We start from the raw sequence: 57671 nt of genomic DNA on the forward strand, positions 1-57671 counted from the left end.
TCACCCGTCGTCTCCCTCATCGCTGGCCGAACATTCGCCGTGCATTCGTCTGCACTGCGACCATCGGACAGACTGCGCCCGGCAACCTGGTTGGGATTGGTACTGGTTGGATTCGCCTGCATCATCGCTGGCAATCCAACGTCGGTATCAGCGTCGGATTGGTTGACGCACCCCAGCACGTATTCCCATGACCCGGCCACCGGGATGCGAGTCAGTCAGTACGCACCGGTCGCGGCACCAGTCGCACCCGCGGTTTCGAATTTTCGGACCAGCGGCTACACGCACACTCGCAGTTCGCTGAACTACGGGCCGTCGGCCGACAATTACCATCGGGTCGAAGCATGGGGCGAACCGGTTCGTCCCTATGGTGAATGGCAGTTTCCTTACCGCCCCTACAGTTCGCCATATCCGAATTGGGGACCACCCTATGCGGGCCTGAATCTTGGGCTCGGCGGTGTTTACCCTGGCTACGGTCCGGGATCGGGTGGCGCAGGCTACCCGCCCAGCGGTGCAGGATTTCCTCCTCGTGGTTCAGGTTATCCACCCGGTGGCGCCGGTCACCCATCCCGTGGTCCCGGTATATCGGGGCAAGGACGTGGGGGTTATCCGGCAGGCCAAGGCGGTGTCCGCCCCAATCGGCCGAATCACTCTGCCGCAGGCCCGGGCTCTCCCTACCAGATCGCGCCCAACGATGGCGGATTTCATCCGGTCTACCCCGAGTAATCCGGTCGATCGCCGGCCGCGTCAGTGGGCGTGATGCCAGTCGAGCCGTCGGCCTCGGGTCTGTTGATGTTGCGCTCGGAGGAAAAGTTCGAGTTCGAGTTTAAGTTCGAGTTTAAGATTTTGAACTCCTCTTCAACCGAATCGATTCTGGCCTCTGGCTCGCTCTAGCCGGCAATCGTGGGATCGCCAAAATCTCCACCGGCAAACTTTAAAACCCTTCCATTTTCTATCCCCATTGGCCTGCAATGACAGTCGATGGTCCGATCGTGGTCGCGCGTTTGCCAAGCGATCCGTTTGCGATCTATCGGGTGCAAAGGTTGGTGGCCCTTAAAATGGATCGCAAGAAGAATGGGGCGCCGTCCCAAGCCCTAGGTCGTCAGCGGTTATCATTTCTGAACGAACTGATCTGATCCTCGTCCCCGTGTGATGCTGCCCATGAACGTCTCCATTCGCTGCCTTTTCTTTTTGGCATGTTTGCAGGGGGGGCTATCGGCGCTTGCCGCCGACCAACCCAATGTCCTGTTGATCATGGCCGACGACATCGGGATCGAAGGGCTTGGCTGTTACGGCGGAACTTCGTATCAGACGCCAAATTTGGACCGGATGGCTGACGACGGCATTCGTTTCACCCACGCCTTTGCCCAGCCGCTTTGCACACCCACTCGCGTGCAGCTGATGACGGGGAAATACAACCATCGCAATTGGCGATCGTTTGGGATCTTGCCACCGGATCAAACGACGTTCGGTCACCGTATGAAATCAGCCGGCTACGCGACCGGCATCTTTGGGAAGTGGCAGCTGCAATCGTATGACCCGCCCGACTACCCCAGTGCTGACCTGCGGCGTGCCACCGGCATGCATCCCAAGGATGCCGGGTTCGACCAGTACGCATTGTTCCATTCGCTGCACACCGAAGACAAAGGATCTCGCTACGCCAACCCCACGATGCTAGAGGGATTGGCCGGCAGCGATGGCGAATTGAAAACTTATGCCGGCCGTTACGGGACCGACATTTGGGTCGAACAGATTTTGACGTTCTTTGACCAACACAAGGGTCAGCCGACGTTCGTCTATTACCCGATGGCCCTGCCGCATCATCCGTTTGAACCCACGCCTGCGTCGCCAGGTTGGGATCCATCGCTTCCGCCACCGGCCCAGGATCCAAAGTTTGCAAAGGACATGATCCAGTACATGGACACGGCGGTGGGGCGATTGTTGGACGGATTGAAACAACGCGATCTGGACCAGTCCACGCTGGTGATCTTCTATGGCGACAACGGAACTCACCAACAGGTCCGGTCGTCGATGGATGACGGGCGAGTGGTCAGCGGTGGAAAAGGACTGACCACGCAGACCGGTATCCACGTGCCGCTGATCGCGAAGTGGCCCGGACACATCCGCCCCTCGGTCAGCAATCGGATTGTCGATGCATCGGACTTTGTGCCGACCCTATTGGAAGTCGTCGGCGCGACCGTGCCGGATGACCAGCAATTGGACGGCATCAGTTTCAAAGGGGATCTGTTGGGTGCGCCGACGGTGGATCGCCCGGCAGCGTTCTTTTGGTACGACCCGCGTCCGGGCTGGGACAAGGACGCTTTCACACGCAGCGTGTTCGCGGTGGATCGTGGCCACAAGCTGTTTCGCGACGGCCGCCTGTTTCGTCTGTCCGATCTTCCGTTACAGGAAACATTGATCGATCGCGACGATTGGAACGACGACGACCGTGCGGCAGCCAAACGATTAAGCTTGGTCATCGCGGAACAAATGGCTGGTGTCGACGAACCACCGTTGGTGGATGAAACGGGTACCCCCGTCGATCCAGCCGTTGATCCAGCCATTGATCCAGCCATTGATCCAGCCATTGATCCAGCCATTGATCGGCGCCGCTAGCCGCCTGCTGGTTGAGTAACCCGATGTGCAAGCGAGGGATTCGATTCCGCCACGCGCTGACGTTGCGGGTTGTGATTTCATCGCTACTTTCTCGACAGCGACCAAGTCAGCAGGCCGCTAGCCGCTAGCCGCTATCCGGCCCTCGCCGGGCCGTCGTGAAGCCCCGGGCGGTGAGGGGGTGAACGTGGCCGGTGGTCGGCGATCGATCGGCGATTCGCTAGCGATTCGGCGAATGCATGACGGGGGCATGGCCGGGCCAACGCAGCGGCTGATTCCACGGGGGGATTTGAACCTGGTTTGAATCCGTTACGCTTCCGGTCAGGAAACGGTTAAGAAACCATCACGACGAATGGCATCGCTGCTGCGATTCCCTTGACGTCGAAAGTTCTCTGCCGCCAAAATTGCCCTCAACGAAGATCACCCGAGATGGATCTGACTTCCGCTACCCGCATCAACGGATCGATTCCCGCCTCCTGCGACCCGCAGGGGCGTTCGGCGGACGCGCCCCAGGGATCCGGCGATTCATCGACTGGCCCGCCCCGTCGTGATTCATCGCCAAGCATGTCCGCTCGCGATTTTTTCGGACGACTCTACGGTCCCATCCAGGATCCCTTGTCAGCCGTCGAAGATCGGATTTTGTTGGAACTGCAAAGTCCCTACGAAAGTGTCGGTGAACTGCTTCGCCATGGCACTCAGTTGGGCGGCAAACGGTTGCGACCTGCATTGGTGTTGTTGGTCGGATCCAGTTTGGGAACGGTTTCGGACGATCATGTCGTGCTGGGCACGGTGATCGAAATGGTGCACACCGCGACGTTGATCCACGACGATGTGTTGGATGAAGCCGCAACCCGGCGGCACGTCGCGACGGTCAACGCCAAATGGAGCAATCACACCAGCATCTTGTTGGGCGATTACCTGTTTGCCCAAAGCTATCGATTGGCGGCGACACTGTCGTCCACGACCGCGTGTCGTTGGATCGGCGAAGCTGCGCGATTGGTCTGCGAAGGGGAAATGCGTCAGGTTTTAGGGCGAGATTCGCTGGACCTGGACCAAGACACCTACTTTGACATGATCCGTGGCAAGACGGCTGAACTTTGCCGGGTCGCCTGCGAATTAGGGGCCCACCACAGTGGGGCCAACGACGATCAAATCGCTGCGTTTGGACGCTACGGAAATGCGATTGGAATCGCCTTCCAGATCGCTGATGACTACTTGGATCTGTGGGGTGACGATGAAACGGTCGGCAAGACGCTGGGGACGGATATCGAACAGGGCAAGGTCACGCTGCCCATGATTCGGTTGTTGGCCACCGCATCGGATCAAGACCGACAACGAATCGAATCGATTCTGCGTGGCCCGGCCGCTGACCGGGTTGCCGCGATCCGTCCGTTTTTGGCCAATAGCGACGCCCGAGAGTACACCGAGGCCACGGCCCAGCAGTTTCGATCCGAAGCGATCCGGGAACTTGGATTCCTGGAAAAGTCGCCGGCCAAGGCGTCGTTGATGGCAATTGCTGATTTCAGTGTGGACCGGCGATTCTAGGGGGGCGAAAGGTTGCCACAGTTTTCGGGGGCAGATCGTACCACCGAAGACGATTTCATGGCATAATGGCGTGCTGTTGCACCTTCCCGCCATTTAACGTCCCACCCCAAACGATCACTATGTCAAGATTGAATCGCCGTCAATTCACGTCGGTTGCTGCATCGGCCGTCGCCGTTGCCGCCACGTCTCGCGTTTCTGTGGCTCAAACCCCCGGTCCCAACGAACAGCTCGGCGTCTGTGTCGTGGGCGCGAATGGCCGCGGTGGCGAACACATCCGCGGATTCAACAAAGATCCTCGCACGACAATCCGAGCGATCGTGGACGTGGATCCTGCGGTTGGCAAACGACGAGCCGACCAGATCAAGGAATTGCAGGGCAAAGCGCCCGAGGTTTACGTCGATGTTCGCGATGCATTGGCGTCCGGAGATTTTGACATTCTGTCCTGTGCCACGCCCAACCATTGGCACGCCCTGATGGGTGTGTGGGCGATGCAAGCAGGCAAAGACGTTTACATCGAAAAACCGATCAGCCACAACATTCACGAAGGACGTGCGTTGGTCGCCGCCGCCGATAAGTACGGCCGGATGTTCCAGACCGGAACCCAGTGTCGCAGCAGCGGTGCCTGCATCGACGCTGCTAAGTTCATCGCCGATGGCGGAGTCGGCGAAGTCAATTTTGCTCGCGGCCTGTGTTACAAGCGTCGCAAATCGATCGGTGCGCTCGGCAACTATCCGGTGCCTAAAGACGTTGATTTCGAATTGTGGTGTGGTCCGGCGACCTACACTGATCCGAAGTTGACCCGTCAACAGTTCCACTACGATTGGCACTGGCAACGTCACTACGGCAACGGCGACTTGGGAAACCAAGGCCCGCACCAAACCGATATCGCTCGTTGGGGCTTGGGCGTCGATCGTCACCCGCAGTCGATCTTCAGCTACGGCGGCCGACTGGGTTACGATGCCGAGCGGAAAGATCCTCGCTATGTCGATGCCGGTGACACCGCCAACACCGAAGTATCGATTTACGATTACGGCGACAAGTGTTTGGTGTTCGAAACCCGCGGCTTGGATGTCACCGAATCGGCTGGCCCCGTGGTGGATGCCATGTTCGGCAAGGGCGGCGGCAACAAGATCGGCGTCATTTTCTACGGCAGCGAAGGCTACGTCGCACAGGTCTCGTACAACCACTGCAAAGTGTTCGACAAAGACATGAACCTGACGCAAGAGTTCCGAGCAAAGACCAGCGTTGGCGATGATCACTTTGCCAACTTTATCGATGCCTGTCTGTCCCGCGATGCAGCAACCCTGAATGCCAACGCGATGACCGGTCACCTCTCGGCAGGTGTCAGCCACCTGGGGAACATTTCCTATTACCTTGGCGAAAGCAATAAAGCATCCGTCGGCGAAATCGAAAAGGTCGTCTCGGGTGTGAAGAGCTTGGATGACAACTCCGAAACGCTGGCGGAAACGGTCAAGCACCTGGAATCCAACGGTGTGGATCTGGACAAGACCCCGCTGTCGCTTGGTCCCGTGCTGAAGTTCGACAACGAGACTGAAAAGTTTGTCGACAACAACGCCGCCAATTCGTTGCTGACTCGCAACTACCGCGAAGGCTTCGAAGTGCCATCAGCCGAAAACGTCTAGTTCGTTCCGGCATCTGATTTTCGGGTAGCCCAATTCGGGTCCTGCGCAAGATTCACCGCAGGATCCGCTACCCGAAAATGGGGCAACGACGAACGACACTCGTGTTCGCACTCGTTGCGTAGCGGAACTCGGCAGTGGTTTCGGCAGTGGGAATTGCCGAAAGTCTTGGCGACTTGCGCTACGCAACGAATACGTGATCGGGCGCTTGATCGGTGGACGTCGTGCTCGTTTTTGTCTACGGCGTCAGCGGCAGCGGGCTGCTGCACAATTGGTCCCACAGGGGAACCAAATCCGATTCGCTGGGCACGTTCCCGCTGCGATCGATCACGATCCAGGGGCGTCCTTTTCGGATCACACCTTTTTCAAGAAACTCGCCGAACAGCCGCAGTCGTAGCAGCGAATCGGTGGAGAGGTTGGTGGTGAACGGGCCGTCGTGCGGCCCCAGCAATACCGCTAACGATTCTTGCTTGGATTTGGCCAGCGATATCGGGGCACACCCACTGCCCTGAACCTGAGGGCTACCCCAAGCGTCACCCGGGACAAACGAATCGATGTCGTCGCACGTCACATCGATATCGATTTTGGGGTTGGTGTCCAGCAGGTCCGTTTGAATCGACAGGCAGACTTCCAGCACCAGTCGGTCGGCGGTCGTCTGGATCGGGCAGAACGCCAAACGTAGTGCGAACGATCCATCCACTTGAGGATAATTCACGTTCCAGTGGTCGCCCCGAATGAACTGTTCGGCGGCGACCGGCAAACGGTCTTGGTCAACACTGGACAATGACAATCGACGGACGCTGGATGCATCGTCGGTTGGCAGCATGCCAATGCCATGCTCTCCACCCCGCGCGTCGAATCGCCAAATCGATCCTTCGGATTGCCAAGATGCGATCCCAAGTTGGTCGGTGTTCCACATGGCGCGTATCGGAGTGCGGGGAAAGAGAGAGTCTAAAGCCAATTGGATCACCCCGTTTCCGTTCAGCGAACGGATCGAGGCTGTTCCTGGTCGCAGTGGTTACTTGGCGTATTCGGCGCCGAAGAACTCTTTGCTCTTCGCGACGTCCGGCTTGATCGTTCGGCTGCCTTCTTGCCAGTTGGCTGGGCAGACTTCGCCGTTGGTTTCGAAGTACTGAAGTGCCTTGACCATTCGCAGTGCCTCGTCGACGCTGCGGCCCAATGGCAAATCGTTGACGACTTGATGGCGAACGGTGCCCTTCTTGTCGATCAGGAACAAACCACGCAGCGCCACGCCACCGTCTAGCAGGACGTCGTAATCACGTGCGATCTGCTTGTTCAGGTCGGCGATCAACGGGTACTCGGTCTTGCCAATGCCGCCTTCGTTTCGGTCGGTGTTGGTCCACGCCAAGTGGGTGAAGTGGCTGTCGATCGAAACGCCCAGGATCTGGACACCCAGGTCGGCGAAATCTTTCGCTCGGTCACTGAACGCGATGATTTCGGTTGGACAAACGAAAGTGAAGTCCAAAGGCCAGAAGAACAGCAGGACGTACTGGTCCTTGTAATCGCTGAGCGAAACTTCTTTGAATTGTCCATCCGGCATCACGGCGGTGGCGGTGAAATCGGGAGCTTGTTGGGTCACCAGGACGCTCATGGCTATCTCTTGCTTTTCTTGATGATCGGGAGGTGTCAAAACGGGATTTTAGGTCCCCCACCACTATTGGGCGAAGACCCGATTTCGGCAACCCGGCACAGTTCGGCAGGCCGGGGCCGAAATCCGTACAACAGGCTCGCATTCGGTCAACCAGTGTCCCTCTGGCTGAATGCCGACTGCGATTAGCGGTGCAAATCTCAGCGACGGATTCCAAGCATCCGTCATCGGACGATTCCTATTGGATGGCTTGATCAGGATCGATCAATTTTTCTTCCCAATAAAACCCGTCGGTCCGTTCCTCGAGCACTCGATGGGCGCTGCCCACCGCTAGCGGTCGTTCGTCCCGCGGCAGCCAGGCGGCCAAACGGTCGGCCTCTTGGCGGTATTGGTCAGCGACGCTGGTTTCGGAACCTTGTGCGTTGCTTCGCTGCGACGACTGTGCCAGCAAATTGGTGGTTTCGTTCGGGTCGGCGTCGCGGTCGTACAGTTCTTCGGATCCATCGGCATACACGATGTATCGCCATCGTTGGTCACAGACCGAATGGTTGCCCGCGTTGTGGGTGCAGATCGCTGGTCGCCGACGCAGCGTTGTGGGCGAATCGATTTGCCGCTTCAGGCTGATCCCTTCCAACCCGTCGGTTTGGGGCAGTCCGGCCAATTCGGTCAGCGTTGGGTAGATGTCCAGCAGTTCGGCGGGTTGGTCACAGCGAAGACCGTTGCCAATGCCGGGGCCGGCCAGGATCAGCGGCACGTGAGTGGAACGGGCCCACAAGCTGTTCTTTCCAGAGATCGCTTTCTCGCCAAGGTGGTAACCATGATCGCTCCACAGCACCACGATCGTGTTGTCGGCATAGGGCGATTGTTCGACCGCATCCAGGACGCGTCCCACCTGGCTGTCGACGAAACTGATGCACGCAAGGTAGGCGCGTACCAGCGGTCGCAGTTGATTGTTCTCTTTCAACCAACTGGTCCGGGGTTCGGGCAGGTCCCAGTGGATGAACCAGGATGCCATCGGCGTATCATCTCGGTCGCCGGCAATGATTGGCGGCATCGTCAAGGTTTCGTCCGGATACATGTCAAACCATTTCTGCGTCGCAAAGCATGGCACATGCGGCAAAAAGAACCCGACGGACAAAAAGAACGGCTGGTCCGAATTCTGTTTCGGCATGGTCTTGATTTGGTTGACTGCCCATGACGCGACACGCCAATCGCCCTTGTCTTCATCGCGGTGGTCGAACGTGCCCCAATCCATCAGCGGATGGTTGCCACCGGGAGTCGGTGGGATCAGTTTCTGTTTGGGCGTCACACCCACCTTGGCCGGTGGTCCCCACACATCGCACTCTTGCCCTTCGTCGCGTCCGCGACCGTTGCCACCGTGATAGATTTTGCCACCGATCAACGTGCGGTATCCGTGGTCATGAAAATGTTGTGGCATCATCTTGATATCGGCGAACTCGGGGCACTGCCGAATCCACGGGGCTAGACCATAAACGCCTGTCGAAGTGGGGCGTCGACCGGACATCAGCGAGGTGCGGCTGGGGTTGCAAAGCGGCGCTTGGCAGTGGGCGTTGGTAAACGTGATCCCACGCTGGGCCAATCGCTGCATCGCAGGTGTCTTGACATCGGGATGTCCCCCCAGCGGTTCGACCCAATCGTTCAGGTCGTCGATCGAAATCATCACGATGTTGGGCCGTTGGGACTGGGCACTAGCGACAGTGGTCAACACCATCAACAGCAGACAGGTCCATCCCAGTCGTGATCCGGTCACGGGATGGTTGGTGGATCGAATCAAGAAAGCGGTCGCAGCACTGTGCATCAGAATTTCTTTCGTCAGTCAGATGTGTGTGTCGGGGCGGGAAAGATGTGGTCGCGGGCGTAAGTTGCGTGCGAACGCAAAACCGGCCGGCGACGCACCTGTGGTTAGGTGGGGGGGCGAAGCGTGGCGGAAAAAGTCGCCGCCGTCATTCGCCGCCCATTCTAGTCGATTTGACTCGTCATGACCTGTCCGATCCGAACAATCGGGGCAACCCGGCAAACGGACTTTAACCGTTACCAGCGGTGGAAACGGTACCGCGTCCCTCCCGATAACGAGGGGTTGGCTAGAAGCTTTCGATCAGTGAAGGCGGGGTGGTTGGGTGTGTCGTAGGGTTGAGCAATGAAAATTGCGCCGTCGCAAAAGCAACGCGACACCGCTGGATTGCCCCCACTGAATCCCCTCTCTGACCATCCCCTCGCTGTTCATGTCATCGACCAAGCTCGCCGCGCTGAATGCTCTGACTCGACTTGCCCGGCCGGTAAGACGGGCCCGGCTTCTGCAGGCTGCGAAACAAGGGCGAGCGCCCATTTCCATTTCGTTCTATCATCGGGTTTCGGATACGCATCCCAACGGATGGACGATCAGCAACGATCAATTTCTGCGGCACATCGATCATTGCCAGCAGCATTTCGAAATGATTGGGCTGGATGAAGTCCAGCGCCGCGTTCGCACCTCGCAGTCCCACACGGCCGCCATCTCGATCACGTTTGATGACGGATATGGTGACAACGTCGACTTTGCGATGCCGTTGCTGATCCAGCGTGGCATCCCCTGCACTTACTTTGTGACCACGGCCAACGTTCGCGATCAAATTCCGTTCGAACATGATGTCAATCTTGGGGTGCCATTGCCTGTCAACACGATCGGGCAAATCCGGGAATTGGCCGACGCGGGGATCGAAATTGGTTGCCACACGCGGAACCATGTGGACTTTTCCAAAATTCACGACCCCGAAGTGATTCGTGATGAAGTCGCGCGAGCCAAGGACGATTTGGAACAGATGATCGGTCGGCGAGTCCGGTACTTTGCCTTTCCCTTCGGCATGCCTGCGCAGCTGACCCAGGCGGCCATCGAAGTCATTGGCGAGTCGGGATTTGACGGGTTTTGCAGTGCGTTTGGTGCCTACAACTTGGTCGATCGCGACTGGTTCCATCTGCGCCGGTTCCATGGTGACCCCGAGTTCGCTCGGCTCCAAAACTGGCTAAGCATTGATCCCCGAAAGATCCGCCAAGAACCAACGATACGGTATTTCTTGCCGCCGGCTCGATCGTTCATCGAAACACGTGCCACGATCGGGGAATCGACCCCTTCGTTGGCATCCGCTCATTGAATTCGTTCACCAAGGTCAATTTTGACGATGTTGCTTACTCGATCCCGTCCCTGGCGCTCGATCCCTTCTCGCAGCCAGGCTGGTCCGCTTCGCTGTTTGTTCGTAATCACCAGCATGCCAGTAGGCGGCGCTGAAACGCTATTGGTCAACATGATGCGAAAGATGGATCCAAGCGTGATCCGTCCGGAAGTCGTGTGTTTGAAAGAACCTGGGCCGCTGGGAGAAACGATTGCCGACCAGTTCCCGGTCCACAGCGGACTGCTATCGAAAAAATGGGATCTGCGTGTCTTGCCTCGACTGGCCACTTTGATGCATCGCCAGCGTGCCGATGTGGTGGTGACCGTCGGCGCCGGCGACAAAATGTTTTGGGGCCGATTGGCGGCGCATCTAGCCGGCGTCCCCGTCATCATGTCGGCACTTCATTCGACAGGTTGGCCCGATGGGGTCGGACGATTGAATCGATACTTGACCGGAATCACCGATGGCTTCATCGGCGTTGCCGATTCGCACGGGGAATTCCTAAACGAATTCGAAGGATTTCCCGAGTCCAAAGTGCATGTGATTCGCAACGGAGTCGATTGCCAGCGTTTTGTGGCCAGCGACGCCGACCGTGCCTCGGTTCGTGAGGAACTCGGTTTGGGATCCGACACACCGTTGATCGGCTTGGTTGCCGCGCTGCGAAGTGAGAAAAACCACAGCATGCTGGTTCGCACCGCTGCGGCGCTGCGCAGTCGGCATCCGGACGCTCACTGGGTGATCGTTGGGGATGGTCCCGAGCGTGCAACGATCGAAGACTTGGCCGAAACACTTGGCGTCGCAGATCGTATTCACATGTTGGGTACGCGACACGATACGCCGCGTTTGGTAGCCGCCCTGGATGTGTTCACGCTGTCTTCGTTGAACGAAGCGTCGCCTGTTTCGATCCTAGAAGCCTTGGCCTGCGAAGTGCCCGTGGTCGCGACCGACGTTGGTTCCATCAAAGAATCCATCTTGCCAGGCAAAACGGGATGGTTGGTTCCATCGCAGGATCTGGACGCGATGGTCGATCGTGTGGATCAACTGCTAAGCGACTCGGCGATGCGCCGCCAAATGGGGAAAGCCGGACGTGATCTCGTCATCCGAACCGGATCACTGGATTCCATGGTCGACGGATACACCCGATTGGCCACGCTGCTGTACGACCAAAAAGTAAGCCGACCGGTAGCAGCGTTGGCTGCTACCAAATCGGCTAGCGCTTGATCACTCGTTCAATCGAATGATCCAAAACTGAAAAGCGACATCGGGATTCCGGTATCGCTGTTTCGAGAGCCCGAAGTCGGGGGCTACTTAGCGTCTGCGAATCGCTTCGACACTGCGTCCCAGTCGACAACGTTCCAGAACGACGAAACGTAATCGGGACGTCGGTTTTGGTAGTTCAGATAGTAGGCGTGTTCCCAAACGTCCAAGCCCAGGACGGGGATGCCACCGATGCCAGCGACGGCGGCGCCCATCAGCGGGCTGTCTTGGTTGGCGGTGCTGCCGATCTTTAGGCTTCCGCCGTCGACGTACAACCATGCCCAGCCGCTGCCGAAACGAGTCGCTGCGGCGGCGGCGAACTGTTCCTTCATGGCGTCAAAGGAACCAAACGCCGAATCGATGGCTGCGGCCAGATCGCCCGACGGTGCTCCGCCTTTGCCAGGTCCCATGACCGTCCAGAACAAAGAGTGGTTGGCGTGACCGCCACCGTTGTTTCGTACAGCACCCTTCTTGTCGTCGGGAACCGATGCCATGTCGGAAATCAGGTCTTCGATCGACTTGGATTCGAGGTCGGTGCCGCTGATCGCGTCGTTGACCTTGGTGATGTAAGCCTGATGGTGCTTGGTGTGGTGGATTTCCATCGTCTTGGCGTCGATGCTGGGCTCGAGAGCGTCGTACGCGTAAGGCAGTTGTGGCAGTGTATAGGCCATGGCCGAAGGCTCCTGGAAAGGGGACAATTGGGGGATCGGATGAAACACGTCCCCACTAGTGTCCAGGACGATAGCGATGCGTCCAGCCCCCGCAAGTGCCCAAAGGGATCTGCACCGCCCGGGACCGCCCAAAACCGCATTCGCCGCCTACCCCGCTGTCCCCCATTCTTACCCAGGTGTCCAGCGAACGTTCGATATCGGCGGTGTCGCCGTTTCCGCGGCGATCTCTGTGCCTCCATCGCCCAACCGTCATCCATCGGGGCCGTCTACGGACCACTGTCACCACCACCTTGCGGGCGCCCGAGTTCCAGATTGGGTGGACGCGTCAGGTTCGCTTGGGCAGCCGAACTAGGCTAAATCGGAACGTTTCAGTTCGCCCATCAGATAGCTTCGCATGCTGTTGATCACTTGGGCGAAGCAGGCGGCGACCTCTTGTCCGCGGCGGTCTCGATTGCGAATCGGCTGCAAGCGGACGTGTACATTCGTCGTCATCACGCCACGTCGATTCTCACATTCTTTTCGACCCTCACTTAGCGTCAATTGAACATTGACCGCCATTTGTTGGTCGGCCCGTCGGCGGCCACCCCGCGAATACGTGACGTTCAACTTCAGCGAGACCTGGTCTTCATCGACATGGATGACTTCGGCTTTGTGGTCGGCGATAAAGCCTTTTAGTTTCTCGATCGCCAAGTCGACCGGTACCGGTGTGACGATGTCGATCTCGCTGACTGCCGACTGGTTGTGGCCGGTCAACCAGTCCAACCAGCCTCGTGAATTCACGGATTCGGAGCTAGGCGACTGGACGACATTGCCAGCACCCAACTGGATCACTCGGTTGCGACCATTGTCTTTGGCTTTCAGCAACGCTCGGTCCGACCGCGCCAGGATCGTCTCGGGACTATCACCAGCCTGGAATTCAGTGACGCCGAAGCTGGCGGTGACCGCTTCGCCCATCAGACTATCCAGCGGTGTGGATTCCAGAGCGATTCGGATCGCTTCGGCACGTCTGGTGGCCGTCGCGTTGTCGCAATTGGGGGCCAACAGCAAAAATTCTTCACCACCGTATCGGGCCACCGTGTCGCCGTCACGGCTATGCGAACGCAGAATCTCGGCAAAGTTCTTCAAGGCCTCGTCGCCCGCCGGATGCCCGTGCACGTCATTGACGCGTTTGAAGTGGTCGATATCACAAATGATCAGGCTGAAACTTGGACCGCCGGCGCTGGTTGCATCGGTTCGCTCGGCCAACATGTGATCAAAGTGTGCTCGATTGGCGATATTGGTCAACGGATCCAAGGTCGTTTTGACGTGCAGCGTTTCAAGTTCTTCTTCCAGCGTTGCTTGGTCCGAAAGGTCGCGAACGATCACAATCGTGCCATGGATGCCCGGTGTCGATCCCACCACTGGGGAAACTTGAATTTGCACCGGAGTCGGGGTGCGGCCTGGCTGTTCGATCAACATCGAATGGGTTGATGCAGTGCCGCTGTCCAAACAGTCACGCACGAAGCTTTCGCAATCGTCGCGTGTCTGGTCCTGTTGACGAAGTCGCAGCGATTCGTTGCTCCATGATTGTCCAACGATCGCTTCGGGAGCGATCGAGGTCAGATGTTGCATCGTGGCGTTCCACTGGATGATGGTGCCCTCGGCATCGGTAAATGCGATGCCGTCCTTCAGGTTCCCGATCAGTTGTTGATGGAACAACGATTCACGTGAACTGGCTCTGCCAGCGTCGGATGGCATCGAGTTGTCGGCTGGTGCCGCACCCCAAAGATGAGGCCCCGAGCCTTTGTGCAGTTGTCGCAGCCATCGATCGACAACGATTTGCTGAAGCATTTCTGGACGTGCTTCTAGCATCCGGCTGAAATCTCTGACCAATTCGGGATCAAATTGCGAGGCTCCGCCCTGCATCAATTCTTGGATCGCCCGCTCGCGGCTCATCGCTCGGCGGTAAACGGTGTCCGTGGTCATCGCATCGAACGCATCGGCGATCGCCAACATTCGTGAACCGATCGGCAGTGCGTCGCCACGTGGACCTTCCTCATGCCGACGGCTGTCAAACCAAGTGTTGGCGTAGCGGACGATGTCCAATAGATCTTGGTCGCTGGTGCAGCCGCGAAGAATCTCGCAGCCCAGTTCGGGAATCAATTCCATCGACAGTTGTTCGTCGACCGAAAGTTTGCCGGGTTTGCGAAGAATACGGTCTGGGATGCCAATCTTTCCCAAGTCGTGCAGCAACGCGGCCACTTCGATGCGATCGCGGGTGTCGCTGTCCAAGCCCAGTCGTTCTGCCCATGCCGAACAGGAAAGTGCGACACGAAGACAATGGCCGGCTGTGGCAGCGTGTTTGGTCCGAAGCGAATAGAACAACGATGTTGCCATGCCCAACCGGACCACCGCCAGTCGGTTCTCGAAAGGTTGGTCCTCGCTGGCGCTGGCAGTCGCTTGGGGGGCCGAATCCCGCAGGCCAGCCAATAGGTCGCCGACCCGTTCGAATCCGGCTTCCTGCACGTGGCCTTGCGAATCAGAAGCGCCCACCGCCTGCACAGGCACCGCAAAGTCGGTTGCCGTCAGCGAAGATAGCGCGGTTGTCGAGGTTATGTCGGTCATGCAGAGCTGGCAATCTTGGTGCAACGGTAGTCAGTGTCAGAGCTACTGAAATCTAGGTTACGCAGGACCGTTGATCGCGAAATGTCGCGGAAACGTCACGACTTGCCAGGGTTCAGTTGGTCGGCAGGGCGCGATCACGACGAATATCGGGGAATGCTTGCGATTCACCCCCGCGCTACCTACCATGCAAATACCCTCATCGTCGTTTTGTCGCCTCGCATTCGCAGTTTTTTAGATTGCCGCGACGCGAATTCTGGCGGTGGGGTCCGGTTCTCCCCGAACGTCGGGGGCGGTTCTTCTCGCATGATCGTTGGTGCTTTTCGAGTGAGTCTCTCAGAGGTCGATCGGCTACTGCTTCAACGATGCTTGGACCAAGCTCCACGCGCGTGGCAAGATTTCGTAGACCGATTTCTTGGTCTGGTGGTGCACGTCGCCAACCATACATCCCAGTCTCGTGGCATCACGATCGACCGCGCAACGCGGGATGATCTGGTCGCCGAAGTCTTTCTGACTTTGGTGGGGAACGATTTTGCCGTGCTCAGGCGGTTTCGACGAAACTGCTCGTTGGCGACTTACTTGACGGTGGTCTCACGACGCGTCATCGCACGGCGATTGGCAAAGTTGCGATCACACGCCGCTGGCGGTGAAGCGTCCGTCGATGCGGAATCCAAGCACGCAGACCATCGGTCCATCGAATCGAGAATCGCGGACAAGGACGAAGTGCAGCGGTTGATGCAGCAGCTGGGGCCCGTCGAAGCCAACGTCGTACGGATGTATCACCTGGAAGGCCGAAGTTACCAAGAGATCAGCCAGGTCGTCGGCGTCAAGGAAAACAGCGTCGGACCCATGTTGAGTCGAGCCCGCCAAAAAATGCGGAACGGCCGCCCCTAACAAGCCTCTCCGATTTTACGTAGGGCAACTCGCCAAGAGTTTGCCGATTTCGTGAGCCGTGATCGCGTGAGCGGCCGGGAATCCCGCGAATGCCCGCGGCCTCACAATCAGCGGCCTCACAATCAGCGGCCTCACCGTTGCTGTTGAAAGTTCGACTAAATCGACAACCCGTTGGCATCCTTCGCTACGAACGCGGGAGCATGCCTGCTTCACGCGGCCTGCCCCGCTTGGGGTGCGATTGACTGACGAGCGGTCGGCGACCTAGCTGATCGGTTCGATCGTGGCCGACATGCTGCCCTTGCAGCTGGCGATCAATTCGTCCTTCCCAAAGGCATGGATCTGGTCGCGTTTCAGTTCGGCGTGTTCCAGCGTCGTGGTCAAGCAAATCGCCTTGCCGCCGTTGTCGACCTGTTTTGCGATCTGGAATCCCATTTCGATGGGATGATGAAACAACCGTTTCATCATCAGCACGACGTAGTCGTAGCTGTGATCGGCATCGTCCCATAGGACGACGTTGTACCGAGGTTGCTTCTTCGGCTTTTGTTTCTGTTCTCGTTTGAGCTCCACTTCGGGCTCGGCCACCATCGTTTGCTGATCTGCCATTATCGATCATGCTCCTTGCAATCTGAACTTGACTGGCTCAACCGCTGGACTTGACCCTGATTCTCGGCCACCGCGATTGACGCCTATATTGTAGCGCGGTCGCATAGCGATCGGCAGTCCCAAAAATGAACGAAAATCCAAGATGAATTCGAACATGTCGACTAACTCTTTGCTGGAATCCCTGGAAAAAAACGCCCCACGCCATCTGGAGGAACTGATTCAGTGGCTTCGGATCCCAAGCGTTAGCAGCGATTCAACCCACAAAGACGACGTGATCGAAGCAGCCACTTGGTTGGCGGACAAGTTCCGCGGGGCAGGACTGGCGGTCGAAATTTTGCCCACCGAAGGCCATCCGATGGTGTTGGCAGAGACTCCGCCGGTCGACGGTGCACCCGTGGTGGTCGTTTACGGGCATTATGACGTCCAACCGGTCGAACCCTTGGACCAGTGGATCACTGGACCATTCGAACCGACCGTCCGTCAGGGCAACCTGTATGCCCGCGGTGCGACCGATGACAAAGGCCAAGTGCTGACGCACGTCCAGAGTGTTTGCGACGCGCTGGCCGAAGGACGCCCCCTGCCGATCCAGATCAAGTTCCTGATCGAAGGCGAAGAAGAGGTCGGCAGCGAAAATCTGGAACGGATGTTGCCCGACTTGGCCGAGCGGATGGCATGCGACTGTGTCGTGATCAGCGACAGTGGGCAGTACTCCGACGGACAACCGGCCATCACGTACGGTTTGCGAGGCATCGCCACCTACGAATTGAAAATCGATGGTCCCAGCCAAGATTTGCACAGCGGTTCATTCGGTGGTGCCGTTATGAACCCGGCGATCGCACTGTCGCACGTCTTGTCGTCGATCGTCGATTCCAATGGGCGAATCCAGTTGCCCGGGTACTACGACGACGTGGTGGAACTGAGCGATCAGGAACGGAAAGCTTGGCAAGCGCTGCCGATCGACGAAGCCGCCTTTGCAAAGTCGATCGGCGTCGACGAATTGTTCGGTGAATCAGGCTTCACCGCCGATGAACGCCGCTGGGCACGGCCAACCTTCGACGTCAACGGCATCACTGCCGGACACCAAGGGGAAGGCGTCAAGACCATCATCCCTGCCACGGCATCGGCCAAGTTCAGCTTCCGATTGGTGCCCAACCAAGATCCCAAGAAAGTCACTGCATCGCTGGAAACACACTTGGCCCAGCACATGCCACCGGGCGTCCGTTACACGCTGACCCCCGACCACGGTGCACCGGGAATGTTGGCCGATACCCAAAGCCGGTTCATGGCCGCGGCAAACCATGCGATCGAAGCCGCGTTCGGGAAAAAGCCCGTTCTGATTCGCGAAGGCGGATCGATCCCGATCGTGACCCGTTTCCAAGAAGTGCTTCAGTGCGATTGCCTGTTGCTCGGCTGGGGACTGTCGGACGATAACGCCCATAGCCCGAACGAAAAATTCCGCATCGCCGACTATCACCGGGGCATCCGTGCGTCGGCGCTGCTGTGGGACGAACTGGGCAAACTCAAGTCGGCACCCTAGCATCTGCGTCACTCATTCTCTTTCATTCGCGAACACTCGATACCTCGAAGACCTACCGTCATGCTCGATCGAAAATTCATCATTCAGAACTCGCAACTTGTCAGCGAAAACTGTGTCCGCCGAGGTGTCACCTGCGATGTCGATCGTTTGGTTGCGTTGGATTCGCAGCGGCTAGAGAAACTGCGGTTGGCGGAAGAGTTGAATCGGCAGGCCAACGACACCAGCAAACAGATCCCCAAAGCAGCCGATCAGGATGCTCGACAAGCCTTGATCGAACAGGGGCGTAAACTGCGTGAACAGAAAGATGCCGCTCAAAAAGAACACGACGAACTAGAACTGGCGATCTTGGAAATTCAGTCCGAGATTCCCAACCTGACTCACCCCGATATTCCTACCGGCGGTGAAGATGACGCCAAGGAACTGTCGTTTGGAAAGACGCCCAAACCAGCTTTCGATTTCAAACCGCTGGACCATATTCAGCTGGGCGAAAAGCATGACCTGTTCGACTTCGAAGCCGGCGCGCGAGTTTCCGGCGCAGGCTTCTATTACCTAAAGAACGAAGCAGTCCGTTTGGATCTGGCGCTTCAGCAGTTCGCGATCAGCCTGTTGTCGGATCGTGGATTCACGCCGGTGACGACTCCCGACTTGGCGCTGACGCACATCCTGCAGGGCATCGGTTTCAATCCGCGCGGTCCAGAAACTCAGATCTATAGCGTTGAAAACACCGAACTGAACTTGGTCGGTACCGCCGAAATCACCTTAGGCGGCATGTTGGCGGGGCAAACGATCGACGCCGAATCGCTTCCGCTGAAATTCTGTGGACTCAGCCACTGTTTCCGAACCGAAGCCGGCGCCGCTGGTCGGGCTTCCAAGGGACTGTACCGCGTCCACCAGTTCACCAAGGTCGAAATGTTCGCCTTCACGGCGCCCAGCGAAAGCGACGCGACCCACGAAATGATGCGCTCGTTGGAATGCGAAATCTTTGACGCGTTGGAAGTCCCCTACCGAGTCGTCGACACAGCAAGCGGCGATCTGGGCGGACCCGCCTATCGCAAGTATGACCTAGAGGCATGGATGCCTGGCCGTGGCGACGGCGGCGAGTGGGGCGAAGTCACCAGCACCAGCAACTGTACCGATTACCAATCCCGTCGCCTCAATGTCCGTTCCAAACAGGCCGGACAGAAGGGCACCGAGTTTGTTCACACCCTGAACGGAACCGCCGTCGCCACCGGTCGTGCCATGATTGCGATCATGGAAAACCACCAGCAATCCGATGGCACGATCAATGTCCCCGCAGTGCTCCGGCCCTGGGTCGGAAAGGACACGATCGGCTAGCGATCAATCGGCCAAGCCCAGGCGGACGGCGCGGACGGCGGCGTCGGTTCGATCGGTCGCCTTGGTCTTTCGCAGGATGTTTTGAACATGCTCCTTGACCGTTTCCACGCTGATCACAAGTGACTTTGCGATCTCTTTGTTGCTAAGCCCAAACGCCACGTGACGCAGGACCTGGCCTTCGCGACCGGTCAGCGGCAGTTCGGGCGGCAGGTCGCGGGGATTGATTTCCTGGCCCATCAATTTTGACAGCCGCAGCAGTCGGCTGTCGGGCGGCGGCGGCTGATCGCTGGCGATGCGTTGCAATGTAGGCAGCAACGACGTTGCAAGCGTGTCTTTCAATAAGTAATCGTAGACTCCCAACGCTGCCGCCCGAGCGATGTAAGTCGGGTTGTCGTAGGCGCTAAACACGACCACCTGCAGATTCGGATGATCGGCCCGCAACTGCTGTGTCGCGGCCAACCCGTCCTGCGATGGCATGCGAATGTCCATCAGCACGACGTCACAAGTGGATTCGCCCGTCATTGCCTCGACTGCCTGTTCGCCGCTGGCGAACGAACCTGCCCAGTGATGGCCTGCCGATTCCAATATTTCTGCGATCCCCAAACGAGTCACTTCGTGGTCGTCGACGATCATTACCCTCAGTGTCATACGCTGTGCGTCCGTTTCTGCAGTCGAAGCCAATTGAAATCCGTTTCTGATCGGCAAAAATTCCCATGGATGTCGACTATTGTTCACTGGGTGAACGGATTGCACCAGCGGGTCACCGCAATTCGTTCGGCAAGCCCCAAATCCCGCTGCGAAATCGAGTTTCCAGGCACCTCAGCCACCCCCTTTCGTCCAGTCCGTTAGCCGCATTTACACGTCGTCCCTCCGCTCTCCTGCCTCCCCTCTCCCCCACGAAATCGAGTTTCCAGGTCTATCAGCCACCCCCTTTAGTCCAACCCGTTAGCCGCATTTACACGTTGTCCCTCCGCTCTCCTGCCTCCCCTCTCCCCCACGTTGGATGCGAGCTCCACTCGCATCCAACGTGGGGGAGAGGGGCCGGGGGTGAGGGGGGGGGGGGGCTGCCCCAATGCACCGGAAATGCACCTATTTATTGACCCGCTAAAAACTGTGACCTAGATACAAGTGGTCGTTCGCATCCCAAGAGTCCGTGAATTTACGGGATCGATTCCACGGATCGACGCTTGATTAGCTTCGAGACCCTCTGCCCCATTCGAGTCTTCGCCACTTGTGCTTGTCGGAATCAACATGACTCCCTCTGCTTCGATACTACTGGTCGACGATGACCGCCACCTAGCCGAATCGATGGCCCTGTGGCTGCGTGAAATGTCGCATCAGGTCGAAACGGTGGCCACGCTGTCCGAAGCCAAACAGGCCCTGGCGACACGTCGCTTCGATCTGGTCATGACGGATTTGCGTCTGGGCGGCGAAGATGGATTCGAATTGATCGGTTACACCCGCAAAAAATTCCCTGATGTCGCCGTCTTGGTGATCACCGGATACGCGACCCCCGAAACCGCCGTCGAAGCGGTCCGCGCCGGGGCCTACGATCTGCTGACCAAGCCACTGATCGATGACGAGTTGACGCTGGCGATCGAACGAGCCATCGGGCAACGCGAAATCACACGCCAGAACGAAGAACTACGCCAACAACTGGATCGTCGCGCCGGGCTGGAGAACATTCTCAGCCATGACTATCGGATGCTGAAGATCTTTGACGTCGTCGATAGCATCGCCGACGCACGTGCATCGGTTCTGATCACCGGCGAAAACGGAACAGGTAAAAGCATGATCGCGCGGGCCATTCACGCTCGCAGCCAACGTCGCAGCGGCCCATTTGTCGAAGTCGCCTGCGGTGCACTGCCTGACACACTACTGGAAAGTGAATTGTTCGGACACGTCGCTGGTGCCTACACCGGCGCCAACACCGATCGTGCTGGCAAGTTCCAATTGGCGGACAGTGGGACGCTGTTCTTGGACGAGATCGCCACCGCAACACCTGCGATGCAGGTGAAACTGCTGCGAGTGCTTCAGGAATTTCAGTTCGAACAGCTGGGCGGAACCGAGACGCACTCGGTCGACACGCGAGTGATTCTGGCGACGAACGAAAACCTAAGCCAAGCGGTCGAAGCGGGACGGTTCCGCCAAGATCTGTACTACCGAGTCAACGTCGTCAATATCGTGCTGCCGTCGCTGCGGGAACGAATGGGTGACCTGCCATTGTTGGTCGACCATTTCCTTCGCGAGGCTGCTGAAACCTGCGGGCGGGACGTGGATGGTTTCGACATGGACGCGATCGAAACGATGCAGGCTTACGCGTGGCCAGGAAACATTCGCCAGCTAGAAAATGTTGTGGAACGAGCTGTCTTGCTGGGGCGTGGTCCCGTGCTGACCGTCGAAGATCTGCCACCGGAATTGACCGGCAGCGGCGCCGATGCATCAACCAGTTTGACCGCCGGCAGCGCACCAACCGTCAGCCTGGGCGATGTTTCCGGCAAAACTCTGCGTGAAGCTTTGGAAGGACCCGAACGGCAGATTATCTTGCAAACGCTGCGAGCGAATCATTGGAACCGCGCGGCAACGGCCGACGATTTAGACATCAATCGCACCACGTTGTACAAAAAAATGAAACGCCTAGGCCTCGACGATCCCCGCCTACAATTCGCTTAGGCCGCCCGATTCACGGCAGCCAGTCGACGTCGTTTATCCCATCGCCAAAGATCATTTAGAAGTGGCATGGGCTTCCAGGGTGTGACGTAAGTCACTGGCTAGCAGCTGTAGACTACGGCACCATTTGCCAGTTTGAAAGCGGCGTCCCGGACGTCAATGCATCGGATCGTTACGGTGGCTAGTCCCCGTCCTAGCAAGTTCGAGTCAGTTTTGCTTGGCCGTATCGCGTAAAGCGTCTGCGTTCCACAGGATCCGCTGGATGTCTTGTTGGCGAAGTGCGTTGGTTTGCTTTTGTTGCTGCTGGCGGTTTAGCTTTTCGGTGACTTCTTTGTCGTGGACGCCTAGCGGGACATTTTCCAGGGACCAGTCATCGCTGCGCTGCGTGGCGAAAGGGATATCGGTCATACGGTCGGCTTGTAGGTTGCCCAGCGGACTGCGGCCCCATGCGTATCGGTAATGAACCGGCTCAGGAACCAATGGGCTACGCAGGACGATCGCTTTCTTGTCGGTTTGATCTTGGCCGCGATCGTTGGTGCTGGTGACCAGGTGCTGGGCGCTGGCGGGTTGGAACTTGCGATCCTTCCCCGCGACCGCAAACCCCAGAATCGGGCCACCGTCGTCAACGGCACTGGCCGCTTCGTCGAGCCGTAGGATGATTCGATCGTTTTCGATTTGCATGTCTTCAACGATCGGTGGCTTCCAACGGATAGAACGATCAAAGCCGTACTGCGTTGCCAGCGCCCATCGTGCGATTCGTTCGCCCGCCGGGATCTTCAACTGCGGGTGATACCATCGGCGCCGGAGGTCATACGTGCTGACGAAACCGATGTTCTTGTCGCCGGTTTGATAGAGATCCAGGAAAGTTTGGTACTGGGCTTCGCGAATGAATGGACCAGGGTTGGCCATCATCTGGCAATAGTTTTCCAGCGTTTGTGCGGTGCCTTCGGTACAGAGCGACAAGATGCCAAAAGGCATCGCGGGATCGTCAAACGCTGTTCGCCAGGCAGAGATCATTTGGGGAAACACTTGACGATACATCACTGTCCCGCGAGTTCCATCAAAACAGTTGTTGTAGCCCTGGTGAAAAATGGCACCTTTGACGGCCAGACCACTCAGCGGCTCCATCATGCTGGCGAAACAGTTGCCCGGATGGTTCGGGTCCATCGCCGGACCGGGGCGAAGATCCGATGGCTCGGTTTCGCCCGCGGGCATCGGACGGCCCTCCTTTTGAAACCGAGCGACTTTCTGGCGATAGTTCTGGATGCGGTTTTCCAAATCGGCCTCTGCATCCCAGTCGCTGACTTTCTGGTTCCAGTCCGCCATCATCGATTTCACCAATGGCGAATCCATTTCGGCAAGGACGTCCGACGGCGTCCATGTCTGGACCGTGGTCCCACCACGCGATGCGTCGATCACGCCGATGGGCACTTCGGTTGCCATGTGGATTCGACGTGCGAACACATAGCCGATCGCGGACAGTTCGCGGGCGATTTCGGGAGTACAGACATCCCAGTCGCCCTTGCGATAGTGACGCCCGAACCATCCGCTCCATTCGTGCAGTCGCGGGAAGGCCGTCTTCGGCTGCGGACCGTTTTGGGCTGGCACCGTTAGAATGCGGATGTTGGGAAAGTTGGCCGACACGATTTCCAGCTGGCCGTTTTCGATGCGGTCCAGCGGAAACTCCATGTTGCTTTGTCCGCCCAGCACCCAGACGTCACCGATCAGAATGTTGTCCATGGTCAAGCCCCGATTTGATCCCGCTACCGTCATGGATTGTGGTTCGGAATTGGCAGCCAAAGCGGGCAAGGTGGCTTTCCATGATCGGTCGTCAGACGCGGTGGTGGCTACTTCATTTCCGCCGAACGTCACGACGACGTTTTCCCCAGCATCGGCCCATCCCCAAATGGATATCGGCTCATCACGCTGCAGCACCATGTTCGACTGAAACACGTTGCTGACGCAAAGTCCCTCGCCGATCGCCGGAACGTCAATGACGTCCTGTTTGGGCATCTGCTGCGAGCGGTTCTGGGCGTCCAGATTGCTATGGAAAAGCAACCCCACAAACATCCATGAAAAGAGCGGAAGGCGTGACATTTACACATTCTCTTTGTGTTTGGCGTGACAAAAACCCATCCAGGACAAGTTGTCCGTCGGCGGGCGCTTACGGGAATGAAAAAATCGTGGCTGTGGTATGCTGTGCCGAATCATCGAAACGAATTTTATTGTCTCCCTTTCAAGTTTTCGCGTCAGTAACCTCCATGCCGAATCGTCGTACCTTTCTAAAAACCAGCCTCATGGCGTCCGCTGCGACGGCTGCTTTTTCTCCATCCGCGAATCTTGTGCACGCCGCAGCCAATGACGTGCCGGCCGACGAAAATCTGATCGGGCATGGTGACTTTCGCTATCGCGTCAACAAGGACTGGGCACAGGTCAATCCGTTTCGGTTCCCGATCGACAACTGCCACGAGATGGTCCAGGATTCGAAGGGCCGGTTGGTGATGATCGGTGACGACCCACGCAACAACATCATTATCTTTGACAAGTCCGGGAAAATCCTCGACAGCTGGGGGACTTACTGGCCCGGCGGTCATGGTCTGACTTTAGTCGATGAAGGCGGCGAAGACATGCTGTACGTCTGCGAAAGTGGCTGGGCACGTAGTCTTCAGGACGGCGTCACGATGGTCCGTCAAAATGGATACGTCGCTAAGATGACGATCGACGGAAAGATGATCTTCACCATCAGCCATCCGATGACCGTGGGCGCCTACACTCCCGAGATGCTGTTTCAGCCCACTGAAACGGCGGTTGCGGGCAATGGGGATATTTACGTTGCCGATGGTTATGGATCCGACTTCATCCTGCGATACGACCAACACGGCAAGTTCATTCAGAAATTCGGCGGACGCAATAACGACGACAAAAACTACAACTTGGTCAACGCACACGGCATTGCACTGGACAACCGGGATCCCGCCAATCCTAGACTGATCGTGACCAGCCGTTCCCAGCAATCGTTCAAGTACTTTTCGTTGGATGGCAAGTGGATCAAAACGGTGCCGTTGGCCAACCTAAAGATCTGCCGACCGGTGATCCATGGCGACCAAGTTTACGCCGGCGTGTGCTGGAGCCACAACTTTGCGAAAGTCAACGTGCCCAAGCCGTGGCTGTACCAATCCGGATTCACGATGGTCATGGACAAAAACGATCGCGTGGTCTCTTGCCCCGGAGGTGAGCAACCGATCTATGAAGACGGCGTTTTGCAAACGGTGAACCAAGACAAGGCCAGAACGTTCTATCACGGTCACGATGTTTGCATCGATGAAGATGACAGCGTTTATGTTTGCCAGTGGAACGGCGAACGCACCGCTCCGGTCAAGCTGGAACGGGTTTAGTTCAGAACGGCGGGCACACTAGACGCCCGCCATTGGCTCCCAGATTTTCGGTCCTCTTCTATGACCAGCATGCATGTCGAACACAAATCCTGAAAACAGTATCGCCCTGTTGATTGATGCGGACAACGCGCCTGCCGCAAAGATCGACTTCATCATTTCGGAACTTGCCACCTATGGCGTGGTCAATATCCGTAAGGCGTACGGGAACTGGACCAAGCGTCCGCTGGATGGTTGGGTCAAAGTGCTGCACGAGTACGCGATTACCCCCAAACAGGTGTTCGACCTGGTGAAGGGGAAAAACGCGGCTGATATGTCGTTGTTGATCGACGCCATGGACATCCTGTACACCAAGCAGGTCAAAACATTCGGACTCGTTTCATCGGACTGCGACTTCACCCCGCTGGTGCTGCGACTACGCGAGGATGGCAAGCAGGTGATCGGATTCGGTCGGCAAAAATCGCCAGAACCCTTTGTTCTAGCGTGCAGCCATTTCATTTATTTGGATGAAGACGACACCAGCAAAACGCCGCAAAAGAAGAAGGAGAAGTCTGTCTCGTCGCTAAAGCAGAATACAAAACTGATGAACACGCTTCGAACGGCGGTCAAGGAAGCAGCCGACGAAGACGGTTGGGCAGCCCTGGGGCCAGTGGGGGCCCACATTTCCAACCAGAGTCCATTCAATCATCGTACCTACGGTTTTCCCAAACTCAGTGACATGTTCGAAGAGATTGATCTGTTCGACGTTAAAAAGAGCACGCAAGCTGGACAAGCGTCGGTGCGAGTGCGGCTTCGAAAGTAGTCGTCGATTGATCGTTCGCCATTCGCTTGATCAAGCGACGATGCATGGTTGTCGCTAGGCTTGGGACGATCGAAGGCATCCTTGGTGTCGAACGCCACGCAGCAATGCATTCCAGAGCTCCCAAACCAAGAGGGCCTTGGCGATGCCGTCCGGCGACATCATTCGGACGCGCTGTTCGGTCGGTTGTAGTCCAGCCATTCTTGCAGGCCTTCGACGGTTTGGATGATCTCGACTTGGTTGGCGGGCGAAATGATGGTTGGCTTGGTTGCTGCACCCGACCAGACATAGCACCGCCGCACCGATCACTAGCCATGTTGAATTCGTGGAATGTCGCATCGCAATGAATCTCGACGGTAGGTTGAGGAGAGATCCGGCGGGCTGGATCCGGTGGTCGCTTGCTGGCCGGGTTCGGCAATCACAACGGTAATGCATTTCTAGCGGCGATGCCCTGCTTTTCCAGTCCGATCGGAATTGGGTTCGTTATCAACAGCGGTCTTGGGTGCCGGGACCGTTTCCGTCTGCCGAACTTGGATCACGACACGAAGTTATACTTGCCGCGAAGGATCGTGCGATAAAAATGTGTCCGCTCAGTCCAATGTCATTGCCGTCCTCCATCCCAAGAGAATCTCGTGACCATTCTGTGCATCATCAACGGTACTGCTGTTCTGCCCGACCGTTTGCTTCGCGATGCGGTGGTTGTTTGTCGCGACGAACGGATCTCTTACGTCGGCACCGCTCGCTCTCGTGTTCCCGCCGGGGCGAAGGTCATCGACGCAAAGGGCGCCTACATTTGCCCAGGATTCGTTGATATCCACATTCACGGTGGCGGTGGCGCCGATGTGATGGACGGTACGGTGGATGCGGTCAGCACGGTCTGTCAGTCTCACTCTCGACATGGAACGACGACGCTGTTTCCGACGACCAGCACCGGGACCGATGATCAAATCCATGCGATGTTGGCGGCTTGCGTCGAGGTCCGCGATGGTTGGACCGTGGACGCGGGCAGCAAGATTGGCGGCGTACACCTGTACGGTCCCTACTTTGCCAAAGGGAAGGTTGGCTGTCACAACGAATCGGTTTGTCGTACCCCCAAGGCAGCCGAGTTTCGACGCTACTTTGACACTGGCATCGTCCGAGTGGCGACCTGCGCGGCGGAACTTCCAGGAGCGGCTGCGTTCTATCGCTATGCGACAAAGCAAGGCTGTTTGGTCACTTGTGGACACTCCAATTCCAGCTGGTCAGAGATGGACGCTGGATTTGCAAATGGAATGCGGCACGTTGATCATTTCTGGTGTGCGATGAGCAACGTGTCGTCGGTTCGCAATCGACTGGGCGTTCCGATGCAAGGCAGCATGCTGGAATACGTGTTGTCCAATCCGGAAATGAGTACCGAAGTGATCGCTGATGGAAAGCATCTAGCACCCGAGCTGCTGAACTTTGCTTGGCGAATGAAGGGCAGCCAGCGACTGTGTCTGGTCACTGACTGCAACCGCGCGTTGGACATGCCACCGGGGCGTTACCGATTCGGCCCCAAGTCCGACGGGTCTTGGTTCACGAGCGATGGCGAAGTCGGTTGGGCGTCCACGGGATCACTGGCCAGCGCCGTGATGGGAATGGATCACATGGTCCGAACGATGCACAAGATCGGCGGTGTTCCACTTCACGAAGCTGTTCGGATGGCGACCCTGACGCCAGCCGAGCGAACCGGGATCGACGAACACGTGGGAAGTCTGGCCAAGGGAAAACAAGCCGACATCGTCCTGCTGAGCAAAACCCTAAAAGTAAAACAGGTCTACATCAACGGCCACCGAACGAAAAAAGGTGTCAGGACTCTTTTCGAGTGTTGAAAAGTTTTAAGCTGTTGAAATGGGGCGACCAAAACGCGCAATCGAAAAAGGTGTCAGGACTCTTTTCGAGCATTAGGAAGTTTTAAGGTGTTGAAATGGGACGACCAAAACGTGCAGACGAGGCTGGTGGGATCTATCACGCTCTGAATCGGGGCAACGCGAAAGCGGACATTTTCCACAAGCCGGAGGACTTCGATGCTTTCGAGCGAATTCTTGCCGAGGGGCTCAGCCGCTATCCCTGCCAGATTTTGGCTTATCAGCTGATGTCGAACCACTGGCACTTTGTGCTTCGTCCGACCGCCGACGGTGGGATGAGTCAGTTTCTTGGATGGGTCACGCTGACCCACACAATGCGGTTGCATGCTCACTACGAACGAAAAAAGGTGTCAGGACTCTTTTCGAGTGTTGAAAAGTTTTAAGCTGTTGAAATGGGGCGACCAAAACGCGCAATCGAAAAAGGTGTCAGGACTCTTTTCGAGCATTAGGAAGTTTTAAGGTGTTGAAATGGGACGACCAAAACGTGCAGACGAGGCTGGTGGGATCTATCACGCTCTGAATCGGGGCAACGCGAAAGCGGACATTTTCCACAAGCCGGAGGACTTCGATGCTTTCGAGCGAATTCTTGCCGAGGGGCTCAGCCGCTATCCCTGCCAGATTTTGGCTTATCAGCTGATGTCGAACCACTGGCACTTTGTGCTTCGTCCGACCGCCGACGGTGGGATGAGTCAGTTTCTTGGATGGGTCACGCTGACCCACACAATGCGGTTGCATGCTCACTACGGAACGTCCGGCGAAGGACATGTCTATCAGGGCCGTTTCAAGAGTTTTCCCGTCGAGGACGATGACCATTTTTACACGGTGTGCCGTTACGTAGAGAGGAACTCCCTGCGGGCCAACGTGGTGGATCGCGCAGAAGATTGGCGCTGGGGATCCCTCTCACGTTGGCTCGAAAAGCCCGAACGCGATCCGAAGTTACTTTCTCCATGGCCGATCCCCCGTCTTCCGAACTGGTGCCAGCGAGTCAGCGAAGCTCTATCGGACGATGAGCTGAAGGCGGTTCGTAGGTGCGTTCGGCGAGGCAGTCCCTTTGGCAGTGAGGCGTGGGTTGAAACGACCGCCCGGCGAATGAACCTCGAGTCGACGTTGCGTTCACGCGGTCGCCCCACGAAGCCGCGTCCGCAGCCGTCGAAGTCGAAAAAAGAGTCCTGACACCTTTTTCTTGGGCTCGATGTTGCGTTCACGCGGCCGCCCCACGAAGCCGCGTCCGCAGCTGTCGGAGCCGAAAAAAGAGTCCTGACACCTTTTTCGGGGTGACACCTTTTTCGGGGGCACGTTTCATTGAATTGGTCGACAGCGGATCACGCTCTACCAGTGGTTCATCGTGTTGCGTTCATCAATGGCGTTACCAAGCGAAACGGTCAGCTTCGGTCAGCTTAGCAGCGTTCCGTTGACTTTGGCTTGAATCGTTGATGGCACGGGATTCATGATCGATTGGTGGATGAAACAACTGTTCTTGCCGACTTCGATCATCTGTTGGATCACTTCCTCGGGTTCGTCCGATTCGATGTCCAGGTGAGTGACGACCTCGACGCCTCGGCCGGCCAGCGTGCCTTGAATAACGGAGCCCTCCATCGTGAACCGCGTCTCCTGGGCCAGCTTCATGCTGCTGATCTTCAGCTTCTTGATCGCCGCGTAACGTGACAACTGAGTCAGCAAGCAGAACGCGATGCTGGCACTGTAATAGGCCAGTGGCGGTGGCGCCGAATCGTCCCCGCCCAAATACGGGCCTTCGTCACAGATGATTTCGAATGTGCTGCCCTTGGGTTGGTCGACTCGAACCGTCGCCCGCTTGCGCATGTTGTCCAGCGATTCGGCCTCCAATCGCAGCACCACTTCCCTTTTCTGGACCGGCTGCAGACTGGATCCGTGCTCCTTCGGATCGGAAGATTCTTCGACTTTGCGGACGATAGGCGTCAGTGACTCGTGCGGCGCCATGGATTGGTCTCCAGTTCCAAAAAGTGGGATGGTCCATTGATCTGCTTGCTATTAGTACGTGTCCGTAGTAATGTTGCAAGTGCGATGTCCAAAGCACGCACGAAATTTTGGGTCGGCAATGGCGGATCTCGCTGCCGATTCTAGCCGGAATTGTGTTTTGGCCAGACATCGTTCCGGTGATTCAGATCTCGGTTTGGCGCCCCCGAAACACCAAGTTCAGCTACGAAAATCGTGACCAATGACTTTTGAAGATTCGATCCCGATGCGGTTGCGACGAGCGTACCTGGCGATCCATCGGGTTGCGCAAGCGCACTTCGCTTCGTTCGACGTCACGGCGGATCAGTTTGTGTTGTTGTCGTTGCTGGCAGAGGAGGATGGAGTCACACAATCGCAACTGGGTGATCGCATGGCGTCCGACGGGAACACGGTGACAGCAATGCTAAAGCTGTTGGAACAGCGTGATTACATCCGTCGCAAACGTTGCAAGATTGACGGTCGCGCCCGGCGAGTGCATTTGACCGCGTCGGGGCGGCGGCTTTCCACAAAACTAAGCCGCAGCACGGAAACCCTCCGGTCGTCAATCGAAAACGCGGTGTCACCTTCCGATCGAAAACACTTCCACGCGTCGCTTGATTCAATCATTGACGTTGTCACACCCAAGGACAACGAGAAGTAGAAAACCTGACCCCAGTGATTGTCCTGTCGCCGCATCGCGAATCCGTTCACTTCTCTTCCAACGATCCGAAAGCCTCATCATGAGAAACGTTTTCAAAGGTATCCTGCTGTGTGCGTCCGCCGTCGGTTGTGCCTCTTCCGTGCGTGGCCAGGATGCAGCCCCGGAATGGTTTGATGGCAAGCCACGAACGTTCGTTGTCAACGGCTATTCGACTTCGTACCACTGGCCGGCGATGTTGCAGCGCAAGCTAGACCGATACTTCGATGGAAAGCGAATCATTGAAGTGAAATCGGCGACGCAGGGATCGACGCCGATTGCGAAATGGATGAATGTCAAAACTGGCCAGCCGCTGAAACCATGGACGACGAAGCTGCGACCGCTGCTAAACGACCAATCACGGCCGACAATCGTGCTGGCTCAGCAATCGCTGCAGTGGGCTTTTGGCGGTCGATCGGTAGGCATTCGTGACAAAAACGATCGCGTTGCGATCCGCCAAGGTGCAGAGGTGATGAAGGTGTACACGGATCTGTTGAAATCCGACGGCGCGGATGCGGTTGTGATGGCTATGCATATCTACAAACAAGGAATGGAGCCTGAGATCGGCAATGAACGACTTTCGTTAGCAGCTTTCATCGAATCCAAACCCAACGCGGTATTCGAAGGGCCAGACGTTTGGATGCCGACCAGCAAGATCTGGCCGCAAGCGTTTCAGGCTGACAAGATTCACCCCAACGGCATGGGAGCCGAAGTGATGGCGCATCACTGGTTTGTGTCGTTGTTGAAACTATGCGGAAAAGAAGTTCCGCCATGGAGCGAAGAGGAAATGCAGCAGGCGATCAAGAATCCGCCGGCACTCGCAACATCGGACCGAAGGCCACAGCGTGGCGAGGGCCCCGGCATGGTCGACCGAATGCGTCGTCACGATGCCAACCAAGACGGCAAGATCACAAAGGAAGAATTTCGCGGTCCGAAATCGATCTTCGGTCGGTTCGACGAGAACGACGATGGCGTCATCGATTCCGAAGAGTTGTCCGGACCGGGGCAATAGCAACCAGCTAGCGCATGATCCATCAGTTCGGGACTGCATTCGTGGGTTTCGTTTGCGGGGCCAAACGGCGAAGCGATGGTCTATTGCATGGCTTCTTTCTGATCGATGTCATTCAGATTGAACCGGGTGGTCACGACGGAGTGTTTGTTTTCGTCGGGGCGATATTTGATGTAGGTGGTGGCGACGAAGGTGCCATCAGGCAGCAATTCAAGACCTGAATAGCCACAATCCCAACCTGCGTTGCTGTGCAACAACTTGATTCGATACTGGCCCTGACGGTTCGACACAATGTCTTCGTACGTGCCGACCCAGGCTACGAAGTGTCCCAAGGTCTTGGAGGTCGTTGCGGTGTCTCGCATCACCAGGACCAAACGCCCATCGGGAGCGTAAAGCATTTTGGGGCGGTGCCCCGTCAATGCGGCTGGCAGCGGTCGAACCTTGCTCCAGCTTTTTCCTTCGTCGTCGCTTACCGAGAACAGTGAATGGGAGTTCTCGTTGCGAAGCACCATCAAAAGCTGCTTTCCATCGGGCGATCGGATGACCGCCGGCTGTCCCCAACGCGACTCGGTACGAACCACAGGCCGCTCTGGCGACCACGTGAGCCCACCGTCAAGCGATTCGGCCTCCCAAATGTACGGGGCCGCATCGGGGCGATTGGCGGCGAACGGCCCACGTCGATCGCACCACATCACCAAACGTTTGCCGTCGTCGAACGACAGGATCGTCTTGGGGGCGCATTCGGCGGCTAGTCCTGTTTCCTTCATCGGTGTCCACGTCACACCACCGTCTTCCGAGTAGGCCTGTCGTAGACGCCCCGGAAAGTCTTGGCCACCGAAGACAAAGATGCGACCGATGCCATTCGGATCGACCAGATAGTGAATCGTGGGTGTTGTCTGCGTGACTTCCGTCCAGTTCTTTGGCACCTCTAGCAGCCCGGTCCAGGTCTTGCCACCGTCGTTGCTTCGGGCCAGCGGTCCAAGGTGTCCTGCGTGATTGATCGACCACGTGCAAAACATGGTCTTGCCGTCGGGGAGCAAGACTGTGCAGGGATGTCCTTGATAGATTTCAGGGGTGCCCTGGGCGACGATCGTATGGCGTGATGTTTCGTGCGAGATATCGATTGTCGGAATCGAAATTGTTTTCGATAGCGGGTGGTCGGCGGCAACATCGCTTGCGTTGGAATGCCCCCCATCAACGCAGCAAAACGCAAACGCAAGGGAAGCAAAGCGGAAGACGGATCGCATCTTGATTAAGGACATGGGGTTCTTGCTGATCGGCGGGGTGAGACTATGCGGGGATCAGGTAATTTCCAAGCGAGACATTCTACCAGACGACGGGCGTCGGGGCAGGACGACGCGGCGGTGATGGCAACCGCTGCGAATGATCCCGTTGACTTGATCGCGCAGGAACTGGAACTGAAATCCGCCCAATGAGATCGACGATTGAGAAATTCCGGCGTGCAAGCTAGCCAACTGAGATCCCGCGACCACAGCCGTACTATCCGGAGCTCCACCGGTCGCCAGCTGCACGAGGTGAAGTGTGGCCTCTTCTTGAACGTTGTAATCCGAAAGGGTTCGGTCATCCTGCAACTCTTTACCGGCAAAGATCAACACCTGTTGATCGGGCGGAATTCCCTCCTTCTCTTGCAATTTTGATTTCACGTTTTCAATCGAGTCACTGGCCTGAACATCCAACGTCACTGTCTTCCCCCCCAGCGTCTTGACGAAAATCAGCATCGCGGAGACGGGTGAAACGCCCACGAACACCATGATCGAAAGAATCGCAAAGCTGCGAATCCCCATCGGCAACGACTGCCGCAATTCTTTCAGAAGGAAACTCCGATTGTAAAACCGGTGGTGGCAACATCGCTGGGGCGACTCTTGGGGAGTCGCTGATGTCGCCGTCGCAATGAAGGTTTTCATTCGATTTCATGGAAGGGTTAAAAGATGCCGCGGCCGCCGATAGGGGATGGCATCTAGAACTGGTGAAAATGATGTCAGACTCGTCCCCGATCGGGCCGGGCCGAAAACGGGATGTCCCATTTTCTTTTTTGACAGCGTCCCGCTTGCTCGGGGACGATTGGGAGTCTTCGACGCCCCACTAACGCATCCAGACTAGGCCGCCACTGCCGGTGTGGAATCTTTGGCGGTCGTTGACTTGCAGGTCGTAGTTGGCGTACAGCGTCAATGCGGCGTTGCGATCACCTTGCAGGCCGACGCCCAACAGTGCCCAGTCACGACCTAGGTCCAATCCGTTGGTTGCGAAACTAGATCCGCCCTGAGTGCCCGTCACGCTGGTCGCCGGGTCCAGATATTCGTGCATCCAAGAGGCTCGGGAATTGGGTGTCCAACGCCAGCCGAGCGCGCCATGGACGTGGCGGTTGCCGTAAAAATTGGCGCCCACCATGCTGCGCAGTGAATGACCGTCGACATCATCGATCGACGCGCCACCGGTTTCGACATGGTCGTCTTGGTGGACCCAAAGGTATTGCAAGGCAACGTTCGGCTGGACCTTCAGTCCGCCCAAATTCCGTTCCCAACCGCGTTCCAGATAGGTGCCCGTTTGCACGCCGTCAAAATTGCTGGTAATGCCGCCGATGCGTGAAGTATCGTAGTCGTCGTATGACGCGCTGCTGGCTAGCGTGTAATAGTTGCCTTCGTGATCATTGCGGTGCAGGAACATGCCCAGCATGCCGCTATTGACATCGGCCTCGGAACCGTCGTCTGTGCTGATGTTTTGATAGCCGTAGGCACCAAAGAATCCAACCATCGTGTGCGCGTCGATGTGACGGAACAGCCCCAACTGGGTACCGCCACCGCCGTAGTCAAATCCTGACACACCCAGATGTCCGTCGGCGCTGCCGCCGATGCCGTATCCTTGCATCCAACCACCCCAACCGCCTCGGGTCAGCGGGGAGGTTCGTTGGCTGCGACTGCCGAGTTGGCTGCCCATACCGCTTTGATAGCTGACCTGATCGACGGTGGAATCTTCGTAGCTGACCAGCCCGATCGGTGCATATTCGCCATCAGCGGTGCGCGGTGGTGGGGTCAGGGAGACCAGGTCCATCGAATAGCCACCGCCCGAAAAACTGCCGGCCATCGTTCGCACTTGGTTGCTCAGCGATTGAAACTGGTAGTTCTGGTTCTGGAATTGAATCTGCGTTGTGCTGCCGAGCAACTGGCCTGCTTCAAAAGACGGCAGGTGAAAGACGAAGTCGATGGTGAAGTCGCCACTAAAGCTTTCCCAGAAGAACGCATACTCTCCTGGGGCTATCGTGCTTGGGGCCGGGACGTCGGTACCATGGTCCAGCAGGTTGCCACTCGATTCAGCAAAATCAAACCTCCATTGCTCGCCTTCTCCCGTTAGGACTGTGTAGAAGTAATTGCTCTCTGCAGCAACGTTGACTGCGTAAACGGTCTCGCCGGATGCTACGGTCAGTGTTGCATTTCGTGCCCGCCCATCGATTTGCGTCAGGGTGGAATTGGACGAGTTGATCAGCAGTGGAGGTGTCGCTTGTGCGGCTGTCACACAAAGGATCAGCGCGCATGTGGTCCATGAACGAAACATACTTTTGCCCCTATGATTCGTGTTTTTGAATGTCGATTTGTATTGGCATTCATTCGGCTGGGCGAAACCGATAAATTGAGCAACACCGCTGCATGGCGTTTAATCGTCACGACCGTCCTAGGTCCGTGTGCACCTTGCACGGGAACGCAGTGGATCCTGTCAAAATCCGTTCGATCGGAGGCTTTGCCGAGATCCGATCGAACTGACCGGATTGCCAGATCTGGACCCAGCGATGTGCATTGCCCCGACCTGTATGGTCGGGTTCCCATCGGGGATTCGACCGTCAATCGAACAAGGGGGGCGCCGATCCGAAGTCCCGTCGTCGGGAATTCACCTGGCTACCGTCCCGCGGCGCAGCGGCGAAAACCGAAACGCTGGTAGACACCAATGGAAGATGCCGCCTCCTTGCAGCTCTTTTCGAAATGGCGTTCCACTTTGACACACAACGCAGATACAGGCATCGGTCATGCCAATGTCCGCCGCGGCCGATCGCTAATCGGGCCTATGCCCAGTCACGCTGCGGGCGAATGCGAAGCCGATTGGCTTCGTCGTCGTTTTGAAAAGTTTCCGTTTTCGGATCGATCACCAGGGTTCGGTTCAAGATCCACGCGAGCGCTGCGGCGTGACAAGCGACGTGCGACCGACGCATGACGGTTGCGTTGCAGGTCGCTTGTTCCCGGCTCTTGATGCAATCGAAGAAGTTGCGGGCGTGTGCGGTCACGTCCAAGCCCCGGACACGGCGGATGGATGCGAGTTCTTTTTGCAGTGCGGGTGACGATGCAACAATCTCGCCTTCATCGCCTGTTTCGACAGAACCTTCGTCACCGATGAATCGCACGGGGCATGTTCCCAGTCGAGTCAGCCAACGGGGGCTACGATCACCAAAGGGAGTTTCTAGGAAATCCACCACCAACCGAACGCCGTTGGCATAAGTGCAGGTGATCGCTGTTTGCGACGGTTCGTATTTGACGGGCATCGTATCGTCAGCGCTGGCGGCCCATTGGCAAAGGTCCAGCGTATGCGCGCCCCAGTCCAGCAGTCGTGCACCGCTATCGAAGTCGTACTGGCCGCGCCAACCTCCGCTCACGTATTTGTGGTTGTACGGTCGCCAAGCGGCCGGCCCCAGCCATAGATTCCAGTTGCAAACGGCGTTGTCCGGTGTCGGTTCGGCGGGCAACCAAGTGTTGTCCAGGGTCGGCAGATAGGCAGTGGCTTGCAACTCTTTTAGCTGGCCTAGTTTCCCAGACTGAGCTGTCTGAACGGCTTGGATGAAATTCGGCACACTGCGTCGCTGGGTGCCGGCTTGAAAGATTCGCCCGGTTCGTTTGAACGTCTCGTCAATCTTTTGGCAGTCGTGAATCGTGATTCCGCAAGGTTTTTCGCTATAGACGTCCTTGCCCGCTTCGGCCGCCATGATCGATGCGGCGGCGTGCCAGCGGTCGCCGGTTGCGATCAGGACCGCGTCAATATCGTCTCGCGCCAGCAGTTCGCGAAAGTCGTGGTACAGTTTGCAATCCTGGTTGCCGTAATGATCATCCACCAATTTCTTGCCGGCATCGCGTCGTGACTGTTGCACATCCGCGATCGCAACGCATTGCACGTCTTTTAGCTTCAATATAGCGGTCAAGTCGTAGGTGCAGCGTGGGCCGATTCCAATCACCCCCAGCGTGATGCGTTCGGACGCCGCTACTGAATCTTCGGCGCCCAAGGCTTGGGATGAAACAAAATACGGTGCCGCCAAAGTCGCCGCTCCCGCGGCCAACGTGGTGGATAGAAAGCTGCGTCGATGCGTCATAGTTTGAGGTGGGGATCGAGGAGGCGGGATGTGTTGGGTCAGGAGTGTTGGTCGCAAATTGGCGACAGGCTCGTCAGTCCCGACGTCCGTTACATTCTAAGCTAGGCGAGAGGGCAATGGGGCGATGTCGGGTGGCTGCAATGCGGCATCCTGCTGAGCTCGCAAATCACTGCAACTCTGATCTGCGGAACGCGAATCGCTGGATCGCTATTGAAGGCTCAGTTCGCTTAGTCGGATGGTTTTTTCGATTCGCGGCTTGCCTTCGATGTCTCGAACACTGATCTGGACCAGCGGATCGGAGTCCTGCCAATCGACCGAAAGGATTCCGAAGTTCTCGCGGTGATACGTGTTGCTGATGCGAAAGTCGTTCTCGGTCGGGGTGCCGCGGGCGTGCAGTTGATTCAAGCTGCTGCAGGTGACGTCGATCATCGGGTAGCCGCCGTCGGGCGTGACCGAGGAAATTTCGGACCAGTGTCGATCGCCGCTGATCAACAGGACTCCGGTTGCCCTGGTGGACTGAACCAGATCCATCATTTGTTTCCGTTGCAGCGGCAGGTTGGCCCAACATTCTTGGCCGGCCGATGATGCGACGAACTGAATGCTGGATACGATTAGCCGCAGTTGGGCAGGCTGCTGCAGTTGAACTTTCAGCCATTGCCACTGCTGGTCGCCCAGCATCGTCTTGGTCGGCGTGTCGTCCGGAACGTAAGGGCCACCGACACGGCGATCGCCGGTTTTTAGCGCCGAGCGGAAATAGCGTGTGTCCAACAAGATGACTTGTGTGCGCTGGCCAGCTGGGCCGAAAATTTTGGCATCGTAAACACCGCTGCGTTTACGAAGGGGGGATTGCTGCGGTGTCTGCCAAAATTCTAGGAACTCGGTTTGCGACTCTTCCCGTTTGGCGTAATCCGCTCCCCCATCGTTGGCGCCGTAGTCATGGTCGTCCCATGTCGCCAGAACCGGACAGGCATTCCGCAGCGCAGCGAAGGATGGATTCCGCGCCAGCTTGTCATACTTCGCTCGCAGGGTTGGCATATCGTCGGTGTCGCCATAGATGTTGTCGCCGGTGAACAGCAACAGTTCGGGCTTGGCCGCCAACATCGGCTGAAAGATGGGTGTGGGTTGGTCTTGCTTGATGCAGGAACCGAACACGATCCGCGAAAGCGGTTCAGCGCGGCTGGATGGTGCTTCGGCGTGCAGGGCCGAGCAAGTCATCAACACCGCCACACCGCACAACCATGGTTTGATTTTTGTGTTTTGCATCCCACGATTGTACAACCACGATCGTCGCCAATGGAGTTCGTTTGCGATCAGAGGCGATCAGAGGCGATCAAAATGGTCGCTCGCCACACACACGCGTCCGGTCCGTCATGCTTGGGGCAGGACTGGCGACCGGACGCGATCGCGTGGTGTCTGATGAAACTGCAACGCGAGTGCATCGTCTGACACCATCCGAGTTCGACGCACCGTGTTGCTGGCGCAACTAGGTTGCGCTGACTTCGATGCGACGAGGCTTCGCTCGATCCGATTTTGGCAGGTGCAGCGTCAGCACGCCATCGCGCAGTTCAGCCGAAATGGCTTCGCTGTTGATTGCTTCGCCGACCGTAAAGGATCGTTGGAAATCGCCCACGCGGTACTCGCTGCACAATGCATTTTCGCCATCGAAACAACGCCCGACTTTCCCGTGGACGCTCAGCTGTCGGTTTTCGAAAGTGACAACCAAGTCGTCACATACCACGCCGGGTAGGTCACCGTATAGGATCCACTCGTCGTCACCTTCCCAGATGTCAAATCGCGGTTGGAAAGTGGGCGACATCGGTTTTTGGGTACCGGAATCGAATCGCGGATCGTTGGTGCTGTGGGTTTCGCTTGGACTGGTTGTCGTCATTGTCGTACTCATCACAATTCTCCGAATGATAATGCTCCGAACCATTGTTCAACACTTTTGACGCTCAACAGTTTTGACGCTCAACAGTTTGATGCTTGTCTGTTTAGCGGATGTCGATACCTGATCAGGTCGACTTCACTTCGATGCGGCGTGGTTTGACCGCTTCGGTCTTCGGCAGAGTGATGTGGAGTATGCCGTGATTGAGTTCAGCGGACACGCCGTCGGCATTGATTTCAGTCGGCAATTCAATCATGCGACTGAATTTGCCATAGCCGCGTTCTTGCCGATGCCACGATCCACCTTCGTGCTGCGGTGGCCGACGTTCGCCTTGGATCGTCAGTTGGTTTCCCAACACGTAGATGTTCAAATCGTCGAAAGCAAAGCCTGGTAGTTCTGCTTCGGCATAGAGGTTGGCATCATCTTCCCATACGTTCAAAGCGGGAACGCTGCCGGCACCAGCCAGGCTGCTTTGACCGTTGCCGCCACGATGAAACAATCGATCCATTTCGCGGCTCAGTCGATCCAGTTCGGTCCAGGGTTCCCATCGTGTTGATAACATCTTTTCGCTCCTTTGAAGCGGGGTCAAAAGAAGAGTGATCCGTTTGTGTTTGCCTTTTTGACAGTCGGACCTTTCGTTGCCTAGAAAATGCAACGCCCGTGCCAATCGAAACCGCCGCGTCCGCAAAAATTTCCCCACCCGTTTGCGAGTGTGCCCGATCCGTGCCGATGCCGTTGGATTGGAATCGAAGGGTCGGCAACGAGCGACGCAGGCGAGCAACGGATCGCGAACCGCTTGACCGTTGCTCGCCAATTGGGGCGCCGCGATGCAGGGATGGGGCGGCTATTCCAAGGCCTTTTCGGGGAACGGGCTTGGGAAGGCAGCCAATGCATCCTGTGCTGCATCGAACGTGCGGTAACGTGCGTCGTCGACTAGCACGCCGCCGGCTGCTTTCGCGGCCGTCTCCGCGTCTGATCCTTCCGGGACACCGGCAATGGTGTATCCATGGTCCGTTTCGATAATCACGTACTCGATCATTTTTCTTCTCCCAATTCAGTGCATTGGTTACGAGCTACCACGACTTTGGATGGCCGCAGGATGCTGTCGCGCAAGCGATATCCCTGCTGGACCACGCCAACGACGGATCCATCTGGATGTTCGTCGTTTTCCTGTTGCCCGACGACACGATGTTGGGCCGCATTAAAGGGGCCCGGCGAGCCAGCAAGCTTCTTCAAACCGTGGCTCGTCAGCGTGTCGAAAAACTGATTTCGAACCAATTCGACGGCTTCCATCAACTCGTCAAAATCGCCGCTATAGCGACCTGCCAGGATCGCGCGTTCCAGGTTGTCCATCACCGGCAATAGGTCACGCATCAGCTTGAAGGTGGAACGGCTTTCACTCCCGTCGGGGCCGCTGGGATTTTCAGACGCACAGCGCTGATGAGGGGAGCAGCGTTCATGGGTAGAACAGCGATCGCGCTGACCGTGTTGTCCGAGGTCCCAGTCTGGGCAACTGGCCCCGACTGTGTTCTCGGTTGACGATCGATGGAACGCGTCGTGGAATGGGTGGGTCGTGGTGTGATGAACGTTTTCATTCATTGTCTTGCCTCCGGTGGGTTGGCAACAAACTGAAAACCTCCGTGAATCAATCGTTGATTCCGACGATCCTTGGAAACGCAAACGATCCTAGGAATGCGTCGTCCGTTCGCACCTTCATTATGAAAAATCGGCGGGCAAATTTCAAATCAATCGAAACCGCTTTTTGTGCAGGGGGCCTGGCCGGAGTGGCAGGGGACGCTGCCCTCAGCAAGCGAGGGGCGGTTCGGGGCTTTCCATCACAGGTGGTTGCGAGTCGGCACACCGTAAGACGTATGGATGATTTAGCCCGGATGAGTGCTCACTGATTTCCAGCGCGATTCAATCGGTCGGCAATTGCGAGTTGGTGGAACAGGGGCCGTTTGCCGCACCGCTATCGCTGCGACTTTTGACGCCGTGTTCGTGCAGATGCAAGCGAAGGGTGGCATCCATCTTGGGCCACTTGCGAATGAATTGATCACGCAGCTTCTTGGCGGTTTTGCGTTCAAGCCTTGCCATGGTCTTGATCTTCTTGGCGTGAGACGATCTGGGCGGGTGCGACCGTAATCGTTGCAAGCGTCGCCCCAGTACGACGTGATCATTGATTCGCCCCAGCCGGTTCTGAATGTCCTCGACAACCTCAGCGAGATGTTGGGTGCGGTTTTCGGGTAGCAAGTACGCGAAAAGTTCCAGCGTATATCGCATCTGTTTGGCCTGAATCCGCAACTGGTGCAACTGGCGAAAGCTAGAGAAGTCCGTTGGTGTCGCCGAGAGAATCCCTTCGGTGGACTGCATGATTTGCTGTTCCGCCCACTCCCTCAGCGACTGGTTTGCAAGCGAGGAATCGCTGTCGACGGGAATCGCTCGTAGCATCCGATCAAGGCGTGTTTGCAGTTGTCGTTTTTTGATCAACTTCTGGTGCAGTTGCCAGATCGGACGCTGCGCATGACAACGTTCCTTCATGAATTGGCGGCGAATTCTCTTGCCGTGCTTTCCTTTCTTTGTTTTGCAATTTTCCAGCAATACATCCAGGTCGCGCGCATCGCCAGCCGCTCGGCGAATGCGATTCATCTGCTTTTGAAACCACTTCCGTTCTGTGCGAGGCAATATCCCAGCGTAGGCGTGCAACGCCGCCAGTGTGCGGCGCGACCAAACGCGTAATTGATGCACGGTTTCCGAAGAATCGGGAACCTCTTTTCCCGATTCGGACAGCCAGTGCATGACCCAGCACACTCGCAATCGAATCATCGACCGTGCGGCGGCGTCGATACGGTCGCCAGCGTCGGCCAAATTGTCTTCCTCCAACCCAGCGGAGTTTGGCGGATTCGTGATGGAAACATTCATCCGCGATACCAAGCGTTTTTCAAGATTGCGTCTCGCGGTTCCACTCACAGGCGGCACCGGATTTACGGTCGGACGTTTCGGGTGAACTGATCGCGGACCGTTCCGCCTTCTAGCAGGCAGGTGCCCTGTAGCGTTTCGTTCGTGAATTTCAACACGAACACATGGTTGCCTTGGTCGGCCATGCCGGGGGATTGCAGGAACCAACGGTCGGGTTTGGGGGTTCGCTGGGGAACGCCCAGTCCGCCTTCCCCGATGTAGACCACACCGGTTTCGTCTTGCACGCCGCCGCGAATCGGGACAGTTCGTTTGATGTTGTGTCCGTCCGCTTCGCAAACCAAGTCGACGTTGTACTTTTCGAACAACGGCACCCAGCTCTTCAGACCGGAACCGGGTGACTTGACCGCGGGGTAGACCGGGCGATGGTATTGGGCGACTACCCAGCGATGGCTGGCACGCGATTGTTTCAGTTCCGCCTTCAACCACTGTGCTTGGTCGCCTGCGGTGCTGGTCTCGGAATTCAACGTGGTGAAGCGAACTTGGGGACCGATGTCGATGCCGTAATAGTTCAGGTCGCCCTCGGGGAATCCGAACACTTCGTTGAACGGTTTTCCTTTGTCGTGATTCCCACGGGCGGGGATGACCGGCAGCAATCGACCGTCCGGTGTGGTCGTCATTTCGTGGTCCGACAACCATGCGGACCAAAGATCCATCTTGGTGCCGGTGACCACATAGTCGCCACCGTGGGCGAGCGCCAAGATGTCATCGCCCAGGTCATCATTGTCGTACGAAGTCGCGACCAGATCGGCAATCATCTGGTTCATGCGTTGCCGGGCTTTGTGGTCCGAACGTGAATCGCCACCATGCAGAATGCTGAATTCGCGATCGGTTGCCGGAGCAGTCACAAAATAGAACACGGGCGATTGGTCCGCGTCGCTGACCATTTGGACTTCGTAAGCTGTCGCGGGTTGCAGATCGGTCAGGCGAACATGGTGGTAGTGCAGTTCGGATTCACCGCCGGTGTAGCGGCCCGAGTCAGCCAGTTGGGCGGCCTGGCTTTCATCGCTGCCTTTGACACGAAAGCGGAGCGAGTGGGACTTGCCGGCTTCGGCGGTACTCCAGGAAACCGTCGCCGTGGTTGCCGGATCGTCGGTCCAGACCACACGCCATTGGGCTGGTTGGGTACCGGATAGCGGAGCGGCGGCATCGGCAGTTCCGGTTGCCAACGTCAAGCAGCACAGGATGCCCAGAATCAGCGAATGGGCAGGTTTCAGTCGTGTCATCGGAATGCGAATCCAATCGATGGGATGGGTGGGGGCGGTCTGCCGCTAATTGCGACGGCCGCGGTGAGGATGGGGGGATGCGGAGCTAGTCGGAGGGCGGAGTTGGTGTGGTTGCGGTCGGGGGCGGCGGTTGTGACGTCATCCAATAGGCCAATAGCGCCAAAGGGACTCCGCCGTTTGCGATCCGGATCAATGTTTCGGGCCAAGCGTCGCTGCCGAGTGCCGTCATTCTACTCGCCGCCGTTACAAAGCCCCAAACGACCATGTAGAACGCCGCCCAACGCGACCGAAAGACCAACAAGACCAAGGCCACGATGATGTCCGCGATTCCGATCACAACCAGCACTTGTTCGGCCGTCGCCTGGGTACATCCGGTGTCGGTCCATTGCATGTCCGATAGCAGAATTAGATCGGTAAACGGGGCGTAACACTGGTACGCCTTGTAGCCATGTGCGGCGAATGTGCAGGCCGCCGCGACGGTCAACATCAGCACGATGTTGCTGGTTCGCCGGAGCTGCGCGGACGCTTTCAAAGGGGCTCCCCAGCCAGCACCACCGCAGACCGCCAATGCCAATGGGGCAGCGTAACGGACCGCGTGTTCGGGTAGCGCCAATTCCGCAAACACGGCTGCTCGCATCATGTGCGCCGCGGCGAGCAACAGCATCCAAATCGCGATCCATGACGCGGCCGCACGGTCAAGCCAACGCACCAATTTCGATCCCGATGGTCCATTGGGATTTTGGCCCATCCACCAACCGGTCACACACAGCAGTCCACCGGCGACCAATGTCGCCAGTGCACCCCCGTTGTCGATTGCTTGGGCAACCGTTTCGGACCAATGGCAATCGAAATACAGCCAACCGTAGATGTCGCTTTCCGTTTCGAAAGACGAAAACAGATAGCGTCCGCCCAGCCCGAAACATTCGATCACGACCACCATGCGCAAGCACGCCATCATCCGACGGGTGGCCGAATGGTCGCTGAACGTTGGTGGTGCGGGTGCATTCATGGACGCAGCATCATAGTTTATGAATTGCGTGGATGGGGTCTGGGTGGAGGGGGCCTGGGGAGAACCACCGTAACAAAACTATTCGAATGCGAAACCGATGCCCGCTACGGGACATCGGTCTTCAAGCTTTCGCAGCGCCGTCACTCAATGGCCGCGGGCACGATGATCGCGCCCTCTTGCCGTAAAGTCGAGGCGTTGGCGGTTCCGCGACAAAGACGGCTGATGCCTTCGGACTCGCAGATCGAAGCCACCAAACACAAGAAAGCATCCGCACCATCAGGGTCCGTTGAGGACGTGCGATACGTTTCGCAAAAATGGCGAATGTCGCTGTCGAAAATCAAGTCGATGTTTCGGTTTTGTAAGTATTCGAGTGCCTTTTCCAGACAGGCTTCGGGGCATGATTTATAGCTTCCTCGGAATCCAATCCGATTGGCAACTTCGCGGGGGTAGGTTTCGAAGATGGATCGATGCGAGTTGGCGTTTGCCGTGTCCAGCAGAGTGCAGTACCCGTCGCTGGAAAGACGGCCTAGCAAGGCGGCACCGCAGATCGTCATGGAGAACACATTTTGGAACAGATGTTTCAGCGGCGGGCTTCCTTGGGTTGCCGTGTCGGTGCACCGGCGCTGCCAGAAATCCTTGTCTTTCCAAGGTGTGAACTTGGCTAGGTCAGTCATCTCGGCGCCCGCGTTTTCGTTCGCAAACCGCAGGGCAAGCTGGTCGCTGACATAACGAACCCATCGATCCCGAGTGCGAAAAACGGGTTGCCCCAATCGTGCTGCGAATTCGGGATCGTTCAGCAAACCTATTGGAATCGAGAACGGGAAGTCGAATGCAGCGGATCGAATCGTGCAATCGCTTTCCAGTGAATCGGATAGTTCAGGCAGCGTCCAACCGCGTCGGTTGTGTTTCCAGGATTGCTTGCTGTCGAAGGGACGCGTTAGGCGGCGATTGCGACCTGTTGCTTCGATGGCGTACTTCTTGTCACCCAACCGAATCGCTTCCATCAGGATGATCTTCTTTGCCTGATCGCCTGCCTTCCGCGGAGCACCAAAATCGGCACCCATCACCCTGGGACGGAACCCCAGGCAAGCGTCCAGCATCGTTGCCAGCGACTGGGGATCCGCGAGACGATGGTCGGTTCCAATTTCGATCAACGACGTCGGCGGCAGGCCACTGTTCGAAATCAGCGACTGGCTATCGGTTAGTGGAATCACATCGTCCTGAGGTGAGTGCAAGATGATCGTGTTCTGCGACACGCTTGTGACGGTGCCCCATCGCTTCCATGCGGGACAAAGCAGCACCAACGGTGTTCGGCCACTGTTCATGTTGATTGCGACGGCGCCGCCGCGAGACGATCCGACGATCACGTCAGGCTGGTGCCGGACCAACTCCGCTTCCGCAATTCGAACCGCTTGGTCAAAGTCCTCGTCTGGAAGTGCGGGGTTGAAAACTTCATGACCCGCGTCCGCCAGGAAGCTGGGTTTGCGGCCGCCGGTGACGGAATTCCAGCCGTGTAGAAAAAGGATCTTGATGGTGCGGCCTTGTTGTCGGTGGCTGTCAAACGAGGTGGGATGCGGTCGTGGGCGTTTTGTTGGTAGTACCGCCTTCAGGCGGCGTGCAGCTAGCTGCGGAGCGGCGGCAGCCAAATCCGGTTGCCGAGGCAACCGGCATGAGGCTTTCGCCTCTCCGAGGCTGTCGTTCGCTGGACACTCTCTTTAGGCGGAATTGTATGGGTTGCCGGGTATCGAATCCGGCTGAAGCCGGTACTACGAACGGTGGGGACTTGTTTTGATCGTGGAGGGCTGAACTCGTTCTCGGTTACGGAGGTTAGCAGCTTCACTCCGTCATGGATTTCTGAGCGATCGCTCCTCTGCACCTTCGGCAGTCCGCTATTTAGTAAATACTGTTTGCTTAATGGGTAGAGGAAAGTTACGATCGTACTTTTGCGGGAAGGCGGTCGCGTGTTTTCACAGGAGTGATACCTTGGTTTATCGTTGGATTCACTGGCTGGCGTTGGGTTCAACGGGGCTGGCCTTCTGTGGGGCGACGTTGGCGGTTGCGGATGAACCGGTTCAGTTCGAGCGTGATGTTGCGCCGTTGCTGCTAAACCGCTGTGTTGAGTGTCACCAGGGGGCTGAACCGTCCGGCGGACTGTTGCTTACCACGCAGGCCGGCTTGTTGGCCGGTGGCGAATCCGGTGCGGCGGTGGATCTTGATACGCCCAGTGATAGTGAATTGCTGCTACGCGTCCACGGTGGTGAAATGCCTCCGGCGCAAAAGGGTGTATCGCAGCAGTTGCCAGCGGATGAAATCGCGGTGCTGCAGCGTTGGATCGCGGGGGGAGCCGACTGGCCTGCGGACCGAAAACTGGACTGGTTTGAACGCACCAGTTCTGGCCGAAGTGGCCGTGATTGGTGGTCGCTTCAGCCGGTCGTCCGGCCGAGCGTTCCGCGACTCACTTCGTTGCCTCAGCCGCCCAATCCGATTGACGCTTTTGTTTTTTCGGGCCTGGAACGGGCGGGATTTGTTCCTGCGCCGCAAGCCGCACCGCGTGTTCTGCTGCGACGACTGTACGTGGATCTCACCGGTTTACCACCGACCCAGATGCAGATCGAAGCATTCGAAGCTGACCCGTCGGACCAGGCATGGGACCAGGAAATTGATCGCTTGTTGGATTCGCCGCAATACGGACAGCGGTGGGCGCGGTACTGGCTGGACTTGGTCCGTTACGCGGACACCAGCGGGTATGAACGGGATCAAGAAAAGCCGTTTGCGTGGAAGTATCGCGACTGGGTGGTCGATGCGTTGAACGCCGACATGCCTGTGGATCAATTCATCATCCAACAGTTGGCGGGTGACGAGATCCCCGGTCGGACCGAGAAGTCCACGATCGCGACGGGGTTTCTGCGGCTGGGAACTTGGAATGACGAACCGAACGACCCGCTGGATTATCAATACGACCGCTTGGAGGATTTGGTCCATACGACGTCATCGGCGTTCCTGGGGCTGACGGTCAAATGTGCACGTTGCCACGCGCACAAATTTGATCCCATCATGCAAGAAGATTACTACCGTATGGCATCCGCGTTTTGGGCGGGACCGATTGGGCCACGCGCACGCGACTTGCTGGGTGGCCCCAGTGCGAAAGAATTGGGGTTCGACGATGTTCTTGGCTGGACGGATCTGACCAGCAAGCCAGAACCGATCCGGTTGCTTGCCAATGGGGAACGTGATGCACCGCTACAGGAAGTACGGCCCGCTTCCCTGTCGATGTTTCCCCAGCTGGAACGAGAATTTGAAGCACCGCCCGAGGATGCAAGGACGTCGCAGCGTCGACTGCAGTTGGCCCAGTGGATTGCCCATCCTGAAAATCCGTTGACCGCGCGAGTCTATGTCAATCGACTGTGGGGGCATCATTTCGGTGCGGCGATCGTTCGGTCTCCCAATAATTTCGGATTTTTGGCGGACCCGCCGACACACCCCAGGCTGCTGGATTGGTTGGCGGCCGAGCTGGTTTCGGGGGACTGGAAAACCAAGCGGATTCACAAGCTGATTTTGACATCCCAAACATGGCGGCAATCGTCGTTGCATCCGCAATCGGACAAGTACGAAACGAAAGATGCGGGCAACCGTTTGTGGTGGCGAGCCAAGATCCGGCGTCTGGATGCCGAAGCGTTGCGGGATTCGATGTTGGCGACCACGGGTGAACTGGATCTGCGACTTGGCGGACCCGGTTTCCAACCCGAAATCAGTGCCGCCGCGCTGGAAGGGCTGTCGCGAAAGTCAAAGGCGTGGCAGGTGTCGCCGCAACAGGAACAGTTCCGACGAAGTTTGTACCTTTATTCCAAACGCGCTTTGCTGTCACCAATGATGACGACGTTCAATTTTTCGGACGCCAATCAATCGTGTGCACAACGAGACGTGACCACGGTGCCGACGCAGGCATTGGTGATGATGAACAACCCGTTTGTGCATGATCGATCGCAGAGTTTGGCCAAGAATGCAGTCGCCCAGTCCGATCCGGTGCAAGCGATGTGGTCGGCCGTATTGGCCCGATCCCCGGCCGCGGATGAGCGGCGTGACGCCGAACGATTTTTGGCATCGCAGCGAGATCTGTTTGCACAATCCAGCGACCAGTCCGACGCGCCGGCAAGCGTCGCCCCCGACGTCAAGGCTGCCGCCGATCCATCGCGCACGCCGCCCATCGATCCCACCGAACTCGCGCTGGCCTCGTTGGCACAAGTGCTAATCAATTCGAACGAATTTCTGTACGTAGACTGATTCCCGCCACAAGGATCTGAGTCCAAATGTCTGATCAACCGAAGTTCCCCTGTGGTCAATCACGTCGTGAATTCGTCTGGGAAATGGGCGCCGGGTTCACCGGTGTCGCCCTAGCGGGAATGTTGTCCGGAAACGGTTCGGCGATCGCGGGCCAGCCCCTGCGCGGCTCTGCACTGGCCAGCGCTGTACCGCGGGCAAAGTCCGTGATCTTTCTGATGATGAACGGTGCTCCGTCACAGGTCGACACGTTCGACTACAAGCCCGAGCTGGAAAAGGCTGCGGGCAAACAATTGCCGGCGGACAAAAAGTTCACCAACTCGGGCGGCCGGGCAATGGGTTACCTGACCCCAGCGTGGCGACCGTTTCGGCCGGGTGGCGAAAGTGGCCTGATGGTTTCGGACTACTTTCCGAAGGTCCGAGAGCATGCCGACAAACTGTGCGTGATCAATTCCTGTCATACCGACAGCCACGCCCACGGTTCTGCGCTGGTGGCGATGAACACGGGCAAGACACAGATTGGACGCCCTTCGCTAGGCAGTTGGTGTGTGTATGGGATGGGGTCCGAGAACGAGAATTTGCCTGGCTATGTCGTCATTCTTGACAAACGGGGTGGCCCCATCGGTGGTCAGTCAAATTGGTCCAGCGGTTTTATGCCCGGCACGTACAACGGAACGCTGTTTCGTCCGGTCGGCAATCCGATCTTGGATCTGAAAGGCCCTGACCACATTACACAGGCCGTCCAACGTGAACAGTTGGATCTGTTAGCGCGTTTCAATCAAAAACATTTGGCGGCACGGGCAGGTCGCCAGACGCTGGCCGATCGGATCGAAAGCTTTGAGCTGGCGTATCGCATGCAGGCGGCAACCCCCGAAGCGGTCGACCTCAGTCAAGAGAGCGCCGCGACGCTGGAAATGTATGGCGTCGGGCAAAAGCCAACCGATGAATACGGCCGAAACTGTTTGATCGCCCGGCGGTTGGTGGAACGCGGGGTTCGCTTTATCCAACTGTATTCCGGCGGCGGTCACTTAGAGGAAACTTGGGATGCTCACGAAAGCATCGAAAAGAATCACGGTGGCCACGCCGCAGAGGTGGACCAGCCGATCGCCGCACTGCTGACAGATCTGGAGCAACGCGGAATGCTAGAAGACACATTGGTCATTTGGGGCGGTGAATTTGGACGCATGCCATTCAGCGAAGGAAAGGATGCGCCCGGCCGCAACCACAATCCGTATGGATTCACGATGTGGATGGCCGGTGGGCATGTGAAGGGTGGAACGACTTACGGCAAAACCGACGAGCTTGGGTTCGAGGCCGTCGAGGATAAAGTGCATTTGCACGATTTGCACGCAACGATTCTGCATGCGATGGGGATGGACCACGAGTTGTTGTCGTGGTTCCATCAAGGGCGTGAAGAGACGCTGACGGACGTGGGAGGCCGCATTATTCATGATCTATTTGCATGAGTGTTGGCGAGCCCCGGCGGATTCGTATCGGCGGATTCGTATCGGCGGGTCGGTTTGTGGGCGTCCGTTTCCGTGCCGGGATTCTCGAAGCATCGTTTGCCATGATTGAACCTGTTTCCAGTGACCCCAAGCTGCTGAGTCAGATGAACCAACGAGCTGTGCTGCGCATTTTGCAAAGCCACGGTCCGCAATCGCGTGCCGAGGTGACGCGTTTGATCGGCGCAACGCGGCCAACGGTTTCGAAAGCAGTCGCGTCGTTGTTGCAGTCGGGATTGTTGGAAGAGTTCGAATCGCCGCAAGCGACCCGCGGACGTCCGGCAAAGAAATTACGACTTGGCGGGGAAGCGTCCCAGATCATCGGACTCGTCGTCGATTCGCCCAACTGCCGCATCGTTGCGGCAGGGCTCGATGGCGAGCTGCGGCCGCAGACGATCCAAGCGTTTGCAACGCCATGCGACTATGACCAATTGCTGAGAATGTTCGCTGACTGTGTCGCAGCCCTGTGCGGCGGCCGGATGCGGACTTTGGGGATCGGCATCAGTGTCCCAGGGTTGTTTGACTACCGCGAGGGCCGATCGATACTGTCACCGAATGTGCCGGTGACCAACGGCCGTTGCTTGGCCGCCGATTTGTCCGCGCGATTGGGCGTGGAGTGCACGGTGCTGCAAGAGTCCGATGCGCTGTGTTTGGCCGAACGTCATTTCGGACTGGCGACAGACCTTGGCGATTTTGCCATGCTGGATGCCAGTACCGGGTTAGGGCTGGGCGTCATGATCGCCGGAGAGTTGTTGAAGGGCAGCAGCGGATTGGCGGGCGAAATCGGGCACTTGCCGATGGTGCCCGACGGAGTTCGTTGTGGGTGCGGCCGTTCGGGATGCCTGGAAACAATCGCCAGCGATACCGCGTTGGCGCGGGTCGTTTCGGATCGATTGGGGGAAGTGCTCAATATCGAACAAGTGGTGCAGCGCGTGCGTGATGGTGAAATCCGGGTCGATCGGGAACTGCGTTGGGTGTCTCAGGGGTTGGTATTTGCACTGGTGACAGCCATCAATTTGTTCAATCCGGAAACCCTGTTCGTGCATAGCCGCATGCTTGATCTGGACGATAATTTTTTGGATCAGCTGATTCGAGAAACCGAATCCAAGGCGCTAGTGCCTGCATTTCGAAATTGCCGGATCCTCCGCGCCCGCGGCAGCAAACGAGAAGGTGCGATCGCCGGCAGTATCGAACATCTAACCAATTCACGCATCACGGTGTGATCGGGTTGAAGTGGGAATCAATGATCGCAACGAAATCCAAATCCCAAGCGACACGTAGGGCGGTCTTTCCAGGCCGTCGTGGATGTGGATCCAAACCCAGGACGGCAACGCCGTGCCGACGAAGCGGGACGTCCCCATGGTGATCCACTTCGTAGTCCCCGTTTTGAACACGAATCGCGGTGGACTTCACGTCGGAACGTCCGTTCTAGAAAAACGTCGATCAAAGCTGCTGCTAGAACGTCACGCCGCAAGAAAGGAACCAACCGAATAGCCCGGTGTCTTCGGAATCGTCGTCGACAATGCCCGCGTGTTGCTGGGCTTCCGCTCCACCGCGAATGAAGGTGTTGTAGCCAGCGACACAATTGTTGTACTGACCACCAAGCTGAAGTTCGGTCCAACTGGCCACCAACCCTTCGCTGCCAGCCGCCGGGTCGTCGCCGACGAGGATTGAGTGTTGCATCCAGCCGTACAGGCTAAGGTTGCATCCCATGTCCCGCTGCAGCATGGCGCCCAATGTGAGGCCATCACCCTTGAAATCGGCGTAGTTATCGTCCTGGTACAGTTCTTCCAAATTGGCGTGGCGATAGCCCGCGGACAAGATGCCATCGAACTTGCTGAGCCGGAACTGATCGGTGACTTCGAAATCGAAATAGTCGGCCTTCAAGCCTCCCCGGCCATCGGGAAACTCTTGCGCTCCGTCGTAGTCGAAATAGCGAAACCGAGCGCCCAGTCCTTCGCTGGTTTGGTAGCCGAGGTTGATGCGGTATCCATTCCTTGCTCGCGGGACGCCATCGTCCGAATACGTGTCCCCTTCCGACGCGTGCGCTTTCAGACGCAGGAATTGAATTTCGCCGTAGTAACCGCCCGCGTTCCCGTTATCGCAACAAGCGGTGCCGTGATGAAATTCGCCACACGGCGCTTGTTCGCAACCTTCGAGCGTCGCAAAGTTGCCCAAGGGAGATCCCTCTTGCGCCGATGCTGAGAGGCAAAGTGCAAGTAGAGCCGCGTGGCATGCGACGGCTCGGATGCCGGTCTTCTTGATTGGATCCATCACTCAACCCCGATCTTTCAAAACGTGAATTCTGTGGCCGCACTGCGCTAGTTCCAGCATCATTGCGGATAAACCGATTGATGACGATTTTGTGGTGGGGCGAGTACGCGAGAGGTTCTGTTATCGAGTGGAGTGGCGCGAATGATCAGTGGCGTAGTGATTGGTTCGGTTATTCGGGTTGCGCCGGAAAAGGTGTCGGGTTTTAGACACTGGTTTTTGGTGGGGGGGTGGGCTCTCCTCGCCCCGTGGCCTCCCCTCACCCCCGACCCCTCTCCCCCCGCTCGGTCGCGAAGTGGAACTTCGCGACCGAGCGGGGGGAGAGGGGAGGCAGGCAAGCAGCCGGTACACGGCGACTGGCGGTGGCAGCGGGGAGGCGGGTCGCCGGTGTGCGAGCATCGACGGAAGTAGCGGGCAGGCAGGTGATCGGTGAGCGACTCGCGTTGGGGTGTGTTTCACAGCGGTTGATGTTGGCGGCGATTGGTAACCGGGCAATCTTTCTTAATCCTCAAGGTCGTGCTGACCGATACAATTGATACGTCCCGATTGGTTGTGTTTGGGCGCGTCCCCGCTACTAGAGGTCATGGTCCATTGTCCGAGTCGGCTGCATCGATTTCGAGTTTGCCCCGACGAGATAACGCGTCGCCGTTGGTCCGTTGGGTGACCGAATGGGGGTCTGCGGTAGTCGACGGCATCATGACGATCGGCGATTTGTCGCTGTTCACGTTTCAGATGCTGCGTTGGATGTTCACGCGATTGCCTTCGCGGGGAACCCTGCTGATCAATTTTTATCAGATCGGTGCGCTTAGCCTGCCCGTGGTGGCGCTGACGGGCACCTTCATCGGAATGGTCTTGGCCGTTCAAAGCTATGCCCAGTTTCACGCGATTGGTTTGGAGACACGGCTGGGCGTCGTGATCAACAGCAGTTTGGTCAAGGAACTTGGGCCCGTGTTGGCTGCGACCATGCTCGCCGGGCGTGTTGGCAGTGCGATGGCGGCTGTGCTTGGCACGATGCGTGTGACCGAACAGATCGATGCATTGACGACGATGGGAGCCGACCCGATTCATTATTTGGTGGTGCCACGATTCTTGGCGTGCATCCTGTTGATCCCGGCGCTGACGATCATGGCCGACTTCATGGGGATCGTCGGCGGCTATTTCTATAGTGTCATCATCTTGGGAATCGACCACGCTGCGTACCTGAACCACTCTCGCGAAGGCGTCGCCGGTTTCGACCTGTTCAGCGGGATCTTCAAGAGTGTGTTTTTCGGCGGCATCATCGCCATCGTTTCTTGCTATCGCGGGTTCCACTGCGAACCTGGGGCCGAGGGCGTTGGCAAAGCAGCGACCACCGCCTTTGTCTACTCGTTTGTGTTAATCCTTAGCGTCGACCTGTTCCTGACCATCGTCTTGAATTCGATCTACTACTCGCTTTATCCGTCGGGGGCATCGTTCCTGTGAGTACGGAATTCGAAACCCGCGATGACTTTGGAACCTCAACGGGCAACACTGTGGCCATCGCTGAAAATTTGATCGAGGTGTCCGACGTATCGGTCCAGTTTGGCGGCCAATGGATTCTTCGCGATATCGACTTGAACATCGCTCGCGGCCAAACGCTTGCCATCATCGGCGAAAGTGGATGTGGCAAGACCGTGTTCATGAAAACGTTGGTGGGTTTGATCACGCCGACGACGGGCACCGTTTCGTTTGATGGCAGCCGGTTGAACGGACTGAGCCAGAGCGAGATTGCCGAGATCCGACGCCGAATTGGTTTTGTATTTCAGAACGCCGCGTTATTCGACAGCATGTCGATCTTTGACAACGTCGCGTTCCCCCTCCGTCAGAACGATGCATCGGCAGGCGAAGACGAAGTCCGTGAACGCGTGATGCAGCACATCGCCGAAGTGGGACTACCCAAAGATGTGACTCGCAAACGCCCGGCGGAACTGTCCGGAGGGATGCGAAAACGTGTCGGTTTGGCTCGCGCGTTGATCTTGCGTCCGGATCTGTTGGTGTACGACGAACCGACGACCGGTCTGGATCCGATCATGAGCGATGTGATCAACGAGTTGATCATGGACACTCGCCGCCGCTATCCGGTGACCAGCGTCGTGGTGACACACGACATGCATACGGCAAGAAAAGTATCGGATCGTGTTTTGATGTTTTACCCACGGCGTCGTCTGGAGGAAGGCGAATCGCAGATCCTGTTCGACGGTTCGCCCAGCGATTTGGAACATGCTGTTGACAGTCGTGTTCGTCAGTTCGTTCGCGGTGAAGCCGGCGAGCGACTCAGCGAGATGGGGCGAGGTCTAGAAGACTAGGACGTCATAAAAATCATGGATGAAAACAAACTAAAATTCGGCGTCGGCGTGCTGGTCATCTCCTCCATTGGGGTCGGCATCATTCTGACATTCCTGTTTGGCGCATTTCCAAGTGTGTTCAACAACGACTATTCGTTGCAGGTCGTATTCCAGTCGGCCGAAGGCATCGGTTTGAATACGGCTGTCTATCGCGATGGAGTCCCGATCGGACGAGTGTCCGACATCAAGTTGCGCGACGAAGGCGGAGTGCTGGTTTCGCTGGCTATGCGAAGCGATCAACGTCTGTCGCATCGCTATATCCCGCGCATCGGATCGGGCAACTTGGTGACCGGCGACTCGAAGTTGGAATTCGTTCGCATCAATGATCCGCGGCAACTGCCCAAGCAGATCCGCGGTGACGAAAAGTTGCTGGACGCGCCGTTCACCGACGACGAGTTCATTGATTACGGCAGAAAGACCCCTGGCCTGTTTGAGATGCAGGATGGAGTCCAGTCCAGCGTCGATGCCATTCAATTGGCAGCACAGTCGATCGCGACGGCCGGTGAAAGCGTCAATCAGCTGGCGATGGAAGTCCGCCAAGTCGTCGGCGGAACCGATGGACGCATTGATGCGGTGGCCAAGGATGCACAGTTAGCACTGCAGGAGTTTCAAGGTGCGATTGTGGACGCTCGCAAAATCATCGGGAATCCGGAAACTCGCGCCAACCTAGAAGCATCGATGGCAGAGCTGCCGATCTTGTTACAGGATGCTCGTGCCGCCTTGGAAACGACAAAGACAACCTTCGAAAGCTTCGAACGAGTCGGCAACCAGTTCGAAAAGGTCGGTCATGTGGCCGAAGAAACCGTCAATACGGCCAAGGACACTGTCGAAGGCGCCCGAGGCGTGATCGGCAACGCAGAGAAGACGTTCGCCAACCTAGAGAAGTTCACCGAACCGCTGGCCGATCGTGGCGACGAATTGGTGGCACAGGTGCTGCAGACGCTTAGCTCGGTCGAGCGGACGCTGATGCAGGTCGAACAGTTCGGCGAATCGCTGAACAATAGCAACGGATCGGTCAAACGATTCTTGGACGACGACGAACTGTATTACCAGGTGCGCCGCACGGTCGAGAACATCGAGATGGCGACCGCCCGGATCCGTCCGATCATGGACGACGTTCGTGTCTTCACCGACAAGATAGCCCGGGACCCACGCGAGTTGGGTGTCCGTGGGGCACTGACCAAGCGGCCTAGCGGTGCTGGTCTGAAATAAGCTAGCGGCCGTAGTGGGATTCGCCACGACTCCTGACCGATAGATCGGCGGGGGGAATGGTGGCGAATCCCACTACGTTTTTAAAGGCAGGGGAAGCTTAGCTTGATGCTCGCAGCTTACCGCGAGCCTTGCGGATGGCGACCAGTTTAGCGGCCATCTCTTCCTGTTTCGAACTTGGCAACGCTCGAGCATCGTTCAGCTCGTCGCGTGCTTTGTCGCTATCGATCAAATCGACTGGGATCAAACGTCCGGTAAGCACGTTGACCACGTTGTCTTCGACTTGGGCAAAGCCACCGTCGACATAGTATCGTTCCGGGCCGGCAGCGGTTTGCAAACGCAGCGTACCAAAGCCCAAGCGACCAATCATCGGCGCCCGGCCCTTCAGCACACCCAGTTCGCCGTCGTCCATCGGCAGCGAAATGTAGTCGGCTTCGCGGTCCAGTTCGGTTTTCTCGGGCGTCACAACGACGCATCGCAGAGCTGCCATGATTACTTAGCCTTTTCTTTTTCGGCCATCTTTTTCGCTTGAGCTTCCGCTTGCTCGATCGAACCAACGTACATGAATGCTTGCTCGGGCAGGTGATCCCACTTGCCGTCACAGATTTCTTCGAAGCTGCGGATGGTGTCTGCCAGCGGGGTGATTTCACCTTTCTTGCCGGTGAAGACTTCGGCGACCAAGAACGGCTGGCTCATGAATCGTTCGATTCGTCGAGCGCGGTGTACGATCGTCTTGTCTTCTTCGCTCAATTCATCGACACCAAGGATGGCGATGATGTCTTGCAATTCGCGGTAACGTTGCAGTGTCGTTTGGACACGGCGGGCGATCGCGTAGTGACGTTCGCCGACGTACTGTGGATCCAAAATTCGCGAGTTCGACGCCAACGGGTCAATGGCTGGGTAGATACCCTTTTCCGAAATCGACCGTTCCAGATAGATAAACGCATCCAACTGGCCAAAGGCCGTCGCCGGTGCAGGGTCGGTCGGGTCATCGGCAGGAACGTAGACGGCTTGCACCGACGTGATCGCCCCGTTCTTGGTCGACGTGATTCGTTCTTGCAGGGCACCCATTTCGGTGGCCAGCGTGGGCTGGTAACCCACGGCCGATGGCATCCGTCCAAGCAGAGCGGATACTTCCGAACCGGCTTGCGAGAAACGGAAAATGTTGTCGACGAACAACAACGTGTCCGCACCGGTTGAATCGCGGAAGTATTCAGCCATGGTCAATGCCGACAGAGCGACGCGAAGACGCGACCCTGGGGGCTCGTTCATTTGGCCGAACACCATACAGGTCTGTTCGATAACTTTGCGTCCGGTGTCACCGATTTCGGTGTCCTGCATTTCCAACCACAGGTCGGTGCCTTCGCGGGTTCGTTCACCCACACCGGCGAACACCGAGTAACCACCGTGGGCACTGGCGATCCGGGCGATCAGTTCGGTCAAAATAACTGTCTTGCCCAGACCTGCACCGCCGAACAAACCGGCTTTCCCACCCCGCACGAACGGTGTCAGCAGGTCGACGACCTTGATGCCCGTTTCGAAGACTTCGGTGTTCGTCGACAGTTCGTGAACGGCCGGTGCTTGGCGGTGAATGGGACGATAATCGTCGGCGTTGACTTCGCCACGTCCGTCGATCGTTTCACCCAAAACGTTGAACACTCGGCCCAAGGTGGCTTGACCCACAGGGACCGTCA

The 57671-nt window shown here is 57.3% G+C and carries 49 protein-coding genes (1 of these 49 only partly in view); 23 read left to right on the plus strand and 26 right to left on the minus strand.

The window, feature by feature from the left end; genetic code table 11:
• Positions 1-39: 39 nt before the first annotated feature.
• The 4 genes from K227x_RS10010 to K227x_RS10025 all read left to right on the plus strand — a co-directional run bounded on the left by K227x_RS10010 (position 40) and on the right by K227x_RS10025 (position 5798).
• Positions 40-723, plus strand: a complete 684-nt coding sequence (locus K227x_RS10010; protein WP_246146717.1) for a hypothetical protein — start codon at positions 40-42, stop codon at positions 721-723.
• A gap of 435 nt (positions 724-1158) precedes the next feature.
• Positions 1159-2613, plus strand: coding sequence for a sulfatase-like hydrolase/transferase (locus tag K227x_RS10015; RefSeq protein WP_145169366.1), 1455 nt, complete (start codon positions 1159-1161; stop codon positions 2611-2613).
• Positions 2614-3039: 426 nt separating this feature from the next.
• Positions 3040-4155, plus strand: a complete 1116-nt coding sequence (locus tag K227x_RS10020) for a polyprenyl synthetase family protein (protein WP_218933895.1) — start codon at positions 3040-3042, stop codon at positions 4153-4155.
• 119 nt (positions 4156-4274) lie between these two features.
• The gene (locus tag K227x_RS10025) at positions 4275-5798 is read left to right on the plus strand and encodes a Gfo/Idh/MocA family protein (protein ID WP_145169367.1); all 1524 of its coding nucleotides are present in this window, start codon (positions 4275-4277) and stop codon (positions 5796-5798) included.
• 235 nt (positions 5799-6033) lie between these two features.
• Here K227x_RS10025 and K227x_RS10030 read toward each other — a convergent pair whose 3' ends face one another.
• The 3 genes from K227x_RS10030 to K227x_RS10040 all read right to left on the minus strand — a co-directional run bounded on the left by K227x_RS10030 (position 6034) and on the right by K227x_RS10040 (position 9223).
• On the minus strand, positions 6034-6714 hold the full coding sequence (locus tag K227x_RS10030) for a hypothetical protein (protein WP_145169368.1): 681 nt from the start codon (positions 6712-6714) through the stop codon (positions 6034-6036).
• 99 nt (positions 6715-6813) lie between these two features.
• Complete coding sequence (locus K227x_RS10035) at positions 6814-7407, minus strand: peroxiredoxin (protein WP_145169369.1); 594 nt, start codon at positions 7405-7407, stop codon at positions 6814-6816.
• Between the two features lie 235 nt (positions 7408-7642).
• Positions 7643-9223: a sulfatase gene (locus tag K227x_RS10040; RefSeq protein WP_246146718.1), complete on the minus strand. Its 1581-nt coding sequence runs from the start codon at positions 9221-9223 to the stop codon at positions 7643-7645.
• A 424-nt stretch (positions 9224-9647) separates the two neighbouring features.
• On the opposite strand from K227x_RS10040, the gene K227x_RS10045 reads away from it, so the two are divergent.
• Both K227x_RS10045 and K227x_RS10050 read left to right on the plus strand, forming a co-directional pair.
• Entirely contained in the window at positions 9648-10553 is a 906-nt protein-coding gene (locus tag K227x_RS10045) for a polysaccharide deacetylase family protein (protein ID WP_145169370.1), read from the plus strand.
• Positions 10554-10649: 96 nt separating this feature from the next.
• On the plus strand, positions 10650-11792 hold the full coding sequence (locus K227x_RS10050) for a glycosyltransferase family 4 protein (protein ID WP_145177642.1): 1143 nt from the start codon (positions 10650-10652) through the stop codon (positions 11790-11792).
• A gap of 83 nt (positions 11793-11875) precedes the next feature.
• Here the strand turns inward: K227x_RS10050 and K227x_RS10055 are convergent, their stop codons facing one another.
• Complete coding sequence (locus tag K227x_RS10055; protein WP_145169371.1) at positions 11876-12499, minus strand: superoxide dismutase; 624 nt, start codon at positions 12497-12499, stop codon at positions 11876-11878.
• A 348-nt stretch (positions 12500-12847) separates the two neighbouring features.
• Positions 12848-15103 (minus strand): sensor domain-containing diguanylate cyclase/phosphohydrolase, encoded by a 2256-nt coding sequence (locus K227x_RS10060; RefSeq protein WP_145169372.1) that lies wholly within the window; start codon positions 15101-15103, stop codon positions 12848-12850.
• A gap of 324 nt (positions 15104-15427) precedes the next feature.
• Here K227x_RS10060 and K227x_RS10065 point away from each other — a divergent pair, with 324 nt between their 5' ends.
• Positions 15428-15994, plus strand: a complete 567-nt coding sequence (locus K227x_RS10065) for a sigma-70 family RNA polymerase sigma factor (RefSeq protein WP_145169373.1) — start codon at positions 15428-15430, stop codon at positions 15992-15994.
• Between the two features lie 261 nt (positions 15995-16255).
• Here K227x_RS10065 and K227x_RS10070 read toward each other — a convergent pair whose 3' ends face one another.
• Entirely contained in the window at positions 16256-16597 is a 342-nt protein-coding gene (locus K227x_RS10070) for an ATP-dependent Clp protease adaptor ClpS (RefSeq protein ID WP_145169374.1), read from the minus strand.
• 154 nt (positions 16598-16751) lie between these two features.
• Here K227x_RS10070 and K227x_RS10075 point away from each other — a divergent pair, with 154 nt between their 5' ends.
• Both K227x_RS10075 and serS read left to right on the plus strand, forming a co-directional pair.
• Positions 16752-18134 (plus strand): dipeptidase, encoded by a 1383-nt coding sequence (locus tag K227x_RS10075; RefSeq protein WP_145169375.1) that lies wholly within the window; start codon positions 16752-16754, stop codon positions 18132-18134.
• A gap of 60 nt (positions 18135-18194) precedes the next feature.
• Positions 18195-19469: a serine--tRNA ligase gene (gene serS / locus K227x_RS10080; RefSeq protein ID WP_145169376.1), complete on the plus strand. Its 1275-nt coding sequence runs from the start codon at positions 18195-18197 to the stop codon at positions 19467-19469.
• A 3-nt stretch (positions 19470-19472) separates the two neighbouring features.
• On the opposite strand, the gene K227x_RS10085 is transcribed toward serS, so the two are convergent.
• Positions 19473-20117 carry a response regulator transcription factor gene (locus tag K227x_RS10085; protein WP_145169377.1) on the minus strand — a complete coding sequence of 215 codons (645 nt, stop codon included), beginning with the start codon at positions 20115-20117 and terminating at the stop codon, positions 19473-19475.
• 603 nt (positions 20118-20720) lie between these two features.
• Here K227x_RS10085 and K227x_RS10090 point away from each other — a divergent pair.
• A complete protein-coding gene (locus tag K227x_RS10090; RefSeq protein ID WP_145169378.1) occupies positions 20721-22142 on the plus strand; it encodes a sigma-54-dependent transcriptional regulator in 1422 nt (473 codons plus the stop codon).
• A gap of 204 nt (positions 22143-22346) precedes the next feature.
• On the opposite strand, the gene K227x_RS10095 is transcribed toward K227x_RS10090, so the two are convergent.
• Positions 22347-24236 carry a hypothetical protein gene (locus K227x_RS10095; protein WP_145169379.1) on the minus strand — a complete coding sequence of 630 codons (1890 nt, stop codon included), beginning with the start codon at positions 24234-24236 and terminating at the stop codon, positions 22347-22349.
• A gap of 164 nt (positions 24237-24400) precedes the next feature.
• Between K227x_RS10095 and K227x_RS10100 the strand changes: the two genes are divergently transcribed.
• On the plus strand, positions 24401-25534 hold the full coding sequence (locus K227x_RS10100; RefSeq protein ID WP_145169380.1) for a twin-arginine translocation signal domain-containing protein: 1134 nt from the start codon (positions 24401-24403) through the stop codon (positions 25532-25534).
• A gap of 73 nt (positions 25535-25607) precedes the next feature.
• Complete coding sequence (locus K227x_RS10105; protein ID WP_145169381.1) at positions 25608-26333, plus strand: NYN domain-containing protein; 726 nt, start codon at positions 25608-25610, stop codon at positions 26331-26333.
• Positions 26334-26491: 158 nt separating this feature from the next.
• Here the strand turns inward: K227x_RS10105 and K227x_RS30395 are convergent, their stop codons facing one another.
• Positions 26492-26632, minus strand: coding sequence for a hypothetical protein (locus tag K227x_RS30395; protein ID WP_218933897.1), 141 nt, complete (start codon positions 26630-26632; stop codon positions 26492-26494).
• 330 nt (positions 26633-26962) lie between these two features.
• Here K227x_RS30395 and nagA point away from each other — a divergent pair, with 330 nt between their 5' ends.
• From nagA to K227x_RS10120, 3 genes are all read left to right on the plus strand, one after another.
• The gene (gene nagA, locus K227x_RS10110; RefSeq protein ID WP_145169382.1) at positions 26963-28180 is read left to right on the plus strand and encodes an N-acetylglucosamine-6-phosphate deacetylase; all 1218 of its coding nucleotides are present in this window, start codon (positions 26963-26965) and stop codon (positions 28178-28180) included.
• Between the two features lie 95 nt (positions 28181-28275).
• Positions 28276-28599, plus strand: coding sequence for a transposase (locus K227x_RS10115; protein WP_246146719.1), 324 nt, complete (start codon positions 28276-28278; stop codon positions 28597-28599).
• An 85-nt stretch (positions 28600-28684) separates the two neighbouring features.
• The gene (locus K227x_RS10120; protein ID WP_145169383.1) at positions 28685-29389 is read left to right on the plus strand and encodes a transposase; all 705 of its coding nucleotides are present in this window, start codon (positions 28685-28687) and stop codon (positions 29387-29389) included.
• A 219-nt stretch (positions 29390-29608) separates the two neighbouring features.
• On the opposite strand, the gene K227x_RS10125 is transcribed toward K227x_RS10120, so the two are convergent.
• Complete coding sequence (locus K227x_RS10125) at positions 29609-30175, minus strand: OsmC family protein (RefSeq protein WP_145169384.1); 567 nt, start codon at positions 30173-30175, stop codon at positions 29609-29611.
• Between the two features lie 238 nt (positions 30176-30413).
• Between K227x_RS10125 and K227x_RS10130 the strand changes: the two genes are divergently transcribed.
• Both K227x_RS10130 and K227x_RS31120 read left to right on the plus strand, forming a co-directional pair.
• Positions 30414-30851, plus strand: a complete 438-nt coding sequence (locus tag K227x_RS10130; protein ID WP_145169385.1) for a MarR family winged helix-turn-helix transcriptional regulator — start codon at positions 30414-30416, stop codon at positions 30849-30851.
• Positions 30852-30930: 79 nt separating this feature from the next.
• Positions 30931-31899: an EF-hand domain-containing protein gene (locus K227x_RS31120; RefSeq protein ID WP_145169386.1), complete on the plus strand. Its 969-nt coding sequence runs from the start codon at positions 30931-30933 to the stop codon at positions 31897-31899.
• Positions 31900-31979: 80 nt separating this feature from the next.
• Here K227x_RS31120 and K227x_RS10140 read toward each other — a convergent pair whose 3' ends face one another.
• The 13 genes from K227x_RS10140 to K227x_RS30410 form a co-directional block, all read right to left on the minus strand.
• Positions 31980-33158 carry a sialidase family protein gene (locus K227x_RS10140; protein ID WP_145169387.1) on the minus strand — a complete coding sequence of 393 codons (1179 nt, stop codon included), beginning with the start codon at positions 33156-33158 and terminating at the stop codon, positions 31980-31982.
• 39 nt (positions 33159-33197) lie between these two features.
• Positions 33198-33821, minus strand: coding sequence for a ubiquitin-like protein (locus K227x_RS10145; RefSeq protein WP_218933898.1), 624 nt, complete (start codon positions 33819-33821; stop codon positions 33198-33200).
• A 178-nt stretch (positions 33822-33999) separates the two neighbouring features.
• Complete coding sequence (locus K227x_RS10150; protein WP_218933899.1) at positions 34000-35427, minus strand: autotransporter outer membrane beta-barrel domain-containing protein; 1428 nt, start codon at positions 35425-35427, stop codon at positions 34000-34002.
• A 541-nt stretch (positions 35428-35968) separates the two neighbouring features.
• The gene (locus K227x_RS10155) at positions 35969-37261 is read right to left on the minus strand and encodes a Gfo/Idh/MocA family protein (protein ID WP_145169389.1); all 1293 of its coding nucleotides are present in this window, start codon (positions 37259-37261) and stop codon (positions 35969-35971) included.
• Between the two features lie 207 nt (positions 37262-37468).
• Positions 37469-38524 carry an alkaline phosphatase D family protein gene (locus K227x_RS10160; RefSeq protein ID WP_145169390.1) on the minus strand — a complete coding sequence of 352 codons (1056 nt, stop codon included), beginning with the start codon at positions 38522-38524 and terminating at the stop codon, positions 37469-37471.
• 220 nt (positions 38525-38744) lie between these two features.
• Positions 38745-39161 (minus strand): Hsp20/alpha crystallin family protein, encoded by a 417-nt coding sequence (locus tag K227x_RS10165; RefSeq protein ID WP_145169391.1) that lies wholly within the window; start codon positions 39159-39161, stop codon positions 38745-38747.
• Between the two features lie 112 nt (positions 39162-39273).
• Positions 39274-39708 carry an Hsp20/alpha crystallin family protein gene (locus K227x_RS10170; protein WP_145169392.1) on the minus strand — a complete coding sequence of 145 codons (435 nt, stop codon included), beginning with the start codon at positions 39706-39708 and terminating at the stop codon, positions 39274-39276.
• Between the two features lie 282 nt (positions 39709-39990).
• Entirely contained in the window at positions 39991-40185 is a 195-nt protein-coding gene (locus tag K227x_RS10175; RefSeq protein WP_145169393.1) for a hypothetical protein, read from the minus strand.
• Entirely contained in the window at positions 40182-40745 is a 564-nt protein-coding gene (locus K227x_RS31385) for a nucleotide exchange factor GrpE (protein WP_145169394.1), read from the minus strand. Before K227x_RS31385 ends, K227x_RS10175 begins: the two co-directional genes overlap by 4 nt.
• 318 nt (positions 40746-41063) lie before the next feature.
• A complete protein-coding gene (locus K227x_RS10185) occupies positions 41064-42065 on the minus strand; it encodes a CHAD domain-containing protein (RefSeq protein ID WP_145169395.1) in 1002 nt (333 codons plus the stop codon).
• Positions 42066-42127: 62 nt separating this feature from the next.
• Positions 42128-43345 (minus strand): purple acid phosphatase family protein, encoded by a 1218-nt coding sequence (locus K227x_RS10190; protein WP_145169396.1) that lies wholly within the window; start codon positions 43343-43345, stop codon positions 42128-42130.
• An 85-nt stretch (positions 43346-43430) separates the two neighbouring features.
• Entirely contained in the window at positions 43431-44354 is a 924-nt protein-coding gene (locus K227x_RS10195; protein WP_145169397.1) for a hypothetical protein, read from the minus strand.
• A 140-nt stretch (positions 44355-44494) separates the two neighbouring features.
• Positions 44495-46018: an alpha/beta fold hydrolase gene (locus tag K227x_RS30410; RefSeq protein ID WP_218933901.1), complete on the minus strand. Its 1524-nt coding sequence runs from the start codon at positions 46016-46018 to the stop codon at positions 44495-44497.
• Between the two features lie 319 nt (positions 46019-46337).
• Here K227x_RS30410 and K227x_RS10205 point away from each other — a divergent pair, with 319 nt between their 5' ends.
• The 3 genes from K227x_RS10205 to K227x_RS10215 all read left to right on the plus strand — a co-directional run bounded on the left by K227x_RS10205 (position 46338) and on the right by K227x_RS10215 (position 51357).
• A complete protein-coding gene (locus tag K227x_RS10205; RefSeq protein ID WP_218933902.1) occupies positions 46338-48635 on the plus strand; it encodes a PSD1 and planctomycete cytochrome C domain-containing protein in 2298 nt (765 codons plus the stop codon).
• Between the two features lie 26 nt (positions 48636-48661).
• Complete coding sequence (locus K227x_RS10210; protein ID WP_145169399.1) at positions 48662-50098, plus strand: DUF1501 domain-containing protein; 1437 nt, start codon at positions 48662-48664, stop codon at positions 50096-50098.
• A gap of 101 nt (positions 50099-50199) precedes the next feature.
• A complete protein-coding gene (locus K227x_RS10215) occupies positions 50200-51357 on the plus strand; it encodes an ROK family transcriptional regulator (RefSeq protein WP_218933903.1) in 1158 nt (385 codons plus the stop codon).
• A 232-nt stretch (positions 51358-51589) separates the two neighbouring features.
• On the opposite strand, the gene K227x_RS10220 is transcribed toward K227x_RS10215, so the two are convergent.
• A complete protein-coding gene (locus K227x_RS10220; protein WP_145169401.1) occupies positions 51590-52411 on the minus strand; it encodes a hypothetical protein in 822 nt (273 codons plus the stop codon).
• A 585-nt stretch (positions 52412-52996) separates the two neighbouring features.
• On the opposite strand from K227x_RS10220, the gene K227x_RS10225 reads away from it, so the two are divergent.
• From K227x_RS10225 to K227x_RS10235, 3 genes are read left to right on the plus strand one after another with little or no spacing between them, the layout of a single operon-like run.
• Positions 52997-53866, plus strand: a complete 870-nt coding sequence (locus K227x_RS10225; protein WP_391540428.1) for an MlaE family ABC transporter permease — start codon at positions 52997-52999, stop codon at positions 53864-53866.
• Positions 53854-54729 (plus strand): ABC transporter ATP-binding protein, encoded by an 876-nt coding sequence (locus K227x_RS10230; RefSeq protein WP_218934052.1) that lies wholly within the window; start codon positions 53854-53856, stop codon positions 54727-54729. Before K227x_RS10225 ends, K227x_RS10230 begins: the two co-directional genes overlap by 13 nt.
• Positions 54730-54744: 15 nt before the next feature.
• A complete protein-coding gene (locus K227x_RS10235) occupies positions 54745-55980 on the plus strand; it encodes an MlaD family protein (RefSeq protein ID WP_145169402.1) in 1236 nt (411 codons plus the stop codon).
• Positions 55981-56077: 97 nt separating this feature from the next.
• Here K227x_RS10235 and atpC read toward each other — a convergent pair whose 3' ends face one another.
• Together atpC and atpD are read right to left on the minus strand one after the other, a co-directional pair.
• Complete coding sequence (atpC, locus tag K227x_RS10240; protein ID WP_145169403.1) at positions 56078-56467, minus strand: ATP synthase F1 subunit epsilon; 390 nt, start codon at positions 56465-56467, stop codon at positions 56078-56080.
• 2 nt (positions 56468-56469) lie between these two features.
• On the minus strand, positions 56470-57671 hold the 3' portion of the coding sequence (gene atpD, locus K227x_RS10245; protein ID WP_145169404.1) for a F0F1 ATP synthase subunit beta. Its footprint extends 256 nt past the window's final position; the window shows 1202 of its 1458 coding nt (coding positions 257-1458); its start codon lies beyond the right edge, outside the window; the stop codon is at positions 56470-56472.

This window comes from Rubripirellula lacrimiformis (assembly GCF_007741535.1).
GTDB lineage: Bacteria > Planctomycetota > Planctomycetia > Pirellulales > Pirellulaceae > Rubripirellula > Rubripirellula lacrimiformis.

Excerpts from the sequence above, each read along its gene's own strand:
- K227x_RS10015 (WP_145169366.1), top strand. The coding sequence starts at position 1,159 with ATGAACGTCTCCATTCGCTGCCTTTTCTTTTTGGCATGTTTGCAGGGG.
- K227x_RS10020 (WP_218933895.1), top strand. The coding sequence starts at position 3,040 with ATGGATCTGACTTCCGCTACCCGCATCAACGGATCGATTCCCGCCTCC.
- K227x_RS10025 (WP_145169367.1), top strand. The coding sequence starts at position 4,275 with ATGTCAAGATTGAATCGCCGTCAATTCACGTCGGTTGCTGCATCGGCC.
- K227x_RS10030 (WP_145169368.1), bottom strand. The coding sequence starts at position 6,714 with ATGTGGAACACCGACCAACTTGGGATCGCATCTTGGCAATCCGAAGGA.
- K227x_RS10035 (WP_145169369.1), bottom strand. The coding sequence starts at position 7,407 with ATGAGCGTCCTGGTGACCCAACAAGCTCCCGATTTCACCGCCACCGCC.
- K227x_RS10040 (WP_246146718.1), bottom strand. The coding sequence starts at position 9,223 with ATGCACAGTGCTGCGACCGCTTTCTTGATTCGATCCACCAACCATCCC.
- K227x_RS10045 (WP_145169370.1), top strand. The coding sequence starts at position 9,648 with ATGTCATCGACCAAGCTCGCCGCGCTGAATGCTCTGACTCGACTTGCC.
- K227x_RS10055 (WP_145169371.1), bottom strand. The coding sequence starts at position 12,499 with ATGGCCTATACACTGCCACAACTGCCTTACGCGTACGACGCTCTCGAG.
- K227x_RS10060 (WP_145169372.1), bottom strand. The coding sequence starts at position 15,103 with ATGACCGACATAACCTCGACAACCGCGCTATCTTCGCTGACGGCAACC.
- K227x_RS10070 (WP_145169374.1), bottom strand. The coding sequence starts at position 16,597 with ATGGCAGATCAGCAAACGATGGTGGCCGAGCCCGAAGTGGAGCTCAAA.
- K227x_RS10075 (WP_145169375.1), top strand. The coding sequence starts at position 16,752 with ATGTCGACTAACTCTTTGCTGGAATCCCTGGAAAAAAACGCCCCACGC.
- serS (WP_145169376.1), top strand. The coding sequence starts at position 18,195 with ATGCTCGATCGAAAATTCATCATTCAGAACTCGCAACTTGTCAGCGAA.
- K227x_RS10085 (WP_145169377.1), bottom strand. The coding sequence starts at position 20,117 with ATGACACTGAGGGTAATGATCGTCGACGACCACGAAGTGACTCGTTTG.
- K227x_RS10090 (WP_145169378.1), top strand. The coding sequence starts at position 20,721 with ATGACTCCCTCTGCTTCGATACTACTGGTCGACGATGACCGCCACCTA.
- K227x_RS10095 (WP_145169379.1), bottom strand. The coding sequence starts at position 24,236 with ATGTCACGCCTTCCGCTCTTTTCATGGATGTTTGTGGGGTTGCTTTTC.
- K227x_RS10100 (WP_145169380.1), top strand. The coding sequence starts at position 24,401 with ATGCCGAATCGTCGTACCTTTCTAAAAACCAGCCTCATGGCGTCCGCT.
- K227x_RS10105 (WP_145169381.1), top strand. The coding sequence starts at position 25,608 with ATGTCGAACACAAATCCTGAAAACAGTATCGCCCTGTTGATTGATGCG.
- K227x_RS10115 (WP_246146719.1), top strand. The coding sequence starts at position 28,276 with ATGGGACGACCAAAACGTGCAGACGAGGCTGGTGGGATCTATCACGCT.
- K227x_RS10120 (WP_145169383.1), top strand. The coding sequence starts at position 28,685 with ATGGGACGACCAAAACGTGCAGACGAGGCTGGTGGGATCTATCACGCT.
- K227x_RS10125 (WP_145169384.1), bottom strand. The coding sequence starts at position 30,175 with ATGGCGCCGCACGAGTCACTGACGCCTATCGTCCGCAAAGTCGAAGAA.
- K227x_RS10130 (WP_145169385.1), top strand. The coding sequence starts at position 30,414 with ATGACTTTTGAAGATTCGATCCCGATGCGGTTGCGACGAGCGTACCTG.
- K227x_RS31120 (WP_145169386.1), top strand. The coding sequence starts at position 30,931 with ATGAGAAACGTTTTCAAAGGTATCCTGCTGTGTGCGTCCGCCGTCGGT.
- K227x_RS10140 (WP_145169387.1), bottom strand. The coding sequence starts at position 33,158 with ATGTCCTTAATCAAGATGCGATCCGTCTTCCGCTTTGCTTCCCTTGCG.
- K227x_RS10145 (WP_218933898.1), bottom strand. The coding sequence starts at position 33,821 with ATGAAAACCTTCATTGCGACGGCGACATCAGCGACTCCCCAAGAGTCG.
- K227x_RS10155 (WP_145169389.1), bottom strand. The coding sequence starts at position 37,261 with ATGACGCATCGACGCAGCTTTCTATCCACCACGTTGGCCGCGGGAGCG.
- K227x_RS10160 (WP_145169390.1), bottom strand. The coding sequence starts at position 38,524 with ATGCAAAACACAAAAATCAAACCATGGTTGTGCGGTGTGGCGGTGTTG.
- K227x_RS10165 (WP_145169391.1), bottom strand. The coding sequence starts at position 39,161 with ATGAGTACGACAATGACGACAACCAGTCCAAGCGAAACCCACAGCACC.
- K227x_RS10170 (WP_145169392.1), bottom strand. The coding sequence starts at position 39,708 with ATGTTATCAACACGATGGGAACCCTGGACCGAACTGGATCGACTGAGC.
- K227x_RS10175 (WP_145169393.1), bottom strand. The coding sequence starts at position 40,185 with ATGATCGAGTACGTGATTATCGAAACGGACCATGGATACACCATTGCC.
- K227x_RS31385 (WP_145169394.1), bottom strand. The coding sequence starts at position 40,745 with ATGAATGAAAACGTTCATCACACCACGACCCACCCATTCCACGACGCG.
- K227x_RS10185 (WP_145169395.1), bottom strand. The coding sequence starts at position 42,065 with ATGAATGTTTCCATCACGAATCCGCCAAACTCCGCTGGGTTGGAGGAA.
- K227x_RS10190 (WP_145169396.1), bottom strand. The coding sequence starts at position 43,345 with ATGACACGACTGAAACCTGCCCATTCGCTGATTCTGGGCATCCTGTGC.
- K227x_RS10195 (WP_145169397.1), bottom strand. The coding sequence starts at position 44,354 with ATGAATGCACCCGCACCACCAACGTTCAGCGACCATTCGGCCACCCGT.
- K227x_RS10210 (WP_145169399.1), top strand. The coding sequence starts at position 48,662 with ATGTCTGATCAACCGAAGTTCCCCTGTGGTCAATCACGTCGTGAATTC.
- K227x_RS10215 (WP_218933903.1), top strand. The coding sequence starts at position 50,200 with ATGATTGAACCTGTTTCCAGTGACCCCAAGCTGCTGAGTCAGATGAAC.
- K227x_RS10235 (WP_145169402.1), top strand. The coding sequence starts at position 54,745 with ATGGATGAAAACAAACTAAAATTCGGCGTCGGCGTGCTGGTCATCTCC.
- atpC (WP_145169403.1), bottom strand. The coding sequence starts at position 56,467 with ATGGCAGCTCTGCGATGCGTCGTTGTGACGCCCGAGAAAACCGAACTG.